The organism is Staphylococcus epidermidis (assembly GCF_006742205.1).
In the GTDB taxonomy this organism is placed as follows: Bacteria; Bacillota; Bacilli; order Staphylococcales; family Staphylococcaceae; genus Staphylococcus; species Staphylococcus epidermidis.
The window spans coordinates 1,672,476-1,730,146 of sequence record NZ_AP019721.1; the positions used below are offsets into that span (position 1 = coordinate 1,672,476).

The following is a 57,671-nucleotide window of genomic DNA, read 5'->3' on the forward strand; positions in this document are numbered from 1 at the left end:
TCCAACTATAATATCGCCGAGTTGATCTCTTTGTATTCCCAGTGACATGAGTGTTCCAAGAACGTGTTGATGTTGTATTGTTACAAATTTCTTAGGATATTGAAGTTCAAATAAAGTTAATTCAAAGTCCTCAGGCTGTGGCTTAAAATATAATGGTGCGATGATTGCACGTTTTCTTTCTGCATGTGGTCCACCAAAAAATGTAACATGTAAATCTTGATAACTACGCGTAATGACTTCAAGTATATATTGACCTCTCGGATCCAAGAAATGGGTTAGAACTGGAGCATAATTAGCATCAGCCTGCTTACATTTATCGATGAATTGATCGAGAGCATCTTGTTCTTCCTTTCTAAAATGCTGATATATATCGATGGTTATCTACTCCTTTTATGTTGAAAAACTTTTAAAACACTACGACTATAACACTGTCAACAATAAGTCATATGATAAAACGAGGTCAAAGTCTAGCTACTTTGCCTCGTTATGTTAAATATTATAAAATTAGTGCGTGTCACATTTTAAGATAAATATGCAAGAATTAAATTAAATATTTTTACTAAACCACTTTGGAATAAAACTAGAACGAAGATTGCCGCGATAGAAGAAATGTCTATAAAGCCAATAGGAGGAATAATTTTACGGAAAGGTTCTAAGAAAGGTTCATATAACTTTCCTAAAAATTCTCCAAACTTAGACTCTCTTATACTCGGAACCCAAGAAGTAAAGAAATATATAATCATTCCAAAATAATATATTTGAACTAAAAATATAATAAATCGGAAAATTGTACTTAGCAAACCAATATCCATAGTTGAACTCCTTATTCGTAGTGTTGCTCCATATTCTCGATGTGATCAGTTATACTGCCGGCTACTTCAACATTATCAGGTGTGCATAAGAAAATATCAGTACCCACGCGTTGAATATCTCCACCAATTGCGTATACCGTACCACTTAAAAAATCAATAATACGCTTTGCTGATACTTGATCAATGCGTTGTAAATTTACTAAAGTTGCACGTCTGTTTTTTAATTCGTCGGCAATATCTTGAGTATCTGAAAAGACACGTGGTTCAAACAGACACATTTTTGAACTTTCCTGAGCAGCATATGATTGTGATGCTTGGTTCATTGTTACAACGTTTCTAGAATTATTTTTTGAATTATTATTCATACGATAATTCCTTTCTTCAGAAGTTGTATTCGATCTCAAAGTGTTCTTTTGAGGTACAGACTTAATCGCTTGTTGCTTATTGTTAAAAGTTTGTGGTGTCGCTTGATTCTCATTACGATTGTAATCTTCGCGTTCTTGAACACGTTCACGTGATCTAGAAGATTCACGTTCTTCAGGTCCTTCAACTTCCTCTTCTTCTTCAACTACAAAAAAATTATTAAATAAATCCTTTAAAGCCAAGGGGGGCTCACTCCTATTCTCCTACAAGTTTAGTCCCAATTCTGACAAAGGTTGCACCTTCTTCAACTGCCATTTGATAATCATTACTCATTCCCATAGATAATTCTGTACAAGGTGCATGTGCTAAATTGAATTGTTGAATTTCATTTCTTTTATGTCTTAATTCTTTAAATAAATTTCTTATGTACGATAAATCATCAGTCAATGGTGCCATCGTCATTAATCCAATAATTTGGATATTTTCATATTCTTTAATTTGATTTATAAATTGATTCACTTCTTCAAGAGCTATGCCATGTTTAGATTCTTCTCCAGAAACATTTACTTGTAAGAAACATTTTATAACATGATTTGCTCTTTTATTAATCTCCTTAGCTAGACTTAAACGATCTAAAGCATGAAAATAATCGACTTCATTTATAATATCTTTTACTTTCCTTGATTGTAAAGAACCAATGAAATGTAATTTAACATCGCTTGGTAGAGATTCTTTCTTCTCTTTGAATCCATCTAATCGATTTTCACCGAAATGTCTTATTCCTACTTTATACGCTTCTCTAGCTCGCTCTATTGTAACATATTTTGTTACTGCAATCACGTGAGGTTGTGCTGAATGCGCACTTTTTTTAATGCTTGCATCAATTTCCTTTTCAATCTTAGCAAGATTTTCTTTAACATCCATAAATTATTCACCTACTTCATTCACTTTACTTCCGTCCAATAAATGCTAACATACGTCCCGTCTGCCCTTTTTCAACACGATATGAAAAGAATAAATCTAAGTTTTCTGAAGTTGCATATTCCGTAACGTATATGTTTTTTGATGGAACTCCAGCTTCTTCTAGAAGAAGTGCGTTAGCCTTTTTCAAATCAATACCATGTTGATTTTTACCTCTGGTCTCAATATATAAAGTTGAATCAATGGTTAATTCCTCAAACTTATTTTTTATATCATCATTGATTTCATAAGAATTTGAAGTTGCTGGACCAATTACAATCTTTAAGTCTTCATAATCAAAATCCACTTTTTTTAGCATTTCTTTTACTATTTGACCATATGTTCCTCGCCAACCTGCATGTGCTAATCCTATATAGCCATGTGGTTCACTATAAAAATATACAGGTACACAATCCGCATAACACATAGTAAGAAGAATGTGAGAATCAAAAGTATACATTCCATCTATGCCATGTAAATCATCAGTTAGTTCATCAATATTTGTTCCTTTATGTTCACTTGTAACTTCAACGATACGATTATCATGTGTTTGTATAGGAAAAACCCATTCATCTCTTGTATAACCAATAAGATTCGCTAAGATATTTTGATGATGTGTAATATGATGTGCACTGTCACTGATATATCTCGCCATATTAAAACTATGATTAGGATAAGGACTTAACCCATTTTCTCGAGTAGTGAAACCTAACTTAATATCAGTAGGCTCATCAAATTGATAGTCTAAATAATGAGTTTTCTTAATAAATCTCTCTTTCAAAATATTTCACCACCCCTTTATATATACATTCCACTATACACTTAATTTCAAATCGAAATGTTCTAAAAATAATCTAAATATTAAGTAACCAATTATGAAACAATTATATATCATACTTAAATTTATTTAAACTTGTACCAATTACTAACTATCAATGGTTACCTAAATGATGCACATGAGATAATAAATATATAAAGTATTTATATTAACAGTGTTATCGATATATGAATGTCATTTTGAGAATTAGCGTCAAAAATTTATTAAAAGTGTTGTCTTATCTTTCAAAACAAAAAAATTTAGTTAAATATTGATATATAACTAAGTTTTCAGATTACTTAGATACTCCAATACGTTAAAAATGCCTGAGACTATAAAATGTCTCAGGCTATTATAAAATACAGTGATTATATTGACGATTAGCGTCTAGTTCTTCTAGAACGTCTTTCTTCTCTATTTCTAATAAAGCTAGGAATATCATCATCTTTAGTAGTGTGGCTTCTTTCATTTACACTTTCACTTGATTGTGAATGAGAAGTGTGTGCAGAGAATGAATCTTCTTTAGCACTAGCACCAGATTGATGATTAGAACTACTATTTACACTTGAACCAAAACCAGTACTTGTAGCTTTACGACCTTGTGAAGAAGGTTTATCTTCAAAACCAGTTGCGATAACAGTAACTACAATTTCATCTTGAAGCTCTGGGTTAATAACTGTACCAAAAATCATATTCACATCTTCATCTGCAGCATCTTGAACAATATCAGCTGCTTCTTGAGCTTCAAATAAAGACAGTGATTCTCCACCTGTAATGTTCATAAGTACACCTTGAGCACCTACAATTGATGTTTCTAATAATGGAGATGAAATTGCTTTTTTAGCGGCTTCGACTGCTCTGTTTTCACCAGATGACACACCGATACCCATTAACGCAGAACCTTGATTAGACATAATTGTTTTAACGTCTGCAAAGTCTAAGTTCACTTCACCTGATACTGCAATTAAATCTGAAATACCTTGTACACCTTGACGTAATACATTATCCGCTTCTTTAAATGCTTCCATCATTGGCGTAGATTTGTCAACGATATCTAATAAGCGATCATTTGGAATAACAATTAATGTATCCACTGCTGCTTTCATAGATTCTACACCAGCAGCCGCTTGTGTTTGGCGCTTACGACCTTCGAAACCGAATGGACGCGTAACAACACCTACAGTTAAAGCACCCATTTCTTTTGCTATTTTAGCAACAACCGGTGCAGCACCTGTTCCAGTACCGCCACCCATACCAGCAGTTACGAATACCATATCAGCACCTTGGATAGCATCTTCAATTTGTTCTCTTGATTCTTCTGCTGCTTTCTTCCCAATTTCAGGATTAGCACCAGCACCTAATCCACGTGTTAATTTCTCACCAATTTGAATTTTTGATTCAGCTTTTGATAAGTTTAAAGCTTGTCCATCAGTGTTGATGGCAATAAATTCTACATTATTCATACCATGGTCAATCATACGGTTAACGGCGTTATTTCCGCCACCACCTACACCGATAACTTTCAATGTGGCTAAATGATTAAATCCTTGTTCAAATTCTAACATTTAATTTTCCTCCTAGTCTTTATGGCCAATAATCATTCAAATAGAGATTTCATTAATTTTTTAAACTTACTTTCTTCTTTGGCTTTGCCTTCTGTTTGTTGTTCATCTTCTAGATGATTTTCACGGTCTTCATAATACTCTTCACGAGGCGCTTCTGGTGCTACCTCGTCATTTTCTTTTTTGTTTGATTTACGCTTAAACCAATCAAAACCGCTTGATTTTGTTTCAGTATCTTTATCAGTTTCGATAACTTCTTCTTCAAATTCTTCACTATCTTGATAACTAATTGTAACATAATCTAATAACTCGTCAAAAGCGATACTACTAGAAATCGTAGAAATAGCCGAAGAAAATTCTGGTTTTCTGATACCCATTTGTGACGGTGTATGAATTCTCACTTTTTCACTAACCATATCTTGTAGTAATTCTTTTACACCTAGTAAATTTGCAGATCCACCAGTAACTACAAATCCTCCGTTTACTTTTGTAAGTCCTAGCTCTTGTAAAACGTCAAAGACTTCAAAGAATATATCTTCGACTCTTTGTTCAATAAAGTCACTTAAATCTTTTTGAGTATATTGAACATGTTCATCTGAATCAACTTGATCTACTGAAAAGACATCTTGATCTGAAGCAGAGTCATAAAATGCATGACCATATTGATGTTTTACCTTTTCAGCTGTGTCATATGTAGTATTTAGTCCTTGAGCAATATCATCCGTAATGTCTCGACCGGCCATTTCTATAGATTCAGCATCTACAAGTTCTCCTCGTTCATAGAAAGCAACTTGCGTTAAGTCTTCACCGATATCAATAACACAAGCGCCTAATTCCTTCTCCGTTGGTGTGAGAATAAAACCATAATTGTACGCATCAGAATAAACATCTAACACGTCAACACCACATGCCTCAACACATTTAATCATATTGATTAAAATAGATTTTTGGATTGCGATGACACCTGCATCTACTTTTAATGAATGTCTTGCAATTAATTCTTTAGGATCTGAAACTTCATTGTCTTTGTCAACTACAAAACGAATTGGGAATACATTTATCACTTCAGTTTCAGGCACATCATTTTTATCCCGGATACCTTCTAAAACTGATTCAATATGCGTGCCATCAATTTCAGTATCCTCATAAAATTCAATTTCATTTGATTCATCATATACTTCGGTACCGATGATAGGTAGTTTTAAAAATACATCTTTTATATCTACACCAGAGGCAATTGAAGCCTTCTTAATTGTATCTTTAATTGCTTGTCTTGCAATATCAAAATCATCAATTAAACCATTCTTGATACCACTTGTGTAGGTTTGCCCTGTACCTATCACATTAATTCCGTTGTGAAATTTTTCGCCTACTATTGTTTTTACGCTTGATGAACCTATATCTATGCTCACATAGTAATGTTCCTCCATAGATAGGCACCTCCTGACAAATTATACTATTTAAGTACACTATGTTTAGTGTACAATACGTTGAATAGCTTGTGAACTATAAACACATACTATTATCGAAATTTTTTAATTATTTTCTTTAGATTGTTTATTTATTTTATTCAACACATTTTGAAGTTCTTCTTTTGCATCATTTTCTTCTTGTGTTGACTTGGTTACATTTTGTTCTGTACCCGATTGAACAGTTGATGAACCTTGATAAGGAATAAATGACGCTCCAACCGATAAATCAATATAGCCATTTGTCTTAAGTTCGCCAGAGTCATCTCTGCTTAATGATTGTGACATTTGAGGATAATATTGCATTTTGTCTGCAATCGTTGTAATGTCACCAATAACTTGCATATTATCTTTGGTGAAGATCTTTATGCGACTTTGTTTATTTTTAGTTGGTGCGTAACTCACCTCTGCAATTAAGTTTCTCACTTTAGGTGACATTTCTGATAAAGCTTTTATAATTCGTGTTTTTTTGTCTCCTTTGAACCCATCAATGATAGGCCCATCATGTGACACTTCATCTTTGTATTCTGTTAATTCTTTACCATCTTCTATAATTGGCACATATTTATCTTTATTTTTTTCTAAACCGACAATTTGGTACTCAGTCACGTTGACAGTTAACGTGTTTGGTAATTGTTTATGAATATCAACTTCTTTGATTAAAGGATTCTGTTTTAAGTTCCTAATCGCTTTATTTTTACTAAAAGTATACATTCGTGATCGCGAAGTAACGTTAAGTTCTTTCTTTATTTTACTCGTACTTACGTTGTTATTACCTTTAACATTTACATTTGATATTTTACTCAGTGGTGTAAACATATAGAGTAAAATGAGAACAATGATAAGAATGAGTAGTGTGATAATGGTATATTGGATTCTTTTTTGCTTTTTACGTCTTATGGCTCTTTTTTCTTCTAAACTAAGCGGTTTAATTTGAGTTACCTTCTCATTATTATTGAACGATGTAGATGTTTCCTTTTCTTTTTTAGAAGTAAATTTACTTAGTAATTTATGCTTTTTAGAATGACGAGAGGCTTTAGGTTGTTGTTCACTCCGATGATCAAGTAGAAATTCCTCATCGTCTTCAGTACTTTGACGACTTTCATTTGTTTCTTGGACAATACGGTCATTTAATTTATCATTAATATTTTTTTGATTGTCGTTTTCATCATTAACATTATCTTCAATTAAGTCACTTTTTATTTCTTTGTCTTGATTATGCGACTTGTGATTATCTATAAATTTATCCATTGGTTTAGTTTCTAACTGTGATTGTGTAGACGTAGCATCCTTTTCTTTACTTTGGTTATCTATACGACGTCTTCTGCGTTGGCGAGCGTTTTTATTCCGTCTAAAAAGCTCTAAGTCTTCATTTCTTTGACTGTCATTCAAATGAGTTGCATTATCGTCTTTATTCGACATATTCTCCTTATTAGGTTGATTTTTATTCTCTTCCATGAGCATTCACACTCCTTAGTATGATGGCAAGTGCGCTCGGAATCTATCGATAAACTTCTCACCACGTTCTTCAAATGTATGATACTGATCCCAACTTGCACAAGCTGGTGATAATAGAACAACATCATTGGGCTCGACTATATCTTGAATTTTATCAACAGCATCCTCTACATCTGTTGCTTTAATCACATACTTACCTTGACTATTTCCCAATTTAGCAAATTTATCTTGTGTTTCTCCAAAAACAACCATCACACGTACATTTTCCATATAAGGAATAAGTTCATCGAATTCATTACCACGATCTAATCCACCACACAACCAAATAATTGGTTGATCAAAAGAGTTAAGCGCAAATTGAGTAGCTAAAGTATTAGTTGCTTTTGAATCATTATAATATTTATTTGTGCGATTTGTACCAATATACTGAAGTCTATGATCAATACCGGAAAAAGTAACAAGACTATCTACAATAGCTTTGACTGGCACTCCAGCAATGATTGATGCTAGAACAGCTGCTAAAATATTTTCCAGGTTATGTTCTCCCGGTAGCACTAAGTCTTTAGTGTTAATAATGCGAATGCCGTTAAAAACAATGAAACCATCTTTAATGTATATCCCATCAACTTCTTGCTGTGTTGAAAAATAAAATGTTTTCGCTTCTAGATTTTCTGATTCAATTAGGTGCCTTTGATGATAATTACAAATGAGATAATCATCTTTAGTTTGATTTTTATATATTTGCTTTTTAGCATTTTGATAGTTCTCTAACGTTTCATGGTAATCCAAATGTGCAGAATAAATATTAGTAATGATAGCGATATGTGGTTTATATTCCTCAATGCCTAATAATTGAAAAGATGATAATTCTGTTATTAAATACTCATCTGATTTAACTTCTTGTGCAACTTTTGAGGCTACATAACCAATATTCCCAGAAAGTCGTCCAGTCAACACGCTTTTTTGGAACATATCACCGATTAGTGAAGTGACAGTAGTTTTACCGTTAGTTCCAGTAACTGCTATGATTGGTGCCTCAGAAATTAAATAGCTAAGTTCAACCTCTGTTAAGATTTTAAGCCCTCTATTTGTTGCTTCTTTAATAATTGATACAGTATATGGAATACCTGGGTTTTTCACAATGATAGGATCATCATCTAATAAAGAAAAAGGATGACTACCGCTAATTACCTCAATGCCCATAGATTCTAAATCTTTAGCATGTGCATCCTGTGAAAGATCCTTTCCATCATTGACTTTAACGTTAGCCCCTAATTTAAGGAGAAGTTTCGCCGCTTCATATCCACTTTTTGCTAAGCCTACTACTAAAACATTTTTATTTTCTAATTCAGTGTAATTTAGCAATTTAATGCACTCCAATCCATAAACCTATTAATCCTGTAATTAAACCTACCGTCCAAAATACTGTTACTACCTTCCATTCACCCCAACCACTTAATTCGAAGTGGTGATGTATAGGACTCATCTTGAAAATACGTTTCTTCGTTAATTTATATGAGGCTACTTGTAACATTACAGATAATGTCTCAACTACAAACACAAAACCAATTAATATTAATGATAATTCTTGATTCAACATGATTGAAATCGTTGCAAAAATACCACCTAGAGCAAGACTTCCTGTGTCTCCCATGAAAACTTTCGCTGGATTTAAATTGTAAGGTAAGAAACCTAGTAAAGCGAAAATCATTATAATACAAAATATGCCAATAGCCGGTGAATCTAACATGTAACTCATTACAGCATACATTGCAAAACCTATTATTGACAAACCGGTTGCCAATCCATCTAAACCATCAGTTAAGTTTACAGCATTTGAGAAACCAACTTGCCAAAAGACGATAAATATCACGTAAGCAAATGACAACGGAATATCAAAATTCACAAATGGAATATGCAAATCTGTCGTAAAATGCACAAGGTGAAATACATCACTTAGCACAAAGAATATAACTGCAATAATTATTTGTGCTAGAAACTTTTGTTTACTAGTTAATCCTTGGTTATTCTTTTTAACTACAATAATATAGTCATCAATAAATCCAATAAGACCAAAACCGATTGTTACAAATAGTAACAAAATAATTGGATTTGAATGGTCTACAAAGATAATTGCAATGATAGAGGAAATTATAATACTAATTAAAAATGTAAGCCCACCCATAGTAGGAGTACCTGTTTTTTTCATATGGCTTTGAGGCCCTTCCTCACGGATACTTTGTCCAAACTTCATACGTTTCAATGTTGGAATAAGTATAGGGACTAAAATAAATGTTATCAGTAATGCGATGATTGCGTATATAAAGATCATATAAATCTCCTTTTCTTCACTTTCTAATTTTAGCTCTTTTTATTTGTAAATAACCTTTAATATTTTATCAGTTTTTGTTTTATTTTAATATACGACATTATCTATTTATTAAATAAGGTTGGGACCATTTGTGAGCTAATCCCTAAAATGTTAATCCCAACCTGTTGTTGATATCAAGTTCTCTTAAATTAATTATTTCTCTCAGAACCTGATGTTTCATTTGTGCTGTCATCAGAATCATTTTTCGAGTCGGCGTTTGACTTATCATTCTTAGTTGACGAAGATGTATTTGAATGATCCTCATCAGCTTTATCTTTCTTTGATTTGTTATCCGAAGAGTCCTCATCAGTTTTCTCTTGGTCATCATCCGTATCTTCAGCAGATAATGACACTTCTATCTTATCTTTATTTTTAATGATTTGACCTTTTGAGATACTTTGATTCGTGACAAATCCATTACCTTTAGTAGAAACTTTAATTTTCGTTAAATCTTCAAAAGCAAGTACATCTTCCTTTGTCCATCCGGTCATATCCGGCATTGTTAATTCCCCGTCTGTCATTAACATTACTTTACTGTGTGGTAGGACTTTGGTACCTGACTTAACTGATTGTTGTTTAATTTGTTTGCCATTACCAATCGTAATAGGTTTAAGAGATTGAGCATTGACGCTATCCTCTGCTTTTTGAACTTCATCTCCTTGCACGTTAGGCACTTTACTATAGTCAGTTTTTGATGAAGTATCACTAGATTTTCCAACATTTAAATATTTCAGCGTATTCTCCATAATTGGTTTAAATGCTTTGCTCACACCCATTTCATATGCTTCTTGATCATTTTTTTGAGCAAGACTCATACCTGCATAGACAATGACTTTAGGTTTTTTCTTAGGTGCATCCCCAATGAAGCTTACAAAGTAAGGATTTTCACCTTTAACATAACCGCCTCCATTTGAATCAGCTACTTGTGCTGTTCCTGTCTTACCTTCAATATCATAACCTTTTACGCGATAATTCATAGCATGACTCTTCTTACTATTTACTACTTTATCAAGTTCTTCTTCAACTTTATTGGCTGTTTCTTCCGTTACTGGTTTACCGGCAAACTCTTTTTTACCAGAGTAATAATTCTTTTTAGTTATTGGATTATCAATACTACTTACAAACCATGGTTTAAGCATATTCCCTTTATTAAAGAAAGCCGATTGTGCTTGAATCATTTGAGCAGGGGTAACAGTTGTGGATTGACCAAATGCTGACGTTTTTTGTTGTAATTCATTTGCCCAACCAATATTACCTGCAGCTTCTCCATCAAACATACCACCTGTTTTTTTGCCAAATCCAAAGCGTTCATACCAAGATTTCATTTTATCGGCACCAACCAAATCTTGTAAGTGCATCATCAACGTATTTGATGAATAAGTAAAACCTAACGACATAGGTATACGTCCCCAACCAGTTTTATTCCAATCGGAAATTTCAGAGCCCATAATATTTCTATGACCTGATTTATACTTTTCATCCGGTTTGAATTTACCTTCTTGAATTGCTGCAGCTAAGCCGTATGTTTTAAAAGTAGAGCCCGGTTCATATGTATTTTGATATAAATCGTTTGCCCACTTTTTGCCAAAATCTTTACCTGTTTCAGGGTTAAAAGTCGGACGTTGGCTATATGCAAGTATTTCACCAGTTTTTGCGTCCATTACTACTGCAAATAAATCTTTTGGAGCATAGCGTTCAACCATGTCATCAAGAGCTTCTTCCACAAAGACTTGTATATTAGAATCAATTGTTAAGTGTACATCGTCTCCACGTTTAGGTTGCTGCTCTTTCTTCGTATTAGGTGCGATGTAGCCCCCCCATATATCATGTATATATTTAAGTGCACCTCTTGATCCATTTAAATAACTATTGAATATTTTTTCAACACCTAATGCACCATTTAATTCACCAGTATCAGGATCTTTCTGTGCCATCCCTATTAAATGGGAGGCAAAATTACCATTAGGATAAAACCGCTCAGTTTCTGGGTAAAGTGCTATACCAGGTAATTTCATTTTCTCTATTTTTTCTTTTTCTTGATAAGTTAAATTAGTACCTTTCTGACCAAATTCGATTTGAAAGGCTTTCTTATTATTAAGTCGTTTTTCTATTTCGTCAGCGTCCATATCTATGATTTCAGCTAATTTTTTTGCTGTCTTTTTTTTATCAACCACGTGTCGCGGCTTTTTACTTTCTTTACTTGCTTTTTTATCCACAACTGCAACAAGTTTATATCTTTCTACATCTTCTGCTAAAACTTTACCATTACGATCATAAATCTTACCTCGTTCTGGTTGTTGAGAATTTTTGACTAAGTATTTCTCATTTGCTTTCATAATTAAATCTTGACCATTAGAGTGGCCAGTAATCATTACATAAGAAAACCTTAGCACCAATATAAAAAAGAGCAGTCCGAATAAACCAACAAGTAGGACTGCTCCTATTTTATTTTTTTTAATTTTAATTTTTCGCTTCGCCATTATTACGCACTACCTTTACATTGTCGTTCTCTAGGCTCATGCCCTGCTTCTTAGCCTTGTCGTAAATGCGTTCATATGAAGAATTTTTCTTAATTTCAGACTTTAATGCGCTGTTCTCACTAGATTGTTTCTCTATTTTTTGATCTAAATCTGCAATTTTTCCTCGCGTATCGTACGCATCCATTTTTAAAGATAGCATATAAATACTTATTAGAGCAATTACAGTTATTAAAGCTATGTATAAAATTTTTTCAAATCTAGTAAGTTGAACAACAACTTTTCTTTTAACGGTTTGTTTTTCAGGACTCGATTGTGGTTGTCTTTGTGGGATACTGGTTTGTGTCGCTTCATCATAAGGTTGATAAATTTTTTCTACAGCCATTACACTTACTCCTTATTTTAATATTTCTGCTACGCGTAACTTGGCGCTACGTGCTCGATTGTTTTCGTTTAAATCGTCATCAGTAGCGGTAATCGGTTTACGATTTACTCGTTTTAACTTAGGTGTATATGCTTCAGGAATAACGGGTAGACCTCTTGGTACGTCTGGACCTTTCTCAAACTCTTGGAAAATTTGTTTACACAAACGATCTTCCAAAGAGTGGAAAGTAATAACTGAAATTCTACCTCCGACCTTCACACATTCAATGGCTTGCTCAACTGAATCTTCAAAAGCTGATAACTCATCATTCACAGCAATTCGAATAGCTTGGAACACGCGTTTCGCAGGATGTCCCCCTTTTCGTCTTGCTTTCGCTGGTATGCCTTCTTTAATGACATCAACTAGTTCTAAAGTTGTTTCTATAGGTTGTTGTTCTCGATGGGCTTCAATTCTGCGTGCAATCTGTTTAGAAAATTTCTCTTCGCCGTAACGAAAGAAAATCCTAACTAATGCTTCATAAGACCATTGATTAACTACTTCATACGCAGAAAGTGATTGTGTTTGATCCATTCGCATATCTAGTTTCGCATCATTGTGATAACTAAAGCCTCTTTCAGGCACATCCAATTGCGGGCTTGAAACACCTAAGTCATAATAAATACCATCTACTTTTTCAATTTCTAATTCATTTAAAATATTTGTTAATTCTCGAAAGTTGTTATGAACAAAAGTGACTTTGTGCAAATGTTCTTTTAAAACTTCTTTCGCATTTTCTATGGCTGTTAAATCTTGATCAATCGCAATAAGTCTACCTTTATCATTTAATTGATTAAGTAAATAGAGGGCATGTCCTGCTCCACCCAACGTACAGTCAACATACACACCATCTTCTTTAATATTTAAATAATCAATGGTTTCGTTTAACATGACGCTCACATGATGAAACATCTAAATTCCTCCATTTAAAAATCAAAATCTATTAAATCTTCAGCAATGTCTTCGAAACTTTCTTCAGATTCATCATAGAAATCATTCCAAGTTTCTCTGTCCCAAATCTCAATACGATTTGAGACACCAATTACTGTACATTCCTTACTTAAATTGGCATATTTCCTTAAATTTTGCGGAATATTAATACGCCCTTGTTTATCTAATTCTACTTCTACAGCACCTGAGAAGAACATACGCATAAATTTACGCGCGTCTTTTTTTGTCATAGGTAAGGTTTTCATCTTCTCTTCAATTTGCTGCCACTCTTCTAGAGTGTAACCAAATAAACATTTATCAAGGCCTCTTGTGATAATAAAACGTTCATTTAGATCATAACGAAACTTGGACGGTATAATCATACGTCCTTTTGTATCCAATTGATGATCGAATTCTCCCATGAACATTTTTTATCACCTCACCTTATTTATAATTTACCACATCTCCCCACTATCCTCCACTAATTATACAAAAAAGGTGCAAATAATTTGCTCAAACACAAAAAACCCGTTTTATCTTTAAGATAAAACGGGCAAAAATACTGTCATATCAAGGATTTATAATCAAATGATCAAACGAGTAAGAAAGTGGTGGATAGGTGGAGGGACTGAACACATCTATCCCAAAATCATTCATAATTTGAAGTGGATTCCAAACTCTTTCTTGTAGACCACCCATTGGATGGAGTGTTTCACTAATTTCTCTAAACTGTCGCATACTTATATCATTTTCTCTTTCAATATTCAGTAAGTACCGTTTGATTAAATAATCGTACTGATTGAGATGAATTTGATTATTTTTTTCTAAAAGAAGTTGGTTGTCATGGTTATTTTCCACATAGGTGAATAAATTGTTATAAAGTTCTTGTTGCTGAATTTTCATTTCTTCTACTTCATTTATAAAATTATTTGATGCTTTTTCACGAACAAAACGTTGACGTTCCTGTTCTACTCCATTAGCAATGACAGACTCTATCGATAAATTATATTGTTTTAATAACTTTTTAGTTCTAGCATACAAATACGTGATTCTTAATCTTGGCATAACAATAGGCATTTCTACATTTAACGTATCGAAAACACCTTTTAATTCTGCCCAATATTTGATTTCGCTTGGACCTCCGATAAATGCTACTGTGTTAAACAACCATTCCTCTACAACTGGACGAGTAACAACATTATTAGAAATTCTTTCAGGCTCTCTTTCTATAATATCTAATAAATTTTGTTTCGTGTAACGTTTCTCAGTTTTATTCAGTTTAAAATAAGTGCCATCAAAATTTAAAAGCTGTCTCATTCCGTCTTCATGGATAAATAAATGTGTGTTTGTCTCTGTTTGTATCATTGATGGAAGTTGTTGTTGAGTTGTTCGTATCTGAGTTTCACGAAAAGATTGATCGACTTGATTCCTCTTTTCTAATATCTCTTTAAACAACGGTTTCTCCATCTGTCTTAATTCAGGGTATTGAGCATCAATAAGTAAAATCCCATAATCCTTAAACACTTCATGTATCAATCCCTTAAAAATATCAGTCCATGAATCAAATTGATTAATAATATTGACGCACATTTGATAAACATCTTGAGTATGTACAGTTTCCTTCATTTCTTTAAAAAAGTGATTTAATGATGCTTTTAATTCGTTCTTATCAGGAGTATATCTTGAAACATTACTATCTGGTGGTGTCATCGTATGATACTTTACTTTTTTCAAGGTAGTTTCTTTATTATTGAATGCATACGTATGATTCACCTCTTCAAAATCATGGTCCTCACCTGCAATCCAAAACACAGGTACAATAGGAGTATCATATTCCTCAGAAAGTTGACGACTTAAAGTTATAATTGAGAAAATCTTATGAAACGTATACAGTGGACCCCCAAAAAGACCAGCTTGTTGTCCACCAATCACTACTTTTGCACCATCAGCTAAAGCATCTATGTTATTCAGCTGCTGATGTGTTAACTTTAATTCATTCATGTAAGATTTAATCACTCGTGATAAATGAAATTCCCTTCCATTATTAGGTGTTTTTAATCTTCTATAAAAGCTTTCCTTTTTCGCTGCATCATATTCATAAAAAGATGTAATTTGAGATTCACTATTTTTTATTTTATTAATGAACTGATCCTGTTCAGTTAACTTTAACGTATTACACTTCATGTATTTACTCCTTCATTATCACTATTCCTCATATAGTATAAAGATTATATTTCTCATTGACAATTTAACGGCTTATAAATTAATTTATCTAAATTTTTTACAAATCAACTAAGTATGATTATTAAATGAAAAAGCATTTTAAAGAGGGTATAATAAAATAAAGAAACAAAGGGGGATAACGTTATGGGTGAAGTTAAACATTTACAAATCAATTACAAAACAGATGAGCTTTTCGCTGATTTCAGAGAATTTGGTAACAAGAACCTATATATGATTGAGGAGTTAAAGGGACAAATGATTGATGCAAGTTCCGATTCTCCTTTTTATGGAATTTTTGTTGGTAATAAATTAGTTGCGAGAATGGCATTACTTGATAAAGGAGAAGTAGAAGAAACCTATTTCCCTAATAGCAATGACTATATTCTTCTTTGGAAATTAGAAGTATTAGATACGTACCAAAGACGTGGATATGCTAAGCAACTATTAAACTTTGCTAAAGAAAATAAAAAACCAATTAAAGCTATTGCTAGAAATAACTCAAAAGAATTCTTTTTAAAACAGGGTTTTAAAGATGTAGAAACCAAAAATCCTGAGGGGCACGACATCTTAATATGGAATCCATAATGTCGTAACAATAATATATATCAACTAAACTGAGCCAACACTTGTAATGATAAATTCTACAAGTGTTGGCTCAACTTATACTTCTTCAATTGTCTTTATCTCTTCTATTCACTCAACAATGCGAATCATTTCTGATAAATCATTAATGATATAATCCGGTTGAATAGACGTATGGTTTTCTTTTTGTCTAATATTAAACCAACATGTTGATATATTAGCATTTTTACCACCTAATATGTCAGACGTTAAAGAATCTCCCACAATTAGAGTTTGATTCCTGTTATTCTCTCCGATATGTTCAAACACAAAATCGAAGAACTCTGTCATCGGCTTTTGAAATCCAGCTTTTTCAGATATAAAGACATCTTGAAATATTTCATTAAATTGTGTCTGAGCAATTCGTCGTAGCTGTGTTTCTGTTACACCATTGGTTACTATATAGAGAGAATGATTTAATTTTAATTGTTGTATAACTTCTAATGTATGATCAAATAATTTAACTGGTGCCATTGCTAATTCAGCTCTAAAGCACTTATCAGCTTCTTTTCCATTTACATGAATTTGATAGTCATTAAAATAATTAATAAATCGTTGTGACAGCACTTCATCTTTAGTCAATTTATTTTGTTGAAATGCTTCCCAATGCGCTTGGTTCACTTTCTTAAAATGTTCGAAATCCTGTTGAGTTGGCTGATGATTGTATTTCTGTGCTAAATTATAAAACGCTTTTTTCTCAGCGTCATAAAAATCCACTAATGTATCGTCGAAATCAAATAATATATTTTTGAATTTCATATTCAAATCTCCTATTTATTAACAATCTTTTTTTACTAAAATAGTAACAAATAAAATGGCACAAAAAAAGACCAGAGCATTCGCTCTGGCCAATACCTAATCGTGTATTAGAAACCGAAGATTTTACCTAATACGCTAACGCCACTTTCTACGATATCAACGATACTAGTTCCTAATTTAGTCCAATCTTGGTCTTGTGCTGCTTTTACTGTATTTGCAATAGCTTCTGCTAATTTTGACATGTTTATCTCTCCCTAATTAATTATTTAAATTTATATTTTAAAAAACTAAGATTAATTAAAATCCGAAGATTTTACCTAATACGCTAACGCCACTTTCTACGATGTCAACGATACTAGTTCCTAATTTAGTCCAATCTTGATCTTGTGCTGCTTTTACTGTATTTGCAATAGCTTCTGCTAATTTTGACATGTTTATCTCTCCCTAATTAATTATTTAAATTTTAAAGTTTTAATTTTTAAATTATTGACCTAATAATTTAGAAATAATACTAACACCATTTTCAACAATACCAGCGATGCCTGAAGCTAATTGAGACCAATCTTGGTTGATTCCTGCATCTACTACACTTCTAATTGCGTCAAATAATTGTTCCATTATTCAAAACTCCTTTAAATAAATTTTATTATTATGCTAGATCGTTGATGATGAACTAATTTCCCAAAAATCGATTCACCATATCAACGCTACTTTCTATGATGTTAACAATACTTGCCCCTAATTGAGTGCCATCGTTAGTGATGGCTGCTTCTAAGATGTCTTTAAAAGCGTTAAATAATTTCATTATTAACACTCCTAAATGAGTTAATAACTCCAAAACGATCGGATACGTTTTGATTCGTTATCTCTATCGTTTTGTTACCTATACTATAAAGTTAATTTGACTCAATTTGTTGCATTTTTCATACTAAGTAATTACGAGTTCCTAACTGTTGCTTTATTTAAGTTTTTTAACAGTTAGGCATGCACAACTGTATTGTGCTCGATTTTATCGATATAAACATATGAGATTTTATATCAAATTAACATTTATGTATAAAAACCTCTATTATAGTGAAAAATATAAATAATTTTTATTAGGTACCTATTGCTAAAAGACATATATTTAGATATAATAATTCTTGTGTTGAAAATGTCCTGGTAGCTCAGCTGGATAGAGCAATGGCCTTCTAAGCCATCGGTCGGGGGTTCGAATCCCTCCCAGGACGCTATAACAAAAAGGAGTCTCATTGAATGAGGCTCCTTTTTTATTTTCTAAAGTACAATAATATAATTCAACAGAGATTAAATCTCACTATTAAGTATCGAAGTGCAAACTGCATAAGGCGTAAACATCACGATAGTTTAACCTAGCCATCAATTACCACATCATTAATAAACCTGAAACATTTTAATGTCCCAGGTTTATTCTTTATATAAAAGTTTTGCTCTTATTATTCCTAACTGTCTAAAATTCAATCTTAACTGTTTCAATGATCTGATTTTCTCTATTTCTAAAATTCAAAATGATGGTATTTTCATCTTCCTTGTATACGAGTTCGGCAAAAGTTTCTTCAATTTGACTACGTGATTGAGAAATACTACCAGGATTAATTACATGGATACCACCTATTTGCTCATATTTTGCAACATGTGTATGTCCATAAAAGGCAAACAAACATCCTAATTCTTTTGCCTTTTCAGCCAGTTTCATTCGTGTTTGGTTTACTTGATAAAGATGTCCATGAGTATAAAAGGCACGGATTCCGTTTTCTTCAGTGATTTCTTCTTCTAAAAACTCTGGATAAAAATCACAATTACCTTTCACACGCTGATACAAACTAAGTTCTGTGTCATTATAACTAAATTCAGAATCCCCTAAATGTAAAAATTTATCTGCATCTTTATGTAGTTCATAAATATGATATAAGATACCTGTTTCTTTGTGATTATCACTAAGAATAATCCACTTAGACATGTTGTTCACCCTCTAAATATTCTTTTAACAGTCGAATAGCATTTCCACGATGACTGATTTTACCCTTTTCATCATTTGTAATTTCCGCCATCGTTTTATTTAATTCTGGGACAAAAAATATTGGATCATAACCAAAACCATTCTTTCCATGTCGTTCAGTTGTTATCACTCCAGAAACTGTTCCTTTAAATGTTTTTGTTTTTTCATTAGGCGCACTCATACTAATCACACAAACAAATTGAGCACGACGGTCTTGAACATCTTCTAAGTTCGTTAACAACTTTTCAATATTATCTTCATCATTCTTACCTAATCCTGCATAGCGAGCTGAATATACGCCTGGTTCTCCATTTAATGCGAACACTTCAAGTCCACTATCATCTGCAATGACACGCTTATTTAATGCATGTGCTGCCGCTTCGGATTTTAACCTAGCGTTTTCTTCAAATGTGGCACCTGTTTCTTCTACATCAAAATCCTCAATTAACTCAGAAATTCCAATAACATGTTGATTTTTAAAAATAGCTTTAAAATCGTTTATCTTACCTTGATTATTAGTTGCAATAACAATATCTTCCATATCATTCTCTCCTTCTATGAATCATCTACAGTTATTCTTTGAACTTCAACTTTCATATTTAACCATTCATCAATAATATTTTTAATATGTGTGGTGTCACCAGTCGCAAAAAATCTATGTTGGGGATGTTCTGTGTAACTGGCATGCTCATTGCTAAACGTGAGTAATGCACTTACTTCTCTTGCTGTTTCTAAGCCAGATGAGATAACTGTTTTAGTACCACTAAAATATTCATAAATAGGCTGATATAACAACGGATAGTGCGTGCATCCTAAAATAACCGTGTCCGCATCACTGTTTCTCCATTGCTTCAACGTTTGATGAATCACAATATTAGTAATTGTAGGGTCTTTATAGCGCATTTGTTCAACTAGAGGAACAAAGCCCGGACATGCAACACTATAGACATTCACATTTGGATTTATCTTTTTTATATGTGTGCGATACGCTTCTGATTTAATTGTTCCTTCAGTTCCTAAAACTAATACATTTTGATTTTTTGTAGTCATTATAGCAGTTCTTGCTCCAGGTTCGATAACACCAATGACAGGAATAGGTAATATGTTTTGTAAATAATTTAATGCAACTGCCGTAGCAGTATTGCAAGCAATAACTAGCATTTTTATATCAAATTCCATCAATTTTTGAGCTAGTTCCGTTGTGAATTTTTTAACTTCTTCTCCTGGTCTTGGACCATATGGACACCGTGCTATATCACCTAAATAATAAATAGTTTCATTTGGTAACTGTCTCATAATTTCTTTAGCTACAGTAAGACCACCAACACCTGAATCAATGACTCCAATAGGTTTATTCATACTTCTTCACCCTTATTTTTACAATTACCTTACATTGTATCACAGTATCATATAACTGTAGATATTTACGTTTATAGTTCTTGTAAAGTGATATTCCTATCTTTATTCTACAATCATCAAAAAATGACCAAGGCAAGGTTGCCTTGGTCACTATAAGCTATATTAATCTACTTGGTGGTCAGAACCAAAGAATGATTTAAACATATGGAAAGAAGTTTCTCTATTCATTGCGGCAATTGACGTTGTCAATGGTATACCTTTAGGACATGCATTCACACAATTTTGAGAATTACCACATTCTTGCAGTCCTCCTGCACTCATCAATGCATCTAAACGCTCATCTTTAGTCATGGAACCTGTAGGATGTAAGTCGAACAAACGTACTTGAGAAATAGCTTGTGCACCAACAAATTTATTATTTTTTGTGACATTTGGACATACTTCTAAGCATACACCACAAGTCATACATTTAGACAATTCATATGCAGTTTGGCGTTTTTTCTCTGGCATACGTGGTCCAGGTCCTAAGTCATATGTTCCATCAATAGGAATCCATGCTTTCATTCGTTTTAAGTTATCGAACATTCTTGAGCGATCAACTTGTAAATCTCGAATGACAGGGAAAGTACTCATTGGTTCAAGACGAATTGGTTGTTCTAATTGATCAACAATAGCTGAACATGATTGTCTTGCACGGCCGTTAATAACCATTGAACAAGCGCCACATACTTCTTCGAGGCAATTCATATCCCATGTGACTGGTGTCGTTTTTTCGCCTTTAGAGTTGACTGGATTTCGTCTGATTTCCATTAAACATGCAATTACGTTTAAATTTTCCTTATAAGGAATTTCAAATGATTCTTCATAAGGTTTTGATTCGCTATTATCTTGACGTTTAATTATCAATTTTACTGTTTTTTGTTTTGGTTGTTGATTTTGACCTTGTACTTGAGTTTGTGGATTACTTTGAGTTTTTGGAGTTTCTTTTAATGATTGATTAGCCATTACTTATTACCTCCTTTAGACTTACTTGTGTAGTCACGCTTACGAGGTGGAATTAAACTTACATCTACTGGCTCATAAGTAAATTCTGGCTTTTCACTTCTACCTTTATAACGAGCCATGGTTGTTTTTAACCATTCTTCATCATTACGTTCTGGGAATTCAGGTTTGTAATGTGCACCTCTAGATTCGTTACGATTATATGCACCAATCGTAATCACACGAGCAAGAACCAACATATTCCATAATTGTCGTGTGAAGAATACTGCTTGGTTGCTCCATGTTTGCGTATCTTCCATATCGATATCTTCATAACGTTTCATAAGCTCTTGAATTTTTTTATCTGTTTCAAGCAACTTTTCATTTTCACGAACTACAGTTACGTTAGCTGTCATAATTTCACCTAATTCACGGTGAAGTTTATAAGCATTTTCAGTTCCACGCATATTTAATAAATGATCAAATCTTTCTTTCTCTTCTTTAACACGAGCTTCGAAAATACTGTCATCTAGATCTGTATACGATTTTTCAACATTTTCAACATATTTGATAGCGTTAGGACCTGCTACTGTACCTCCATAAATAGCTGAAAGTAAAGAATTGGCACCTAAACGGTTACCACCATGTTGTGAGAAATCACATTCTCCAGCTGCAAATAACCCTTTGATATTAGTCATTTGATCATAGTCTACGTATAAACCACCCATTGAATAATGCACTGCTGGGAAGATTTTCATTGGAACTTTACGTGGATCATCACCTGTGAATTTTTCATAAATTTCAATAATACCACCTAATTTAACATCCAATTCGTGTGGATCTTTATGAGATAAATCAAGGTATACCATGTTTTCTCCATTGATACCTAACTTTTGGTTAATACAAACATCGAAAATTTCACGTGTCGCTATATCACGTGGAACCAAGTTACCATAGTCTGGATATTTTTCTTCTAAGAAGTACCAAGGTTTACCATCTTTATACGTCCAAATACGTCCACCTTCACCACGAGCTGATTCACTCATAAGACGTAATTTGTCATCTCCAGGAATCGCAGTCGGATGTATTTGGATGAATTCACCATTTGCATAAATCGCACCTTGCTGATAAACGATTGACGCCGCTGAACCTGTATTAATCATTGAATTCGTCGTTTTACCAAAGATAATACCAGGACCACCTGTTGCCATGATGACAGCATCTGAACCGAATGATTGAATTTCTGATGTTGTCATATTTTGAGCGACAATACCTCTTGCAGCATCTTCTTCGTCTTTAACAATACCTAGAAATTCCCATCCTTCGTATTTAGTTACTAAACCATCTACCTCAAATGAACGAACTTGCTCATCTAATGCATAAAGCAATTGTTGACCTGTCGTTGCGCCAGCAAAAGCTGTTCTATGATGTAGTGTACCGCCAAAACGTCTAAAGTCTAATAAGCCTTCTTTCGTTCTGTTAAACATAACCCCCATACGATCTAACAGATGGATGATTTTAGGTGCAGCATCAGCCATTGCTTTGACTGGTGGTTGATTAGCCAGGAAGTCTCCACCATAAACAGTATCATCAAAGTGAATCCACGGTGAATCTCCCTCACCTTTAGTATTAACAGCACCATTTATGCCACCTTGTGCACAAACAGAGTGCGAACGCTTTACCGGTACAATGGAAAATAAATCTACATGTGCACCTTGTTCTGCCGCTTTAATTGTTGACATCAGACCAGCTAGTCCTCCACCGACAACAATAATTTTTTTCTCTGCCATAGAAATGTCACTCCCCTGAATATTTAAATCTAAAGCCCTACTTTTAATTTCAGATATAAACTAAATACGAAACAGTTAATTTTTAACGTTTCATAATTTCTAAGTAGTAAATTTATCTATACTCGCTTGTTTCAAAATGAAAATTCGTATACTTATATAAACGCAATAACGGCTGCAACACCAATATAAGAAATCACTAAAAATACTATGAGTGAAATCCAAGTAAAAACACGTTGTGATTTTTTAGATTGTAAAAAGCCCCATGTTACACAAAATGACCATAAACCATTAGCAAAATGGAAAACAACAGCAATGACACAAATAATGTAAAAGATTGCCCATAACGGATGTTGTAATGTTTCATGCATTAGATTATAGTCCACAGATTTACCATAAAAAGCTTTTTGCAAACGTGTTTGCCATAAGTGCATTGCAATAAAAACAAATGCTAAAATACCACTTACACGTTGGAAGAAAAACATCCAGTTTCTAAATAATGAGTAATGCCCGATGTTCTCCTTAGCAGTGAATGCGATGTGTAAACCGAACAAACCATGGTATAACAATGGTATATAAATAAGTATAAATTCCATCACAATAAGGAATGGTAAAGATTCCATAAATCCTGAAGCTCTATTAAAAGCTTCAGCACCTTGCGTTGCTTGATGGTTTACCATTAAGTGTACAATTAAAAATGCACCTATCGGAATAACCCCTAATAACGAATGTAATCTTCTAAGGTAAAATTCATTCTTTGATTGAGCCAAAAAGAGTCCCCCCTGCGAAACATATAATTTAAATTGCTAATTCTTAGAAACTTGTATGCAAAATGCCCTAAAGTTTTACATAAAAGACCAGCGTTGATTTACTTTTTTATTTAGTACTTGTCTATATAATTAATATCGACCTATACACAAGTAGGACTTAAAAAAGTAAAAAGCCAGTCATTGAGCAGAAAGTTTAAAAGTTTTGGAAATCTATTAGTTGTGACAATCAACATGAAGTGATAACTCTTCTTATTTAGAAAACGCTTCCATACAACTTTAAAAAAATTAGCTTTTGTTACGTACATTGTAACATTAATTTCACAATTTTTGGGCATGAGAATGATTCTCATGCCCACTTTTTAATAATTATTTGTTTTGTAACGCGTTTTGAAGGTTTTTAGCAACCTTTTCAGGCAAGCCTGCTTGTCGTAATTCATCAAAGGATGCTTCTTTCATTTTCTTAATCGATCCAAATGTACGTAATAATGAAGTTTTTCTCTTAGTTCCAATACCATCAATGTCATCTAGAACAGATTTCAGACCTGTTTTTTGACGTGTTTGTCGGTGGAATGTAATTGCAAATCGATGAACCTCATCTTGTATGCGGTGTAATAGATAAAATGCTTGACTGTTCTTTTTTAAAGGTACTATTTCAGCACTTGCTCCATAAAGTAGTTCAGATGTTTGGTGTTTATCATTTTTTTGTAAACCAGCAACTGGTATATCTAGCCCAAGCTCATTTTCGAGTACATCCATCACACCATTCATATGACCTTTCCCACCATCAACTATTATTAAATCTGGTAGAGGTAGCCCCTCGTTGAGTACACGTGTATAGCGTCTACGAACGACCTCTCTCATAGATTTATAATCATCAGGTCCTTCCACTGTTTTAATCTTATATTTTCGATAATCTTTTTTATGAGGTTTGCCATCTACAAATGTAACCATTGCTGAAACTGGATCAACACCTTGAATATTTGAATTATCAAAAGCTTCAATTCTTATTGGTGTTTGGATACCCATACGCTCTCCTAATTCTTCAATTGCTTTGATTGTTCTTGACTCATCTCTAGCAATTAATTCAAATTTATTATCGAGTTGTACTTCAGCATTGTGATTCGCTAAATTAATCATGTCTTTTTTAGCTCCTCGTACTGGTTGAACAATCTTAGTATCTACCACTGACTGAATGATGTCTTTATCAAGATTTTTAGGTACATGAACTTCCTTAGGTAATAGATGCTGATTTAAACTATAAAATTGACCTATAAAAGTATAAAATTCTTCTTCCTCTGTTTGTTGTAACGGTATCATTGTAGCATCACGTTTTATCATATTACCTTGTCTAACGAAGAAGACTTGAACACACATCCAGCCTTTAGAAACACTATAACCAAAAACATCTCTAATTGTATTATCTGAAGACATAATCTTTTGTTTTTTAGTTAAATTGTGAATGTGTTGAATCATATCTCTATATTCTTTTGCTTGTTCAAAATCTAACTGTTCACTCGCTTTATTCATGCGGTCTTCTAAATGATGCAAAATTGTTTTATCTTCCCCATTTAGAAAGTCCGTAATTTCTTTTGTCATTTGAGCATACTTCTCTAAATCAACATCATAGACACACGGTCCCATGCATTGTCCAATATGGTAATAAAGACACAGCTTATCTGGCATATTATCGCATTTTCTAAATGGATAGATACGATCAAGTAATTTCTTTGTTTCTTGTGCAGAATATGCATTAGGGTATGGACCAAAGTATTTGCCTGAATTCTTTTTTACAGTACGAGTAACAAGTAATCGTGGATGCTTTTCTTTGGTAATTTTAATAAAAGGGTAACTTTTATCATCTTTTAATAAAATATTATATCGGGGTTGATACTGTTTTATAAGATTAAGCTCTAGCAGTAGCGATTCTGTCTCACTTGATGTCACGATAAATTCAAAGTTACGTATTTCTCCAACCAAACGGGTTGTTTTAGCATCATGTGCGCCTGTAAAATAAGAACGTAGACGATTTCTTAAACGCTTTGCCTTCCCCACATATATAACCTGATCATTTCTATCTTTCATTAAGTAACAACCCGGCTCTAAAGGGACTACGTTTAATTTTTCTTTAATTTTCTTTTGATATTCCTCCAAAGGGCTCCTCCTTTCCATTATCAAATTGATTAATGAAAACAAAATAAAGCTGGAGCAATTACTCAATGTAATGCCCCAGTCTTTATTTATGTTAATCTTATAGATGTTTATCTAATACTTCTGCCAAGTTTTCTTTAGGTTGGAAACCTACAACTTTATCAACTGGTTCGCCATCTTTAAATACAATTAAAGTTGGGATACTCATTACTTCATATTTCGCTGCAGTTGATGGGTTTTCGTCAACATCTAATTTTAAGATGTCAGCTTTACCATCATAGTCTCCTGCTAGTTCTTCTAAAACTGGTGCAATCATTTTACAAGGTCCACACCAAGTCGCCCAGAAATCAACTAATTTAACACCAGATTCAATTTTGCTATCAAAATCAGAATCAGTTACTTTTACGATTGCCATAATGCCAATCCTCCTTAATTTTCAATGATGAACAAATTATAACAGAGATTAATCACCTTTGCATTATAGATGCTCTTAACACACTTAGCGAGTTTAGAGCGTCTTAACACACTAGTTATTAGGCTAATGTGCGCCCTTGTCCTCTCTTAAACTTTATACTTGATATTAAGCACTTTTTATTAAATATTTTTAATACTGAGTTCTATAAAATTGTCCATTTAATTATTCAGATATAGTCACATTACTCATATCTTAAGGTTACTTGAGTTCTGCCACAGTGACACCAAATCCACCTTCATTAGGCATACCTCCTCTAAATTGTCTAACGCTTTTATGTTTTTTCAAATGTTGTTGAACACCTTTTTGAAGTGCTCCCGTACCTTTACCATGAATAATATAAACTTGTTCGTAATTGCTTAAAACCGCCTGATCAAGATATTGATCTAATTCATTTAAAGCTTCTTCGTAACGATATCCTCTTAAATCAAGTTCTGTTTTAATAGTTTGTCTATTTTGTCTTGTTACCATTTTTGTAGGTTTTTCTTTTTTCTTTTTCGTTTTTTCTAAATCTTCAATAGGTAATTTCATTTTAATAATTCCCATTTGTACAACTGCTTCTTCGTTACCTACAAGTTCAAGCACTTCACCTTTTTGACCGTAAGATAGAACTTTCACTTCATCTCCAGCATGAATCGTATCATACTTTTTCTTTTGAACATGTTGCTTAATTGATTTTGCCTCATATTGATCATCAAGTTGTTTCTTTTTATCAATTAATTCATGTTCCTTTACTTCAGCGCCCTTATGATCTCTTAGATTTCTAAGTTCTTTAAGAATTTCGTCCGCTTCTTTAGTCGCAGATTTCACACGCTGATTAGCTTTTTCTTTAGCTTCCTCCATCAAAGATTTCTCATAATTTTGATACTGTTGATATTGTTTAGACAAGGCATCGTGAGTTTCCTGTGCTTCTCTCACAAGTCTATCTAATTCTATTCGTTGTTGGTCAACACGTTTTGAATTGTGTTCTAATGATTCAATCATGGCATTGATTTCTTGCTCGTCTGTCCCTATCATTGTCTTAGCTTTATTAATGATGTTGAGACTTAGACCAAGTTTTTTTGAAATGTCGAAGGCATTAGATCGCCCTGGAACACCCATTAATAATTTATAAGTCGGACTCAGAGTATCAACGTCAAATTCAACACTTGCATTCATGACACCTTCACGATTATAACTATAAGCTTTTAATTCAGGGTAATGTGTTGTCGCCATAACTAAAGATCCTAAACGACGTACATAATCTAAGATACTCATTGCGAGTGCCGCACCTTCACTTGGATCTGTACCTGCGCCTAGTTCATCAAATAAAATCAGACTATTTTGATCTGCATCCTGTAATATTTCCACTATATTTTTCATGTGAGATGAAAACGTTGATAATGATTGTTCTATAGATTGTTCATCTCCAATATCACAATACACATTTTCAAAGATACTTAATTGGCTTCCATCCAGTGTAGGAATTAACAATCCTGACTGTGCCATGACAATTATCAAACCTAGCGTTTTTAAAGTGACAGTCTTACCACCCGTGTTTGGTCCAGTAATAATGACAGTTTCTACATCGTCAATAAATTCAATTGTATTTGCTACAACAGTATCTTTGTCTAATAAAGGGTGAAATGCATTGGGTAAATATATCGTTCGCTCCTCTTTAAATGTAGGTTTTGTTCCTTTTATAGTGCGCGCATAACGAGCTTTAGCAATTAAAAAATCGATTTGACCCATGACCGATTCAGCAACGAGTAATGCATCAGATTCCGCCGAAACTAATCCCGTCAATTCAGTCAATATACGTTCACGTTCAACTGCTTCATCATTACGCAAACGACTAATTTGATTATTCATCTCTACAACAGAATTCGGTTCAATATATAGTGTTTGTCCTGATGCCGATTGGTCATGAACAATACCATTGAAATCTTGTCTATATTCAGCTTTCACCGGAATAACATTGCGATCATTTCTTACTGTTACAATTGCATCAGATAGTTTTTTTTGATTCCCTTGATTTTTCACTATTCTATCTAAATTTTGACGAATCCGTTGATTTGTTCTTGAAATTTTACTTCTAATACTTTGTAAAGTATAACTCGCATGGTCAAATAAATCGTGTGCATCACATTTTTCATTAATTTCTTTAAATAAATCTGTAAGTATCGGTAGATGATTCATTTTATCATGCAGTATAGGATACTTAACCTCTTCATCTTCCTCTAGCATTTGATTGTAAAATGTTTTAAATTGATTTTGCACTTGAACTAGGCGTTTAATTCTGTTTAATTCTCCCACATTTAAAACGCCTCCTATGCTAGCCCTATGAACAAGTGGAGACACTTTTGCTAGACCACTTAAGCTTGGTAATCGATGCTTGTTATAGATTTGTGAAATTTCATCTGTTTCATTCATTTGAAATTCTACTGTATCGAAATTACTAGCGGGAGCCATCTCTTGTACTTTTTCACGACCTAAATCACTTATAGTTTCATCAGCCACAAATGATTTAATCTTTTCAAATTCCAAGACATCTAATGTTTTTTGTCTCATGCAATCCCTCTATTTCTTATATTTATTCGTTTCAACAAATGAGCGAAAGGCTTCCTTCGTCATTGTATTAATGACCCTCTCTTTATTGACAAATCCTTTTTGTGCAGTAGCAACACCATATTTCATGAAATCAAGATGATTTGTATGATGAGCATCCGTATTAATTGTCAACTTAACCTTTGGATATTTACGAACGATTTCTGCATTTAAATCTAAACGATGCGGATTTGCGTTAATCTCTAAAATTGTATTTGTTTCTTCGGCTAAATTCATTAACTTTTCAATATTTGCTTTATAACCTTTTCTACGTCCAATAATACGACCGGTTGGATGAGCAATGTGACGCACATATGGATTTCTACATGCTGTTTCCAAACGTTTCATGATTTCGTCTTCAGATTGATTAAAGTTTTGATGAATAGCTGCGATAACATAATCAAGCTGTGCCAAAACTTCATCATCGTAATCTAATGTTCCATCAGGTAAAATGTCCATTTCCGTTCCTGAATATATGTCTATTTCTTTATATTCTTCATTTAATTGCTTTATTTCTTCATTTTGTCTTAGCAGACGGTCGACTTGTAATCCATGAGCTACTTTTAAACTTTGTGAGTGATCTGTAATGACCATAAATTCATAACCTTTTTCAATATTTGCCTCAATCATTTCTTTAATCGAAAAGGCACCATCACTATATGTTGTGTGCATATGCAAATCTCCATTGATATCATCTAATTGAATGATTTGACTCAGATCTTTATCAAACTCACTACCATCTTCACGCATGGCAGGCGCAATCCAATCTACACCAAAATGATGATAGATCGCTTCTTCACTTTGTAATTGTAATAGCTTACCATCTTGTTGTTCGATACCATACTCACTAACCTTTTCGTCGCGTGCTTTTGCTAATTGTCTTATTCTAATATTATGATCCTTCGAACCGGTGAAGTGTTGTAAGGTATGGTAAAAGGCAGCAGGTTCTATCAATCTAAAATCAACGCCAATCGTCTCATCATCATAAGCTAATTCCAGAGAAATTTTAGTATCCCCAACAGCAACATCTTTGACTTTATTCGGAATACGAAGTAATTGTTGTTGAACTTTTTTAGGCTCCGATGTACTAATAATGAAATCTAAATCTTTACTCATTTCCTTATATCTTCGAAAACTACCAGCAGTTGAATATTGTTCAACTCCTTCTAACTGTTCAATAAATTTTACAATTTCTTGGTTGAGTCCTCTCATTAGCTCTATAGGATAACGATCTTTTTTAGCACCTATCGACTTCACTGCTTCTAAAATGTTTTGCTCTGTTTTTTTTGCAAAACCTTTTAAAGTACTAACCTTACCTTCTTCACAGGCTTGTTGAAGTGTTTCTTTATCTGTAATTTGAAGTTCATGATATAGTTTTGCTATTTTTTTACTGCCTAATCCCTGTATTTTCAAAAGTGGCACTAACCCTTCAGGTACTTCATCTTGAAGTGTTTGAAGGGTCGATGATTGACCTTGTGTTTTAAATTCATTAATAACTTCTCCTACGCCTTTTCCAATGCCTTTAAGTTCTGTTACATCATCAATCTCTTCTAATGTACGCTCATCAACCTCTAAACTTTGTGCGGCTTTTCTATACGCTGAAACTTTAAATGTATTTTCTCCTTTTAGCTCCATATATATAGCTATTTTTTCTAATAATTGAATTACATCTTTTTTTGTCATCAATATCACTCCATAAAAAGAAGACCAGGACATAACATTAACGTTCGAATTTGTCCTGACCTCATGTCATTACTTTATAAATTTAAAATAAATTGTGATAAATAAGGAATTTGTTCAATCACAACTCGACTTACTAGCGATTGAGATAATTGGTACTGTATAAATGAATGCGGATATAGCGATAATAAATAAAGTCCAATTTGTAAATATATAAAAACCGATATGATACTCAAAACGACACTAGATATCCGACTTACTAAATGTATCTTTTTATACGTTATTATATTATCAAATGTAACAACAACTAGATACAAAATAAGCTTACACATACCAAATATTATAATAAATGCTATCACTTTTTCAAATCTGTATTGCAAATGATCATAAGGTATAGTATAGACCATATCAAACGCCACCGTTTTCGGAAATGGCACAAATACAACTAAACGTTGCGCAATCGATTGATAATGTTGTGACGCAATATATAAAGATACAATTGAAGAAGCAAAGTGCAATATCGATAACCAAATACCTCTACGAAACCCTATCACTATAAAGTAACAAATAATAAGAAGAACAACTATATCAATGAGCATTTATTCATCTCTTTGTTTTAATTGATTTATTTCTTGTTGTAATCGTCTGTTCTCTTCTTCTAATATAACTTTCTCATGCATAATATTCACAGATGTTAAAATCGCTTTTCGAGTTGTATCTAAACCTGCTGATTTTTGACCTAATTCTTGCATTTTTTCATCAACAAGATGTGCTACATAACGAATATGTTCAGGGCTATCTTCGCCAATGATTGTGAAATGTTGATCATTAATCGTAACATTTATTCTATTTTTAAATTCACCCATACTAATTTCTCCTGACCTTGGATTAAAATGATTTTAACTTAAGCAATTTTTTCAAATTCCAATTTATTAAATTGTAAATTGTAGTATTTTACATATTTTTACTTATCATCAAATATTATACATGAGTGTAAATACCGATGTAAACGTCTGTTATTAAAAGATAATACAGATGACATATTCAACAAAATCATTTAAGACTATATTCAATATTAAAATTTGATAAAATATAAAAGAGTACAAAAAAAGAGAGGATTCAATTAATGGGAAATGTCGTATACAAACTCACGTCAAAAGAAATTCAATCATTGATGGCTCAAACTACTTTTGAGACGACGAAGTTACCTCAAGGTATGAAAGCTCGTACGAGATATCAAAATACTGTTATCAACATCTATAGTTCTGGCAAAGTAATGTTTCAAGGTAAGAATGCTGATCAACTTGCGAGTCAATTGCTACCAGATAAACAATCAACAACTGGCAAACATACATCATCAAATACAACTAGTATTCAATATAATCGTTTTCATTGTATTGGAAGCGATGAAGCAGGCAGTGGCGACTATTTTGGTCCATTGACTGTATGTGCAGCTTATGTGAGCCAATCACATATCAAAATCTTAAAAGAACTTGGTGTAGATGATTCAAAAAAACTAAACGATACTAAAATCGTCGATCTTGCAGAACAGCTCATTACCTTTATCCCGCATTCTTTATTAACATTAGATAATGTTAAGTATAACGAACGACAAAGTATAGGATGGTCTCAAGTTAAAATGAAAGCTGTCTTACATAATGAAGCTATCAAAAATGTGCTTCAAAAAATTGAGCAAGATCAACTGGATTATATTGTTATTGATCAATTTGCAAAGCGAGAAGTTTATCAACATTATGCATTATCAGCATTACCTTTTCCTGACAAAACAAAATTTGAAACAAAAGGTGAATCTAAATCACTAGCAATCGCGGTAGCAAGCATTATTTCTCGTTATGCATTTGTTAAACACATGGACCACATCTCTAAAAAACTCCATATGGAAATACCAAAAGGAGCAAGTAACAAAGTAGATTTAATTGCCGCTAAAGTCATTCAAAAATATGATATTCAACAACTTGATACTATTTCAAAAAAACATTTTAAAAACAGAGATAAGGCAATTCATCTAATGAATCAAAAATACAATAAATAAAAGGACTTACGCACTAGTATTTATTACTAATGCGTAAGTCCTTTATGTTAATTATCTAATAATTGCACCATGCTTTTTAAGTGCTTCTAAAATTTTATCATGCACAGCATTTACACGTTCATCGGTAAGTGTGTTTTCTGTATCTAGATAACTAAGTCTAATTGCAATAGATTTTTTCCCTTTTTCTAAATGTTCACCTTCGTATACGTCAAATACGAGTGTATCATTTAAAATATCTTCACCATTCTCATGAATAATGGATAACAATTCAGATGAAGTAACTTCATGATTAACTTCTAATGCAATATCACGTGTTACACCTGGAAATCTAGGTATAGGCTCATAATTAATATATCCCACAGAAACTTCCATCATTGCATCATAATTAAGTTCAAATACATACGTACGCTTTAAATCATTGTTTGCAGCTAACGTAGGGTGTAGCTCACCTATGAAACCAATATCTTTACCATTAAGTGACACAATTGCTGTTCTTCCTGGATGTAACCCATCTATTTGACCAGCTCTAAAATCGAATTGAAGATTAAGCTTTTCAGCAATACGTTCAACAACACCCTTAGTTAAATAGAAATCAACTGACTCTTTCTTACCTTGCCAAGTGTTATTTACAAAGTCTCCAGTTAATATACCACTCAAATATTCTACTTCATCTGGTAACTCACCTTCACCGTTACCAAAGAAGACACGTCCGATTTCATATAACTTAACATTTGTATTTTTACGAGCAACATTGTATGATACTGCATCAATTAAATGCGGTAATAAACTTTGACGTAATGTGGAATGTGCTTCACTCATAGGCATAAGTAATTCAATTGTAGGACGATTTTGTAGTGCAAAATCGGTAGCATGATTTTTTGATACCAATGAATAAGTAATAGCTTGGTCTAGCCCAGCGCCCTCAAGCGTTTCTTTAACAGTACGCGTTTTAAACTGTCGATCTGTTAGTTCTCCACTTGTAACATCTTTAAATACAGGTAGCGTTGATGGTATTTCATCGTATCCATATATACGTGCTACTTCTTCTATTAAGTCTTCTTTAATAGAAATGTCTTTACGTCTTGATGGAACATTCACGGTAATTTCACCATTTTTATTTTCAGTGTCAAATCCTAATTGCTCAAAAATATCAATGATTTCTTCATCAGTTAAATTAAAACCAATTGTACGGTTAACTTTGTCAGCAGTGATTTCTATTGGGGTCACAAATGATCCTAAATCTCCATGCGAAACTCGGTCTTTTAAAACTGTTCCTGAAGCATATCTTTCAAGTAAATAACAAGCTCTATCTACAGCTTCATCGACAAATTCAGTTGCAATCCCCTTTTCAAATCGACTCGATGATTCGCTTCTTAAATTTAAACGGCGTGATGTATGTCGAATAGATACAGGATCAAAGATAGCCCCTTCTACTACAACATGTCGTGTTTGTTCAGTGACTTCAGAGAAATCCCCTCCCATAACACCTCCTAATGCAATAGGGTCTTTGCCATTTGTAATGACAATATCAGTATCTAACAATCGACGTTCTTCACCATCTAAAGTTCTCATTGTCTCATCTTTTTTAGCTTGTCTAACTTCTATAGATTGCGAACCAATTTGTTCTTGATCAAACATGTGTAGAGGTTGGCCATATTCTAAAAGTACATAATTTGAAATATCTACCACATTATTAATTGGACGTATTCCCGCTTTAATTAATCGGAACTGCATCCATACTGGAGAAGGACCAATAGTCACGTCATGAACAACACGTGTACTATAGTAAGGTACTTTATCTTCATTTTTAACTTCTATTGTTAGTTCATCTTTAGCAGATTCTTGACTTTCATTGCTTGTTAACTGAGGTTTATTCATTTTAGTTTGATATAAAGCTGCGACTTCATACGCAGTACCTACCATGCTTAATGCATCAGCACGATTAGGTGTTAAATCAAATTCCATCACTTGGTCATTAAGATATATTGCTTCTAACGCATCTGTTCCAGGTTTAACTGCTTCTGGAAATACATATATACCTGACTCATAATTTTTAGGAGTTACATGACTTGAAATACCTATTTCTTGTAATGAGCAAATCATACCTTCAGAGCGTTCGCCACGTAATTTGGCACGTTTAATTTTAATTCCACCAGGTAAACGACCACCAACTTTAGCAACAATCACGTGTTGCCCTTCATCTACATTTGGTGCACCACAAACAATTTGAACTGGTTCTTCTTCACCTAAGTCTACTTGACAAATATTTAATTTATCAGCATTTGGATGTGGCGTCTTCGACAAGACATGTCCAACTACTAATTTTTTAATATCTTTTGTATAGTCAATAATATCATCGACTTCAATTCCAGTTCTTGTAATTCTCTCTGCTAACGCTTGAACTGACTGGTCAACATTCACATAATCTTTTAGCCATTCATTTGAAATTAACATTATTGTTCACCTCTATCTTCTACAGCTTTAAATTGATCTAAGAAACGGACATCATTGGTATAAAAGTGACGAATATCTTCAATACCATACTTTAACATTGCAATTCGATCTGGTCCCATACCAAATGCGAAGCCAGAATATTCCTTAGAATCGAATCCGGCCATTTCTAATACATTCGGGTGAACCATGCCCGCTCCTAAAATTTCAATCCAACCTGTATGTTTACAAACATTACAACCCTGTCCTTTACATTTGAAACATGATACATCTACTTCAACTGATGGTTCAGTAAACGGGAAATAACTTGGGCGTAAACGAATCTCACGATCTGCACCGAATAATTTTTTTGCAACTAACTCTAAAGTCCCTTTTAAATCGCTCATTTTAATATCTTTATCAACTACTAAACCTTCAATTTGTGTAAATTGGTGGCTATGTGTTGCATCATCTGAGTCACGTCGATAAACTTTACCGGGACAAATAATTTTGACTGGTCCTTGTCCTTTACGTTTTTCCATAGTACGTGCTTGTACTGGTGAAGTATGTGTACGCATTAAAATTTCTTCTGTGATATAAAAGCTATCTTGCATATCACGTGCTGGATGCGATTTAGGTAAGTTTAAAGCTTCAAAATTATAATAATCTTGTTCAACTTCATAACCATCAACAATTTCATAACCTAACCCTAAGAACAAGTCTTCAATCTCTTCAACTGTACGTGTTAAAGGATGTTTTGATCCAATTTCAATATGACGACTTGGCAATGTGACATCAATTGTTTCTTCAGAAAGCTGTTGATTTAATTTCTCTTCTTTGATTAGCTTTTGTCTTTCATCTAATTCACTTTGAATAGTTTGTCTTAATTCATTTACCTTTTGACCATACGCAGGTTTGTCTTCATTAGGCAAATCTTTCATATTTTTCATTAAGCCGCTAACAGAACCTTTTTTACCTAAATATTTCACTTTTACTTCTTGTAACGCTTGTGCATCTTTTGCTTCGTTTATATCCACTAAAGCTTGTTGCTTCAACTCAGACATTAGATCATTTTGAGTCATGACTGAATTCCTCCTTATATAGTCCCTTCAATTATTTACAAATCAATACCGCCACTTGTTAATAACAAAAAAGCTTTCATCCCCTGTTCAAAAGGGACGAAAGCTTTCCGTGGTACCACCCAAATTTATGCATGCGCATACACTTGTAAATCTATTGATAACGGAATGACTATTCCGACTTAAATTTCTTTAAGTTACCAAAAAGATGAAAAAATTATTACAAGTTGGAATGACTTTCAGTCTCGATCATTCTCCCTTTTCAACTTTCTAAATAATTTATGTCTTTTTATAGGTTATTATTAATATGTTAAAGCGATAGTAATTTTGAAATTTCATTCATTATTATAGTCGATGATAACATCAAAGGTCAACCTTTCAGCTGATACATTAAGATACTTCCAGCAATAGCAACATTTAAACTTTCGGCTTTGCCATAAATAGGAATAGTGAGATTTTGCGTTGTTTCTTTTAGTAAATCTGGGTTAACACCTTCTCCTTCATTACCTAATATAAGCGCAAAATTGGCTTGTGCTTCAATATCATTGAAGCTCACTGCGTTTTCAAGTGCCGTACCATACACTGGACCATTAAATTGATGAATATAATTGTTGATGTCATCAAAAATGACTGGTATATGAAAAATGCTTCCTTGACTAGCACGGATCACCTTATCTTGAAAAGGGTCAGCCGTCCCCTTCTCCATAACTATCAAATCTAATCCAGCAGCATCAGCTGTCCTAATTAAAGTTCCTAGATTACCAGGATCTTGAATACGGTCAATTAATAATACTTGTTTGGCTAGTGTCTTATCATAGGTTGGTTTTTTTATAATGGCAAAGAAACCTTGAGGTGTAACAGTTCCAGAAAGTGCTTCAGCAACTTTTAGATTAATTTGATACACTTCTTTCGCATAATCAATTATTGAAGATGACATTCTATCGGTATCAACGATAAACAATTGTATTACTTCAATTTGACTTTGATAAGCTTCTTCTATGAGATGAATCCCCTCTACTAAAGCAAGACCCGTTTTATCCCTCTCACGTTTCTTTTTTAATTTATTCGCATTTTTTATTTTACTATTTTGAGCAGAAGTAATTTGTTCCATTAAAATATGTCTCCATCTTCAAAAGTTTATAATTCCATTGTAAGTGAATATGTATCATTTTCAAAGTCAATAATGATGTATTCTTTAAAATTGATATATCCTTTGAAAAACAATCAAATTTGTATTTCTTTTATTTCAGCGATTTTAATTTTAAAACGTATGATTATTGTTTTGAAAACAGAAAAAATATTCAATAATTATTTTATATAGTTGTTCGAAGTTAGAAAAATATGTTAATATATTGACATCGAATACAAACTCAGATAGATTTATTTCAATCTAGTTTAAAAAATCTCAAACGCAACTGAGACAACTACATTCAAAGGAGAGATTACATTATGAAAAAATCTAGTAAATTTTCAAAAGATTTTCCTACTAGAAAAAATCATTACGCAATTAGAAAATTCACAGTTGGCACTGCTTCGATTATCGTAGGATCATTCTTATTTTTCGGACAAACACAAGCTCATGCTGAACAGGCTGAAGAATTCGAAAGAGTAACAACTGGTACAGTTGATACAGGTGGACAGCCTGCTAGAGCAGATCAAGGACAAGAAGGACCACAAGCAGGCGCGGATACGCACAATACAGCAAGTCAACCTGGTGTTACAGGTCAAGATGCACCAAATGAAAATCATGCTGGTGACCAAAATGCTGCAGTAACACATCCGGCTAATCAAGAAAATAATGCACCTCAAGTTGGGGCTGGTACTCCTGGCGCTGAGAACACACCACAAGCCGGTGGTGAAAATCATAATCAAGATACTGCAGTAACTTCAGCAGGTACTAATGGGGAACAAAATGGTGGTAAACTAGCTACGTCAACAACTGGTCAAGATGCCGCGCAATCCAATGGACCTCAAGGTACTTCAGTAGCCCAACCTGGTAATGATGCTTCTAGCCAAGGTCATGATACACCTCAAGCTGATGCTGGTACTCACAATACAGAAGGCCAACCTGCTGTAACTACTGGTGAGCAAGCTGGTGGTAAGCCTGCTGCAACGAAACCTGAAGGTGCCAGTGCAGAAACTGCGCCAGCGCCTAATAATGCTGATGAAAATCACGCTCAACCTTCACCGCAAACAGGAGGTACTACAGCAACGCAAGCTGGACAAGTAAAACCATCCGGTGATTCTACGCCTACCGGTGAGCCAAACAAAGCAGACGATCAAGGTACACAAATTAAACCTACAAGTAACCAAGGTACTACAGCAACAACTAATGAAACTGGAAATCAAAAACCAAGTGGTCAAACAGGTAATACTGAGAACACGCCTAATGATGGTACTCAATTAAAACCTAATAATGACCCAGCTGTGACTGGTACGCCAAATACTAATGGAGAACAAACTGGACAACCTAATGCAACAGTAACACCAGGACAAGGTAATGAAGAGATTAACGGAGCTAGTAAACCTGGAGAAGTGTCTCCGAAACCTGAAGAAAACAATCCAACTGCCACTGAACCTGGTACAACTGCACCTGGGAATACTAATCAAGACACACAAGTAAAACCTAATACAGATCAGACTGCTACTGGTACTCCAGCTGGTACTGATAATCAAAATACGCAACAAGGCAATACTGAACAAAATAACCAAAATGCTCAACCATCAGCACCTGGAACAACTGATCAAGCCGGTGCTACGGTTAAACCTAGTACTACACCTAATCAAGACGCTGAAGTTAAACCTAGTACTACACCTAATCAAGACGCTGAAGTTAAACCTAATCCAGATCAAAATAATACACCAACTAATGGTCAAGACGGGAATCAAACAGGTCAAGGTACTCAAGTAAAACCTAATAACGATCAAACGGCAACTGGTACTCAAGGTGCCACTGGTAATCAAAATGCTGAACAAGGTAATACTGAACAAAATAACCAAAATGCTGAACCATCAGCACCTGGTACAACTGATCAAGCCGGTGCTACGGTTAAACCTGGTACTACACCTAACCAAGACGCTGAAGTTAAACCTAATACAGATCAGACTGCTACTGGTACTCAAGGTGCCACTGGTGATCAAAATGCTGAACAAGGTAATACTGAACAAAATAACCAAAATGCTGAACAAGGTAATACTGGGCAAGAGGGTTCTAATCCTAATCAAAGTGGTCAGTTAGGTGCTACGGTTAAACCTGGATCTGCTCCAAATCAAGATACTGAGGTAAAACCTAATCCAGATCAAAATAATAACCCAACTACTGGGCAAGACGCGAATCAAACAGGTCAAGGTACTCAAGTAAAACCTAATAACGATCAAACGACAACTGGTACTCCAGCTGGTACTGATAATCAAAATACACAACAAGGAAATACTGAACAAAACAATCAAAATGCTGAACAAGGTAATACTGGGCAAGAGGGTTCTAATCCTAATCAAAGTGGTCAGTTAGGTGCTACGGTTAAACCTGGATCTGCTCCAAATCAAGATACTGAAGCAACCCCTAATCCAGATCAAAATAATACACCAACTAATGGTCAAGACGGGGATCATACAGGTCAAGGTACTCAAGTAAAACCTAATCCAGATCAGACTGCTACTGGTACTCAAGGTGCCACTGGTGATCAAAATACGCAACAAGGCAATACTGAACAAAATAACCAAAATGCTGAACAAGGTAATACAGGCGGTACAGATAAAGATGCTAAAGTAAATACTAATGATGATGAAACAAAAACAGATGTTAAAAATGATACTGAATTACCTGAAACAGGACTAAGTAATGAATATGATTATACAACTACAGTATTTGGTTCTATCGCTTTAATATCTTCACTTTTATTACTAAGACGACAAAGAAAAGAATCTAAATAATACTTAACATCTTTAAAACGAGTAAATCGATATTGTGATTTACTCGATTTTTTAATTTCTTAAAAATTAATTTATCACAATATTAAATATTGAATAACTACAAAAGACGAATAAACTGAATAAGACAAAACGAGAACATGCTCGGTGACAAGGTTGATTATTCATAATATAAAGTATTAAATTGCTCTATTCAATTGTTAAATATTTTTTACATTCGGTCACACATAAATCAATATTCTGCTTCAAAATTAACTAAATTTCTATAAATTTTAAGAGACACATTTAAATTAGCTTAATTTTATTATATATACTCAAAAAAGAGATTCCTAAAATATAGGCATGCATTGTATTGGTAAGACAAGATAAATACTTTATTATTGCACTAAATTCCTATAAAAAAATTATTCTAGCTACTCTAGTTCAAAACAAAAAATCCAACAACCTCACATGAGATTGTTGGATTTATTTCTTGTGTTCTATTATTTAGAAACTACTTCTTCACCATTGTATGAACCACAGTTTTTACATACGCGGTGAGATAATTTGTATTCGCCACAGTTAGGGCATTCAGTCATACCAGGTACTGAAATTTTAAAATGTGTACGGCGTTTATTTTTTCTTGTTTTAGACGTTCTTCTTTTTGGTACTGCCATGATTAATCCTCCTTAGAATAGACACTTAATTCAAAATGTCAGCTCAATTAATAACTATTATATCATTAATTCAACTGCTATTGATCTTTATCGTATAATTGTTGTAATTTTTGAAGCCTTGGATCAACTTTTCTTTGTTCAGAATCACTATCTTGCTCTTTTTGAACTTCAGTCAATTGATCTTCATCAATGACTTCCCAACCATTGCCTTCTGTTAACATTTGATCACTATGTTCAGAATAAGCACGCATAGGTTTTTCAATAATTACAAGTTCTTCAGCAATGTCTTTAATATTAATCATACCGTCAGTTACAAGATGATAATGCTCATCTTCTTGATCGTCACTATCGGTATAACCATCATAGCCTTCTAAATCAAATACTTCTGAAGTAGATACATCAAGAGGCACATCAACTGGTACTAAAGTACGAGCACAAGGCATCGTGTAAGTTCCAGTAACATGCATGTCTGCAATCACTTCATTTGATTTGACTGTCAACTGTCCTTCAACATTGATATCTGAAAGATCAATTAAATCTAATGATTCTCTTAAATGCTCAAAATTAACCGTTTGATTAAATTCAAATGGCTTACCTTGATATTTTCTCAATTGTGTTATTGACCATTTCATATGGCTTCACCTCTAACAAGCACAAAATTTATTTTAACTTTCTAAACAAAAGTTGTCAAGATTTTTTCTTAACATACCTCGTTCTGTTACAATACTAATGATGAATACTGAAAAGGAGAAATGCAAATGAAAAGTGTTGGACTGATAACTGAATATAATCCTTTTCATAACGGGCACTTATTTCACGCTACATTGTCAAAACAACGCTCTGAAACTAATGTAACTATTGCTATTATGAGTGGCAATTTTGTGATGCGTGGAGAACCAGCAATCTACCATAAATTTAAACGCACTGAAATGGCTTTATCCGCCGTAGATTTGGTCGTTGAGCTACCAATGATAGGTAGCCTATCTTCTAGTGATACCTTTGCGGAAATAGCTATTAAAACAGCTCAGTATCTCGATATAGATATTATATCTTTTGGCAGTGAAAGTGCATCCTTAAAAGATTTACAATATCTTGCAACACAAATGATTGACTATGAAAAACATCCAGATTTTAAAGAGAAATTAAAACAAGGTAAAAGCTATCCACGAATCTTAAGTGAGTTAACACATAACGACACACTTTTACAATCTCCAAACAATATTTTAGGAATAAGCTACCTTAAAGCAATGCAGCAATTTGCGCCTCACATGTCAGCATTGACTATTAAAAGAGAAGGTTCACTTCATCATCAAAAAGTAATTGATCACCATCATTTTGCAAGTGGAACATCTATTAGGCGTTCGCTAATGAATGATAATGTAGACTGGAAAAATGTGGTCCCAAATCAAATACAATCTTTATATTGTAAACCTCATACTACGGTTGAGGATACATTTCCTTTTATCAAACACCAATTAATTACACAACCAAAAGAGAGCCTTCATTCTATTTACACAATAAATGAGGGGTTTGAAAATCGCTTGCAAACAATGATTCATCGAAGCGATTCCTTTGAGTCTCTATTATCAAACCTTAAAACAAAACGTTATACGCAGACATATATTCAACGTGTATTAATGAATGTGTTATTAAATATAACAAAAGATGATGTTAACAAGGAAATTAACGCTGTTAGAGTTTTAGGAATGAGTGAAAAAGGACGCTCATATTTAAAATATTTAAAAGCTAATTATCCAAATCGTCACTACATTACTAATGTAAATCAAAAGACTGCACACTATTTTAAAAATGAAATTAAAGCGACTCATGTATATAATCTATTAAGTAATCAATCACAGACAGACTTTAACACACCCTTAGTACGCATTTAAATGTTATAAAAGACCCGAAATCTTACAGCTCAATCATAGTGTTAGATACAAAACATAAATTGTAGTTTAATCCCATTGTAGTCAACGTTATTCTTTCACTGACCTGAACTTTTTTGTCATATTTCGTATAAAGAGTCACCTTTCTATCAACTTTATAATAAAAGACTCTGCTCTTATGGGTGTATCGCTTCATATTATCTATATCTTGCTGTAATCATTATGAACAAAAACTATAACATCTTTATTGTAATTTTGTTGTTCATTATGACTAAAATCCCTCAATAGAGTATCTTACAATTAGATACCCTATTGAGGGATTTTTTGACTGGATGATTAAGAGGTGGCAGCCTATTTCATATATAGAACTAAATGACTGTTATACACCTCTATATGTACAGTTGCCTTAGACATTAAATTTCTTTTTTAATGCTCTTTCGACATGAGGTGGTACAAAAGGTGAAATGTCCGCTTGATATGCAGCTACTTCTTTAACAATACTTGAACTTATAAATGAATAGTTTGCACTTGTCATCATGTACATTGTTTCAATATTACTATTTAACTTTTTGTTCATAGAAGTAAGTCGTAGTTCATATTCAAAGTCACTTACAGCTCTTAAACCTCGAATAATTGTCTTTGCACCTACTTGATCACAAAAATCAACAAGCAATCCATTAAAATGATGCACTTGTATATTAGGCAAATGTTTAACCGACTCTTCAATCAACGTCATGCGTTCTTCTGAGTCAAACGTTCCACCTTTACTACTATTTTTTAGTACACAAACATGGATTTCATCAAAGCGGTCGGCGCTTCTTTCAATGATATCTAAGTGACCATATGTAATTGGATCAAAACTACCGGGAATAACTGCTCTTGTCTTACTCATATTATTCTCCTTTTTCAAGTAACAAAGTATCTGTCAAACCATAATGATAACGCTTAATCATTTGAAATGGCGCAATTGTTATTTCTTCATTATGACTAAACTCACAAACGATAATACCATTTTCTTTTAATAAGTTAAACTCTGCTATACGAGAAATCGCCTCATTTATAAGCCCTTTATTATAAGGTGGGTCTAAAAAGATAACATCGAATTGTATTTCTCGTTTAGCAAGTGCTTTAAGTGCTCTGTCAGCATTATTTTTATAGACTTCAGCTTGTGACATTAAATCTAATTGATTAAGATTAGCTTTTATAACCTTGACCGCTTTAAAATTTTGATCTACAAAAATCATTTTATCCATACCACGGGATAATGCTTCAATGCCAAGTGCACCACTACCGGCAAATAAGTCTAATCCTAAACCAGAAACATCATATAAACTATTAAAAATACCTTCTTTAACTTTATCCATAGTTGGACGAGTATTTCGCCCCTCTAAACTTTCTAGCGCTTTACTTTTATGCTTACCCGCAATTACACGCATTGACTCACACTTCCATTTCATTCATTTATTTAATATAATTTGAAGATAAAGGAGTTTGATTTATTTATGAAACAATCATTTATTAAAATTGGTGAAGGTTTAACCGATTTATTCGAATTTACAACTCTTATAGAATATAATCATAAGCGAATCAATCGTATTGTGTATTTCCATACACCTCATTCTGAGAAACAATTATCGTCCGTTGCAATAATAATGAACCCTACTGCTGAAAAACATTTCCAGGCTATGTATATCATGACAAATGCCTTAAAATATCCCTATCCAGAGGGCAACAAAAAATTCAATATGATTAATTCAGCTGCAGAAAATTATGACATACCAGTTGTAGGTATCGACGTACAACCTCCTGATGTATATCCAGACTTAGAATTATATTTTAACTACCTTATCAGTGTTTTGCGTCTTCAAAGATGGATACCACCTTTGCAATAAATTGATACTCTATTGTATTTCATGTTTTTCTTTTTCATATGTTTTTTTCAAATATTTATATGGGGAACCTTGAATGTCGTGAACGTACTTGAGTTGCATAAGTTTATGAACAATATTGTCAGCATCTGCTTCATTTATATACATCACAACATATTTTCGTTGACGGTTTGAGTGCACGATGTGTCCATATTTTCTAATTTGTCGCTCATGTTTCATATGTTTTAAATAAATAATTAAACTCGTTCTAGGAATTATATTCATTTCTTACTCACTCCATTATTTATACATTTGTTATCATATCATGACTTTATAAGTAATGAAATGACTAAGGATTAACCTAAATGATAAAAGTTATATTGAAACTCTATGACTTTAAACTTATCTATCTTAAAATGATAATGAGTAAAAGGAATCATAACCATCGTACCCAACAATAATGTTGGGGTACACACACTCTAACTATCACTAGGAGGATTCGATTATGGCTCATTCAAAAAAATGGTTTATTAATGGTACGTTGGCAACAGCCGGTATTATAAGCAGTCTATTTTACTTTTTAAAAAATAAAAATAAATCACCGCAACAATTAAAATCTATTCCACCTTTCTTCTCAGGACAAGCACCTTACATATTTGCACATAGAGGTGGCATGGCAATGCGACCAGAGCAAACACAGTTGGCATTTGATAATGCTGTTGAATATGGATTGGATGGCTTTGAAACAGATGTACGACTAACTAAAGATGAACAACTCATTGTTTTTCACGATGCACTTGTCGACCGTACAACTAATGGTTCAGGTAAAGTGAGTGAACATACTCTAGCTGAACTAAAACGATTAGATGCGGGATATCATTTTACTGACATCAATAATCAAACACCTTATCGCGGGCACGATAAAGCTAAGATTTTATCATTCGAGGAACTGCTTGAATTGTACCCTAATATGTATATCAATGTGGATTTAAAAGATGCGCCAGACACATATGAAGGTCGTATCGCACCAAAAGTGATTTACGATAATATCATCAAACATGGGGCGCAACATCGAGTGCTCGTTACAAGCTTCCATAAAAAACAAATTCAACGTTTCACTGAGTATAACCAAGCTGACATTGCTATCGGTGCTAGTGAAGGCGAAGTTGCTGAAGGTTTTATTAAATTTAACGGCATGTTAGGTCACACATTTAAACCACAAGCAGACACATTCCAAATGCCAGTTGCATATAAAGGAATTTCATTAACTTCTAAGCGTTTCATTCAATGGCTTAACTTAAATAATATTGTACCCGGTTACTATGGTGTGAATAGTATAGATTTAATGACAGATTTATATCATAAAGGTGTTCATACTTTAGTTACAGATCGCCCAGATTTAGGTCAACAATTTAAAGAAACTTTAAAATAAATTGAAATATAAGTTTCGTAATGATTACTTATGATTAATTTAACTAAAAATACCTAGGACATCCAACTTGTCCTAGGTATTTAACGTATTATCCGCGCGTTTCTGAAGTGAAAGTACATTCATTTTTAGTCTTATAACATTAATTTATCTTTGACTAAATAATGCGATATTTACGATATCATTATTTAACTTTGTATATAGTTTGCACGGTATAAATATATTTTTATAAATAATCATCGTTAAAGATAGAAATGACTTTGATAGAGTGCGAATCTAACATTTTGTTTTATAGAATGTATATACAGTAGACTTACCCTTTCAAAAAATATAATGGATAAAAAGAGGTGTGAAATAGTTTATTAATCCATTTCACTTCTCTTCTAAATGATACCAACCGCTTCCTTCAAAGTAACAAATTCTTGATTACATAGATTTACCTTCTGTATAACATTAATTAAACAAACATAAGTCTTTGTTATTACTGATTAATTAATGCTTTGATCATGTCTTTTAATTACAATGAACAGTTACATGTGCCACCAGATGCACATCCATCATGTCCAGTTTGGAAGAAAGGATTACCTGTTTCAATTTTTACATGCTCAGAAACAGCTAATGCTATTTTGGACATCACTTCGTCAATTAAATTTTGTAATGCCACTTCCTTTGCTTTATACTCCATTACTACTGGAAGCATTTCATAAGCACGTTTTCGTTTTCGAGTTTCTAACATAATATCTTTGTAATCGGGATGATATTTTCCAAATCTCATCACATCATCATACTTATCTTTCACTTTTAGAAAAGCTTGATAAAGTAGACTTGCCTCATCATCAGCATCTAATTGCATTTTAGCTCGTCGGTATGAGACATAAATATCAGATTGTACAATCATATCCGAGATATCCTCAATATCATCTAAAATGTCTAATGTTTCTTCAGTAATCACAGAATCATCCTTTATTTATTTTACTTTTCTACAAATATTAATGAATAATAATCACTCATCACTTCTCCACCCATTTCATCATATTTATTACTTAACAAGCGTGAGCGATGAATATCAGAATTAATCCAACTATGAATAAGTGTAGGTACATCGTCAAAATCATAACCTACATTTTGACTTGCTGACTTATAACTTACATGGCGTTCATCCAGTTGTTGTGTTAAAGCATTCTCAGTAAACTCCACACTGTTTGATCCTTTATCCGTTGCTTCATACAGATTGATAGCAGCAATACGAGCAATATCGTTGTTAACTTTAAGTGATTTTAAATTTTTCATTTCTCTCATTTTATTCGTTACTTCATAGAGTGTAATCAATTGATTAGGGTTTTGTTCATGTGGAATTTTATCGTCGGAACTTTCACTAATTTGTCTCTCATCTTCTGCTCTATTTAACTTATATGGTTGTAGTGTTGCCAATGTATTTGCATCTAAAAATCTCACTGCCAAAATTTTATTAGTTTGTTGATCAGAATATATTTGAGCATAAACATCTCCATATTTAATTAACGTCTGTGTCTTTAAGTCTTCATCAGACATTTCAAATTTATAAGTTTTACCTTTCGTTTTGACAGTTGGTTCTGGATTAATACTAGTATCTTCAAAAATATGAGATGAACTTTCACCTATTTTAAGTGGGCTCACTTTCACACCTTTACCTGTGGCATAAACTGATGTGATTGTTCCTTTATTAGTACTTACAATATAATATTCATCTTTCTGTTTAAAGACATAATTTTTTAACCCATTTTTATATGGATAAGACCGATCAGCTTGTCCATAATGATGCGTTAGTGTTTTAATATCTTTTCCAATCCAAGTCCCTATCCCTTCTTTAGGTTTAGGGTTCTCAGCATCCTTATTCACCTGTTTAAATTGCTCTGTCTTAGTCGTTTTGCTATTTTTATTTGGATTCTCTAGAACATCAAACTTTAAACGTGGTGAGTAAAAGAGATAAATTAAAAATGTCACTAATAATATAACACCAATAACTTTAATTATTAACTTCTTCATCTTTCACCCACCTCTTAATAATTATATATATTGTACAAAAATGTACTAACCTTTTTCAACATAAGTGAAACGTGTAAACATTTCCCATCATTATTCTTATAAAACAAATTTTAAATACTTTTGTATTCGTTATTTATACGAAAGTGAACATGAATGAATTTTTAAACATATTAAAATCTAAATATTAAATAGATATATATCGAGTCAGTAAAAAATGACTTTAGTATGATTACAGATCTCGCTTAGATTTATTTAAAATATTTATATAGGATTTGAATCATATTTGATACGTTTGTAACTGTAGAAATAGTAGATAATGATTAGGAATAAAAAGTATGTTTATTGTATAGTTTATGACAACATGACAACTGAGTTATCTACGTTCAGTACATAAAAATACCTGAGACAACCATTTGTGTCTCAGGCTCTTATAAAGAAAATTTATAGACCTAATGTAGCTTTAAGCAATGATGTTGTTTCTCCACCTGGATACAATACATATAACAATACATAAACTGCAACACCAGTAATTGCGGTAAAGAACCAAATTATTGAAGCCCAAGGCCCAATTTTTCTGTGAATATGAAGTTTATCTTTGAAGGCTAAAATGATTTGAATTAAGCCTAAAACGCCACCAACTGTTGCAAGAATGATATGGAAAACTAAGAAAATAGTGTAATAAACTTTAATAGAACTTGGTCCACCGAAAGCTGTATTACCGATAAAAATAGTTCTTGCTGCATAAATAATAAAGAATGTTAAAGCGAAAAAGGCAGCCCATAGCATAATGTTTTTATGCTTATGAACTTGACGTTTCCAAATCAATGCCCAACCAATAGCGACTAAAATCGCACTAATAACAATACACGATGTACTTATCGTTGGTAAAATGGGTACGTTCATAAGTTTCATCCTTACTTAAGTTAATTTATATCATCTTGATTAATGAAACAACTACAACGAGTGCAAAGAATACTACTAAGTAGTTCAATGAATAAACGAACATTTGCGTTGCCCATTTAGTTTGATTAGATTCTTTTCTGAACGTTGTAAAACCTAAAGCTAACCATCCTAAATTAAGTAGTGTAGCAATAACAACAAAAGTTACGCCTAAATTAGATAATAAGAATGGCAATGGTAATAATAACACTAACCAAATAAACATGCTTACTCTTGTCCGTTTGAAACCTTTCACTGATGGTAACATAGGAATATTTGCAAGCGCATACTCATCACTACGTTTAATTGCTAGAGCGTAGAAATGGATAGGTTGCCAACAAAAGACAACTAAAAAGAGTGCTACTGCTGCTAAACTTAATGATCCATCGATAGCTACCCAACCAATTAATGGTGGTACAGCTCCAGGAAAACTTCCAACAACAGTATTCCAAGTTGTATGGCGCTTAGACCAAATTGAATAGTAAGATACATATCCAACAATACCAATTAATCCTAAAACACCAGAAGGTATATTTAATAAGAATAAACATGCTTCACCTATTAACATCATCCCAAAACTTAACATTAATAAGTTTCTATCAGATATTCTATCATTTACTGTTGGTCTACTTTGCTTACTAGGCATAATGCGATCAATATCTTGATCATAATAATTATTTAAAGCACAAGCGCCCCCCATAATAAGCGTAGAGCCAACTAGCATCAATAGTATTTGTGGAATGGAAGATAGGAAGGAATGGTTTGTCATTACTATTGCAAGCCATGCGCCTGCAAAAGCAGGTATTAAATTACCTTGAACAAGGCCCATTTTAATAATTTGTTGTAATTCTTTGAAGGATACACGGCCCGTAGTATGTGACAAAGTTTGATCTTTGTTCATAATTCCCCTCCTTAAATTTCTCATATAATATAATGATATAGTAAATCACACAAAAAGACTAGGTTTTATAAAATTAAATTGTGACACTTTTACGACATTAGAAATCGTCAATTTTGTGACACACTTAAAAATGTTATTCTTGATATAATAAGTTAAAAGTAAAAATATGTACATTAATTTAAAGTCATTTTTTCAAGTGTCGTATTTAATGAAGTATCAATTAACGAGTCTTTCAATGACTTTATTCAATTATGTAATATTATAATTTAATACTTTAAATTAATGATGGGGTGTTTATCATTGTTTAGAAAGCAAAACCTTAAATGGTTAGGTGTTTTAGCTACGATTATTATGACCTTTGTACAATTAGGTGGCGCCCTCGTAACTAAAACGGGATCAGAAGATGGTTGTGGCTCGTCTTGGCCTTTATGTAATGGCGCTTTACTTCCAGAAAATTTACCAATACAAACAATTATAGAACTGAGTCATCGCGCAGTATCAGCCATTTCACTTATAGTTGTATTATGGCTTGTAATTACAGCTTGGAAAAACATTGGATATATTAAAGAAATCAAACCACTCTCTATTATTAGTGTTGGTTTTTTATTAGTTCAAGCACTTGTAGGTGCTGCTGCTGTGATATGGCAACAAAATCCTTATGTATTAGCGCTACATTTTGGTATTTCACTTATCAGTTTCTCTTCTGTTTTCTTAATGACATTAATTATTTTCTCAATTGACAAAAAATATGAAGCTGACATTTTATTTATTCACAAACCTTTACGTATCTTAACTTGGTTAATGGCTATCATCGTATACTTAACTATTTATACAGGTGCTTTAGTTAGACATACTAAATCAAGTCTTGCTTATGGTGCTTGGCCTATTCCATTTGATGATATCGTTCCTCATAATGCGCATGATTGGGTACAATTTTCGCACAGAGGTATGGCGCTCATCACTTTTATCTGGATTATGATTACATTTATACACGCTATTAAGAATTATTCAGATAATCGAACTGTACGTTATGGTTATACTGCATCATTTATACTTGTTATCCTTCAAGTTATTACAGGTGCTTTATCAGTCATAACTAATGTCAATTTAATTATTGCGTTATTCCATGCTTTGTTTATCACTTACTTATTCGGAATGATTGCTTATTTTATTTTACTAATGTTAAGAACGACGAGAAGTCAAAAATAATTTATTTTTCTATAAATTTATAACAATTAAAAAGAAACACGCCACTCAAAATACCATAACGGTAAGATAAGTGGCGTGTTTCAATATATTTAAGTATAAATAGACCATCTAAATATCATATCAATCTAGATGGTCATTTTAATTATGATTGCTTTTCAATTTCCACTAATAAATCTCCTGTGGCAATGGCATCTCCATTAGCAACATTGATTTGTTTAATAATTCCATCAAATGGTGCCTGAATCGTCGTTTCCATCTTCATTGCTTCAGTGATTAATAATGGCTGATTAGCTTGAACTTCATCGCCTACAAACACTTTGACTTCAGTTACAGAACCAGGCATTTGAGCACCAATATGATTTGGATTTGATTTATCCGCCTTAGGTTTAACATTAGCATTCGTTTTAACATTTTCATCTTGAATATAAATACGTCTTGCTTGACCATTCATAGCGTAATAAATTGTACGTTTACCATTCTCATCTGGTTCACTGATTGTTTCTAATTTAATAATTAGACGTTTACCAGTATCAATTTCAATTTCAACTGTTTCACCATTACGCATGCCAAATAAGAATGTCGGTGTATCCAGTAAAGATACATTACCAAATTGCTCTTTCGTTTGAATATATTGTTTATATACCTTCGGATAAAGTACATAACTAATTATATCTTGTTCTGTTACCTCGTCTTGTTGTATGTCGCTTAATTCTTGACGGATTGCTTCAAAATCGACCGGCTCCAAGTATTCACCTGGTCTTTCAGTAATTGGTTGCTGTCCTTTTAAAATAACATCTTGCAATTTCTTGTTGAATCCGTTGACAGGTTGTCCAATGTCACCTTTAAAGAATGACACAACAGATTCTGGGAAATCTAATTTATAACCATCATTGATGACCGTATCTTCATCAAGATCATTTTGCACCATATATAGTGCCATATCTCCAACTACCTTTGAAGATGGTGTTACTTTTACAAGATCTCCAAACAGGAAGTTGACACGACGATACATCTCTTTGACTTCATCAAAACGTTCGCCCAATCCTAAACTTTTAGCTTGTTGACTTAAGTTTGAATATTGGCCACCTGGCATTTCATGTTGATAAATTTCTGTATTTGGTGATTTGATATCACTCTCAAAGTCTGCATAGTAAGGTCTGACTACAGACCAGTAATGACTCAACTCTTCTAACCCATCAATATCAGTTCTTAAATTACGTGGAAATCCATTTAGTGCATAATATAATGAATTTGCACTTGGTTGACTCGTTAAACCACTCATAGATGCAACAGCAGTATCTATAATATCTACGCCAGCATCAATTGCTTGTTTATATGTCAACAATCCATTTCCACTAGTATCATGTGTATGTAAATGAATTGGAAGATGTGTTGCCTCACGTAATTCACCAATTAATTCGTAAGCTGCTTTCGGTTTCAATAAACCAGCCATATCTTTAATTGCTAATATATGGAATCCTTCTCTTTCCAGTTCTTTAGCCATTTTAACGTAATAATCTAAAGTATAAATATTGGAACGTTCAGCATTTAAAATATCACCTGTATAGCAAATTGTACCCTCAGATACCATTCCAGCTTCTTGAACAGCTTCATTCGCTACTTTCATTTGATCAACCCAGTTCAATGAGTCGAATATACGGAAAACATCTACACCAGCTTTTGCACTTTCATGAACGAATTTCTTAATTACATTATCAGGATAGTTTTTATAACCTACTGCGTTCGAAGCTCGTAATAACATTTGGAATAACACATTCGGAATGGCTTTGCGCAATCTTTCTAAACGTTCCCATGGATTCTCTTTCAAGAAATTATAGGCGACATCAAATGTTGCACCACCCCACATTTCTAATGAAAAACTATCTTTAAAAACTTCAGCAGTTTTAGATGCAATGTTCATCATATCTTTTGTTCTTACACGTGTTGCAAGTAAAGATTGGTGTGCATCTCTAAATGTAGTATCGGTAATTAAAACATCTTCTTGTTCTCTAACCCAATTTGTAACACCTGTTGGTCCATGTTGCTCAAGAATTTGTTTTGTTCCAAATAACTGATTGATTTTCTTTTGAGAAATTTTTGGGATTTTGGTAGATTCATATTCTGGTTTTGGACGCTTTTCTACATTAGGAAATCCGTTTATCGTCACATTACCAATATACTCTAAAGTCTTGGTACCTCTGTCCAATGTCGGTGCAATATCGAAAAGTTCAGGTGTTTCTTCAATAAATTTAGTAGTATAATCACCACTTCTAAATTTATCATTACGCATAACATTGATGAGAAATGGAATATTCGTCTTTACGCCACGAATTCGCATTTCGCGTAATGAACGTTCCATTTTCTCTTCAGCTTGTTTAAATGAAACGGCATGTGTAGAAAGCTTAACTAATAGTGAATCGTAGTAAGGTGAAATTTCTGCACCTTGGAATCCATCCCCTGCATCAAGTCTCACACCAAAACCGCCACTTGATCGATATGCAATAATTGTGCCAGAATCTGGCATAAAATCATTAGTAGGATCTTCAGTTGTTATACGACATTGTATCGCATACCCTAATGTTTGAATTTCATTTTGCTGTGGCATAGAGATTTTATCTCCAAATAACGATTCTCCATCAGCAACTAAAATTTGCGTTTTCACAATGTCTATACCAGTAATCATTTCAGTAATTGTATGCTCAACTTGAACACGTGGATTAACCTCAATGAAGAAAAATTCATCCCCAGAAACTAAAAATTCTACTGTTCCAGCGTTGACGTATTTTATATTTTCCATCAGTTGAATTGCGGCATCACAAATTCGCTCTCTTAATTTGTTAGAAAGACCTACTGAAGGTGCAACTTCAACAACCTTTTGATGACGTCGTTGTACGGAGCAATCTCTTTCATACAAATGAATGATATTCCCGAATTCATCACCAATAACTTGAACCTCTATATGCTTTGGATTATCAATATATCTTTCGATATAAACTTCGCTATTACCAAATGACTTTTCGGCTTCTGATTTCGCACGATGGAAAGCGTCTTCTAATTCGCTTGATTCACGAACGATTCGCATACCTTTACCACCGCCACCGCTTGTGGCCTTAATCATAAGTGGGTAACCTGCTTCATTAGCAAACTGTTCTGCAGCTTCAAAACTTTCAATAGGACCATCTGTACCCGGGATTACAGGTAAGTTAGCGTTAATAGCAGTTGTTCTAGCCTTAACCTTATCTCCAAACATGTCTAGATGTTCAAGATGCGGACCTATAAATTTAATGCCTTCCTCAGCACATCGGCGTGCAAATTGTTCATTTTCACTTAAAAAACCATACCCAGGATGAATTGCATCGACACCTGCGCGAAGAGCTACTTCGATGATACGTTCGATATTCAAATAACTTTCAGCAGGTCCTAAATCACTTCCAACTAGATAGGATTCATCTGCTTTATATCTATGTAACGAACTTTTATCTTCATTAGAATAAATTGCTACTGTACTGATATTTAATTCTGCTGCCGCTCTAAAAATTCTAATGGCGATTTCACCACGGTTAGCAACAAGTAATTTCTTTATTTGTTTCAAAAGCCAAGACACCCCTTAGAATGTTACGAATTTTCTAAATAATTAGATAATAAAATTTTATCTCAAATGTTTGAATAATTCTATAGTAATTCATGAAAGAATCATATCATTTATCAATTTGTAACATTTAATTAAATAAATTAGTTCAAACTGACTACACTATGTGTAAGTTAAGTTGTCAGTCAATTACAAGAAAACTTATAAATGTTAATAATTTAATATTATCATCTATATACGAATGACGCTAGTTAAAGTATGCATATTTACAGAATCTTAAATTATGATAATGAGTAGTGACTAACTATACCAAACATTATGATATGAAAAGCCCAAGAGGAATAATTTACATTCATCTTGGGCTATAGTCTAAACTTAATATTAAAATTTTATATACTATTTAATTAATTATATCGACGTTTAATATCTACCTTACGTTGTTTCAGTCGTTTATCATCTTGTTTTATCTGTTTTGCTGTAATAAGTAGTAATCCCATAGCTATACTTAAACTAATCATCGATGAACCACCAAAACTAATAAATGGTAACGGTACACCAGTAAGTGGAATTGTAGCAGAAATACCACCGATATTTACGAATGTTTGGCTTCCGATATAACTAGCTATCCCAACGCAAACTAATTTATAAAAATACGATTGCGTTTTATTAGCAAGTTGGAAAGCGCGATATACAATAAAGTACTCTAAAATTAAAACGATTAAGCCACCGATTAATCCCATCTCTTCACAAATAATAGCAAATATAAAGTCTGTATGTGGCTCTGGCAAATAACCAAGCTTCATAATACTATTTCCTAGACCACGTCCGAACAACCCACCATTGCCAATTGCCAAAAGAGAATTAGAAATATGATATCCTGTGCCTGATTCTTGACTAAATGGATTGGTTAACGTACTAAAACGTGCTTGCAAATAACTTGGAACCATATCTAACATGAACATAAATGTAGCTACGATGATAAAACCAATAGCTACCAAAGCGCCCCATTTTAACATATTCTGCACACCGATACCTGAGTAAAAAATAATTGAGAAGAATATGATCACAATCAGCATTGTTTGACCAACATCTTTTTGAAAAAGAACAAGTATCAAACAAGTTACAACAAACAAAATTGGTCCTAATATTAATTTTATATTATGCCTCACCGCAGGCATCTTCTTTTCAATCATAAATGGTATGTATAGAATTATTGAAATCTTCAATAACTCCGAAGCTTGTAAGTTCATGAACCCTAAGTTAATCCAACTTTTAGAACCATTGATATTTTTTCCTATTACTAATGTTAGTAGTAAAAGTATAAAAATACCAATCATCATACCTTTTTGAACATTAGGCTTTTTTAATACTTTAACATTCATAATAAAAGCCATAAAAAATACGATAACAAAGCTCATGATAACGTATAAAAGTTGTCGATTGTAGAAGTATGTTCCGGAAACTGGTACTCCCCCGGTTAACGTACCTTTTGTAGCTGCAACCATGCTTGCGCTATAAACCATTACTAATCCAATCAAACAGAGGACAACATAAGTTATTAACAATGGATAATCGATAAATTTAGAAGTCTTTCCAATATATCGCATTATATTTTTAAAATTTTTCATATACTAGATCTTCCAATACTAAATGATTAAAATTTATCTCTTTGTTGACTTAATAAAACACATCGCTACTAAAAAGCGTTCTTATCTATTATATACTTCAACGTATCTATTAAACAAATATAAACAAATAGATTTACCTTTAAAACCCATGATTTAAATTTACTTTAACAATTTTTGAAAGAAGTGAGCGTTTTTAGGCTTCTTTCAAATCAATTTCACTTTTAAATCTTACAACAAAAAAGACCGAGAAAGATATAAGAATTAATATCAACTCAGTCATTTATGCGATGATTGACTCGTACAATTAATCATCTATCAATATTTTCTTTAAACATAATACATTATGCATACCGTCAACTTAGTGAATACATTATTTTTACAATTAATTACAAATAAAAAATTTAAACATTCGTAAATGCTTCATGCAATTTAGAAAGTTCTTTTTCAAGTCTTAACATTAATTGCTTACCATCTTCTTTATCAACTAATCCAAGTTGAACTGCGAAATCAACTTCCTTTTGTAAACCAAACATTTGAGTATCTAAAACCTCTTCATAAAGTGGACAAGAAGGTAAAGTTAAGTTATCCATTTGAACTTTAATTAGATGTAATATTCTGTCTGCATCTTTATTCAATTGGTCATATGCCGCACTATTTAACTTCGATTGGTTAGACATGACATATTCCCCCTATCGTTTCAATTAATATCTTCACAATAGAAGTTTATCCTACTGAATGTTAAAAAGCAAGCGAATTTAAATTAAGTGAAAGCGATTCTATGTTAAAATAATGAAAGATAAAAATTTAGGGAGTGGGCATTTATGATTCAAATAAAAGGAGCAGTCAATTTCCCTATTTCATTGGATAGTACGACTTGGATATTTGACGATAGAAAAGTTACTATTGATGATTTAGAACGTGGGGTATTTGATGGTACTAGACCCATCAACTTTGATGATAACAAGGAATGGAACCGTGCTATTTTAGAAGGACAAACAAATCC

Annotated in this window: 56 protein-coding genes and 1 tRNA gene (2 of these 57 cut by a window edge); 9 read left to right on the plus strand and 48 right to left on the minus strand. The window is 33.1% G+C overall.

Annotated elements, in window-relative coordinates; genetic code table 11:
- From FNL83_RS08090 to bshC, 15 genes are all read right to left on the minus strand, one after another.
- Nucleotides 1–381: the 5' portion of a YlmH family RNA-binding protein gene (locus FNL83_RS08090; RefSeq protein ID WP_032604113.1), read on the minus strand. 396 nt of this gene lie to the left of the window's left edge; the window shows 381 of its 777 coding nt (coding positions 1–381); its start codon is at nt 379–381; its stop codon lies beyond the left edge, outside the window.
- Nucleotides 382–521: 140 nt separating this feature from the next.
- Entirely contained in the window at nt 522–812 is a 291-nt protein-coding gene (locus FNL83_RS08095; protein ID WP_001830086.1) for a YggT family protein, read from the minus strand.
- A gap of 11 nt (nt 813–823) precedes the next feature.
- Nucleotides 824–1,417 (minus strand): cell division protein SepF, encoded by a 594-nt coding sequence (locus FNL83_RS08100; RefSeq protein ID WP_001830143.1) that lies wholly within the window; start codon nt 1,415–1,417, stop codon nt 824–826.
- 13 nt (nt 1,418–1,430) lie between these two features.
- Entirely contained in the window at nt 1,431–2,099 is a 669-nt protein-coding gene (locus tag FNL83_RS08105) for a YggS family pyridoxal phosphate-dependent enzyme (RefSeq protein ID WP_001830146.1), read from the minus strand.
- Between the two features lie 25 nt (nt 2,100–2,124).
- Entirely contained in the window at nt 2,125–2,916 is a 792-nt protein-coding gene (gene pgeF, locus FNL83_RS08110) for a peptidoglycan editing factor PgeF (protein ID WP_002456593.1), read from the minus strand.
- 416 nt (nt 2,917–3,332) lie between these two features.
- Nucleotides 3,333–4,517, minus strand: coding sequence for a cell division protein FtsZ (gene ftsZ, locus FNL83_RS08115; protein WP_001830170.1), 1,185 nt, complete (start codon nt 4,515–4,517; stop codon nt 3,333–3,335).
- 32 nt (nt 4,518–4,549) lie between these two features.
- On the minus strand, nt 4,550–5,944 hold the full coding sequence (ftsA, locus tag FNL83_RS08120; RefSeq protein ID WP_002489413.1) for a cell division protein FtsA: 1,395 nt from the start codon (nt 5,942–5,944) through the stop codon (nt 4,550–4,552).
- Between the two features lie 105 nt (nt 5,945–6,049).
- Nucleotides 6,050–7,441 carry a cell division protein FtsQ/DivIB gene (locus FNL83_RS08125; protein ID WP_002470268.1) on the minus strand — a complete coding sequence of 464 codons (1,392 nt, stop codon included), beginning with the start codon at nt 7,439–7,441 and terminating at the stop codon, nt 6,050–6,052.
- A gap of 15 nt (nt 7,442–7,456) precedes the next feature.
- The gene (murD, locus tag FNL83_RS08130) at nt 7,457–8,806 is read right to left on the minus strand and encodes a UDP-N-acetylmuramoyl-L-alanine--D-glutamate ligase (protein ID WP_001830127.1); all 1,350 of its coding nucleotides are present in this window, start codon (nt 8,804–8,806) and stop codon (nt 7,457–7,459) included.
- Nucleotide 8,807: 1 nt separating this feature from the next.
- Entirely contained in the window at nt 8,808–9,773 is a 966-nt protein-coding gene (mraY, locus tag FNL83_RS08135) for a phospho-N-acetylmuramoyl-pentapeptide-transferase (RefSeq protein ID WP_001830122.1), read from the minus strand.
- Between the two features lie 188 nt (nt 9,774–9,961).
- Entirely contained in the window at nt 9,962–12,292 is a 2,331-nt protein-coding gene (locus FNL83_RS08140; RefSeq protein WP_002489769.1) for a penicillin-binding protein, read from the minus strand.
- Nucleotides 12,273–12,674 carry a cell division protein FtsL gene (gene ftsL / locus FNL83_RS08145; RefSeq protein WP_002446224.1) on the minus strand — a complete coding sequence of 134 codons (402 nt, stop codon included), beginning with the start codon at nt 12,672–12,674 and terminating at the stop codon, nt 12,273–12,275. The genes FNL83_RS08140 and ftsL overlap by 20 nt, the downstream gene beginning before the upstream one ends.
- A gap of 12 nt (nt 12,675–12,686) precedes the next feature.
- Nucleotides 12,687–13,622 carry a 16S rRNA (cytosine(1402)-N(4))-methyltransferase RsmH gene (rsmH, locus tag FNL83_RS08150; RefSeq protein WP_001830134.1) on the minus strand — a complete coding sequence of 312 codons (936 nt, stop codon included), beginning with the start codon at nt 13,620–13,622 and terminating at the stop codon, nt 12,687–12,689.
- 14 nt (nt 13,623–13,636) lie between these two features.
- Nucleotides 13,637–14,068 (minus strand): division/cell wall cluster transcriptional repressor MraZ, encoded by a 432-nt coding sequence (gene mraZ, locus FNL83_RS08155; protein WP_001830185.1) that lies wholly within the window; start codon nt 14,066–14,068, stop codon nt 13,637–13,639.
- A 142-nt stretch (nt 14,069–14,210) separates the two neighbouring features.
- Nucleotides 14,211–15,824 (minus strand): bacillithiol biosynthesis cysteine-adding enzyme BshC, encoded by a 1,614-nt coding sequence (gene bshC / locus FNL83_RS08160; protein ID WP_002439402.1) that lies wholly within the window; start codon nt 15,822–15,824, stop codon nt 14,211–14,213.
- A 183-nt stretch (nt 15,825–16,007) separates the two neighbouring features.
- On the opposite strand from bshC, the gene FNL83_RS08165 reads away from it, so the two are divergent.
- Nucleotides 16,008–16,448, plus strand: a complete 441-nt coding sequence (locus FNL83_RS08165) for an N-acetyltransferase (RefSeq protein ID WP_001830066.1) — start codon at nt 16,008–16,010, stop codon at nt 16,446–16,448.
- 108 nt (nt 16,449–16,556) lie between these two features.
- On the opposite strand, the gene FNL83_RS08170 is transcribed toward FNL83_RS08165, so the two are convergent.
- From FNL83_RS08170 to FNL83_RS08190, 5 genes are all read right to left on the minus strand, one after another.
- Nucleotides 16,557–17,243, minus strand: coding sequence for a YjjG family noncanonical pyrimidine nucleotidase (locus FNL83_RS08170; protein ID WP_002485010.1), 687 nt, complete (start codon nt 17,241–17,243; stop codon nt 16,557–16,559).
- A gap of 107 nt (nt 17,244–17,350) precedes the next feature.
- A complete protein-coding gene (locus FNL83_RS08175) occupies nt 17,351–17,485 on the minus strand; it encodes a beta-class phenol-soluble modulin (RefSeq protein ID WP_001830095.1) in 135 nt (44 codons plus the stop codon).
- Between the two features lie 55 nt (nt 17,486–17,540).
- Entirely contained in the window at nt 17,541–17,675 is a 135-nt protein-coding gene (locus FNL83_RS08180) for a beta-class phenol-soluble modulin (RefSeq protein WP_001830095.1), read from the minus strand.
- Between the two features lie 51 nt (nt 17,676–17,726).
- Nucleotides 17,727–17,861, minus strand: a complete 135-nt coding sequence (locus FNL83_RS08185) for a beta-class phenol-soluble modulin (RefSeq protein ID WP_001830190.1) — start codon at nt 17,859–17,861, stop codon at nt 17,727–17,729.
- A 55-nt stretch (nt 17,862–17,916) separates the two neighbouring features.
- Entirely contained in the window at nt 17,917–18,048 is a 132-nt protein-coding gene (locus FNL83_RS08190) for a beta-class phenol-soluble modulin (RefSeq protein ID WP_001830076.1), read from the minus strand.
- A 350-nt stretch (nt 18,049–18,398) separates the two neighbouring features.
- Here FNL83_RS08190 and FNL83_RS08195 point away from each other — a divergent pair.
- Nucleotides 18,399–18,472, plus strand: a tRNA-Arg gene (locus FNL83_RS08195).
- A gap of 239 nt (nt 18,473–18,711) precedes the next feature.
- Here FNL83_RS08195 and FNL83_RS08200 read toward each other — a convergent pair.
- The 13 genes from FNL83_RS08200 to zapA form a co-directional block, all read right to left on the minus strand.
- Nucleotides 18,712–19,221 (minus strand): YfcE family phosphodiesterase, encoded by a 510-nt coding sequence (locus tag FNL83_RS08200; protein WP_002485782.1) that lies wholly within the window; start codon nt 19,219–19,221, stop codon nt 18,712–18,714.
- Entirely contained in the window at nt 19,214–19,801 is a 588-nt protein-coding gene (locus FNL83_RS08205) for an XTP/dITP diphosphatase (protein ID WP_001830169.1), read from the minus strand. Before FNL83_RS08205 ends, FNL83_RS08200 begins: the two co-directional genes overlap by 8 nt.
- Nucleotides 19,802–19,815: 14 nt before the next feature.
- A complete protein-coding gene (gene racE, locus FNL83_RS08210) occupies nt 19,816–20,619 on the minus strand; it encodes a glutamate racemase (RefSeq protein ID WP_001830094.1) in 804 nt (267 codons plus the stop codon).
- A gap of 162 nt (nt 20,620–20,781) precedes the next feature.
- Nucleotides 20,782–21,624, minus strand: a complete 843-nt coding sequence (sdhB, locus tag FNL83_RS08215; protein WP_001830165.1) for a succinate dehydrogenase iron-sulfur subunit — start codon at nt 21,622–21,624, stop codon at nt 20,782–20,784.
- Entirely contained in the window at nt 21,624–23,390 is a 1,767-nt protein-coding gene (gene sdhA / locus FNL83_RS08220) for a succinate dehydrogenase flavoprotein subunit (protein WP_001830193.1), read from the minus strand. The genes sdhB and sdhA overlap by 1 nt, the downstream gene beginning before the upstream one ends.
- 152 nt (nt 23,391–23,542) lie before the next feature.
- Entirely contained in the window at nt 23,543–24,157 is a 615-nt protein-coding gene (locus FNL83_RS08225; protein ID WP_001830177.1) for a succinate dehydrogenase cytochrome b558 subunit, read from the minus strand.
- A 140-nt stretch (nt 24,158–24,297) separates the two neighbouring features.
- Nucleotides 24,298–24,492 carry a hypothetical protein gene (locus tag FNL83_RS12225; RefSeq protein ID WP_002494433.1) on the minus strand — a complete coding sequence of 65 codons (195 nt, stop codon included), beginning with the start codon at nt 24,490–24,492 and terminating at the stop codon, nt 24,298–24,300.
- Nucleotides 24,493–24,523: 31 nt separating this feature from the next.
- Nucleotides 24,524–26,308, minus strand: coding sequence for an excinuclease ABC subunit UvrC (gene uvrC, locus FNL83_RS08235; RefSeq protein WP_001830175.1), 1,785 nt, complete (start codon nt 26,306–26,308; stop codon nt 24,524–24,526).
- A gap of 97 nt (nt 26,309–26,405) precedes the next feature.
- Nucleotides 26,406–26,720, minus strand: a complete 315-nt coding sequence (gene trxA / locus FNL83_RS08240) for a thioredoxin (RefSeq protein WP_001830148.1) — start codon at nt 26,718–26,720, stop codon at nt 26,406–26,408.
- 258 nt (nt 26,721–26,978) lie between these two features.
- The gene (locus FNL83_RS08245) at nt 26,979–29,327 is read right to left on the minus strand and encodes an endonuclease MutS2 (RefSeq protein WP_001833037.1); all 2,349 of its coding nucleotides are present in this window, start codon (nt 29,325–29,327) and stop codon (nt 26,979–26,981) included.
- Between the two features lie 9 nt (nt 29,328–29,336).
- The gene (gene polX / locus FNL83_RS08250) at nt 29,337–31,046 is read right to left on the minus strand and encodes a DNA polymerase/3'-5' exonuclease PolX (protein WP_001830120.1); all 1,710 of its coding nucleotides are present in this window, start codon (nt 31,044–31,046) and stop codon (nt 29,337–29,339) included.
- A gap of 74 nt (nt 31,047–31,120) precedes the next feature.
- The gene (locus tag FNL83_RS08255; protein ID WP_001830147.1) at nt 31,121–31,642 is read right to left on the minus strand and encodes a CvpA family protein; all 522 of its coding nucleotides are present in this window, start codon (nt 31,640–31,642) and stop codon (nt 31,121–31,123) included.
- Nucleotides 31,643–31,909: a cell division protein ZapA gene (gene zapA / locus FNL83_RS08260; protein WP_001830081.1), complete on the minus strand. Its 267-nt coding sequence runs from the start codon at nt 31,907–31,909 to the stop codon at nt 31,643–31,645.
- A gap of 260 nt (nt 31,910–32,169) precedes the next feature.
- On the opposite strand from zapA, the gene rnhC reads away from it, so the two are divergent.
- Nucleotides 32,170–33,096, plus strand: a complete 927-nt coding sequence (gene rnhC, locus FNL83_RS08265; protein ID WP_002485123.1) for a ribonuclease HIII — start codon at nt 32,170–32,172, stop codon at nt 33,094–33,096.
- Between the two features lie 51 nt (nt 33,097–33,147).
- On the opposite strand, the gene pheT is transcribed toward rnhC, so the two are convergent.
- From pheT to FNL83_RS08280, 3 genes are all read right to left on the minus strand, one after another.
- The gene (gene pheT, locus FNL83_RS08270) at nt 33,148–35,550 is read right to left on the minus strand and encodes a phenylalanine--tRNA ligase subunit beta (RefSeq protein ID WP_002485127.1); all 2,403 of its coding nucleotides are present in this window, start codon (nt 35,548–35,550) and stop codon (nt 33,148–33,150) included.
- Nucleotides 35,550–36,608 (minus strand): phenylalanine--tRNA ligase subunit alpha, encoded by a 1,059-nt coding sequence (gene pheS, locus FNL83_RS08275; protein ID WP_001830082.1) that lies wholly within the window; start codon nt 36,606–36,608, stop codon nt 35,550–35,552. The genes pheT and pheS overlap by 1 nt, the downstream gene beginning before the upstream one ends.
- A 367-nt stretch (nt 36,609–36,975) precedes the next feature.
- Nucleotides 36,976–37,716, minus strand: a complete 741-nt coding sequence (locus tag FNL83_RS08280) for a TrmH family RNA methyltransferase (protein ID WP_002485784.1) — start codon at nt 37,714–37,716, stop codon at nt 36,976–36,978.
- Nucleotides 37,717–38,054: 338 nt separating this feature from the next.
- On the opposite strand from FNL83_RS08280, the gene FNL83_RS08290 reads away from it, so the two are divergent.
- Nucleotides 38,055–40,538, plus strand: coding sequence for a YSIRK-type signal peptide-containing protein (locus tag FNL83_RS08290; RefSeq protein WP_002485785.1), 2,484 nt, complete (start codon nt 38,055–38,057; stop codon nt 40,536–40,538).
- A 479-nt stretch (nt 40,539–41,017) separates the two neighbouring features.
- Here the strand turns inward: FNL83_RS08290 and rpmF are convergent, their stop codons facing one another.
- Nucleotides 41,018–41,191 (minus strand): 50S ribosomal protein L32, encoded by a 174-nt coding sequence (gene rpmF / locus FNL83_RS08295; RefSeq protein ID WP_001830121.1) that lies wholly within the window; start codon nt 41,189–41,191, stop codon nt 41,018–41,020.
- A 77-nt stretch (nt 41,192–41,268) separates the two neighbouring features.
- Entirely contained in the window at nt 41,269–41,823 is a 555-nt protein-coding gene (locus tag FNL83_RS08305; protein WP_001830128.1) for a YceD family protein, read from the minus strand.
- Between the two features lie 126 nt (nt 41,824–41,949).
- Here FNL83_RS08305 and FNL83_RS08310 point away from each other — a divergent pair, with 126 nt between their 5' ends.
- Entirely contained in the window at nt 41,950–43,083 is a 1,134-nt protein-coding gene (locus tag FNL83_RS08310) for a nucleotidyltransferase (RefSeq protein ID WP_002470248.1), read from the plus strand.
- 403 nt (nt 43,084–43,486) lie between these two features.
- Here FNL83_RS08310 and coaD read toward each other — a convergent pair whose 3' ends face one another.
- Complete coding sequence (gene coaD / locus FNL83_RS08315; protein WP_001830072.1) at nt 43,487–43,972, minus strand: pantetheine-phosphate adenylyltransferase; 486 nt, start codon at nt 43,970–43,972, stop codon at nt 43,487–43,489.
- A 1-nt stretch (nt 43,973) separates the two neighbouring features.
- Nucleotides 43,974–44,516: a 16S rRNA (guanine(966)-N(2))-methyltransferase RsmD gene (gene rsmD, locus FNL83_RS08320; RefSeq protein WP_001830140.1), complete on the minus strand. Its 543-nt coding sequence runs from the start codon at nt 44,514–44,516 to the stop codon at nt 43,974–43,976.
- A gap of 66 nt (nt 44,517–44,582) precedes the next feature.
- Here rsmD and FNL83_RS08325 point away from each other — a divergent pair, with 66 nt between their 5' ends.
- On the plus strand, nt 44,583–44,972 hold the full coding sequence (locus FNL83_RS08325; protein ID WP_001830114.1) for a DUF7147 family protein: 390 nt from the start codon (nt 44,583–44,585) through the stop codon (nt 44,970–44,972).
- Between the two features lie 9 nt (nt 44,973–44,981).
- Here FNL83_RS08325 and FNL83_RS08330 read toward each other — a convergent pair whose 3' ends face one another.
- Nucleotides 44,982–45,233, minus strand: a complete 252-nt coding sequence (locus FNL83_RS08330) for a DUF2129 domain-containing protein (RefSeq protein ID WP_002439362.1) — start codon at nt 45,231–45,233, stop codon at nt 44,982–44,984.
- A gap of 220 nt (nt 45,234–45,453) precedes the next feature.
- On the opposite strand from FNL83_RS08330, the gene FNL83_RS08340 reads away from it, so the two are divergent.
- Nucleotides 45,454–46,380: a lysophosphatidylglycerol phospholipase D gene (locus tag FNL83_RS08340; RefSeq protein WP_001830132.1), complete on the plus strand. Its 927-nt coding sequence runs from the start codon at nt 45,454–45,456 to the stop codon at nt 46,378–46,380.
- A 514-nt stretch (nt 46,381–46,894) separates the two neighbouring features.
- Here the strand turns inward: FNL83_RS08340 and FNL83_RS08345 are convergent.
- The 4 genes from FNL83_RS08345 to cyoE all read right to left on the minus strand — a co-directional run bounded on the left by FNL83_RS08345 (nt 46,895) and on the right by cyoE (nt 50,242).
- Complete coding sequence (locus tag FNL83_RS08345; protein WP_002470243.1) at nt 46,895–47,329, minus strand: YlbF/YmcA family competence regulator; 435 nt, start codon at nt 47,327–47,329, stop codon at nt 46,895–46,897.
- Nucleotides 47,330–47,349: 20 nt separating this feature from the next.
- Entirely contained in the window at nt 47,350–48,402 is a 1,053-nt protein-coding gene (locus FNL83_RS08350) for a CAP-associated domain-containing protein (RefSeq protein ID WP_002489756.1), read from the minus strand.
- 441 nt (nt 48,403–48,843) lie between these two features.
- Nucleotides 48,844–49,305, minus strand: a complete 462-nt coding sequence (locus FNL83_RS08355) for a DUF420 domain-containing protein (protein WP_001830117.1) — start codon at nt 49,303–49,305, stop codon at nt 48,844–48,846.
- A gap of 25 nt (nt 49,306–49,330) precedes the next feature.
- A complete protein-coding gene (gene cyoE / locus FNL83_RS08360) occupies nt 49,331–50,242 on the minus strand; it encodes a heme o synthase (protein ID WP_002469568.1) in 912 nt (303 codons plus the stop codon).
- A 300-nt stretch (nt 50,243–50,542) separates the two neighbouring features.
- On the opposite strand from cyoE, the gene FNL83_RS08365 reads away from it, so the two are divergent.
- Complete coding sequence (locus FNL83_RS08365) at nt 50,543–51,451, plus strand: COX15/CtaA family protein (protein ID WP_001830131.1); 909 nt, start codon at nt 50,543–50,545, stop codon at nt 51,449–51,451.
- Between the two features lie 142 nt (nt 51,452–51,593).
- Here the strand turns inward: FNL83_RS08365 and FNL83_RS08370 are convergent, their stop codons facing one another.
- From FNL83_RS08370 to FNL83_RS08380, 3 genes are all read right to left on the minus strand, one after another.
- Entirely contained in the window at nt 51,594–55,043 is a 3,450-nt protein-coding gene (locus tag FNL83_RS08370; RefSeq protein ID WP_002489770.1) for a pyruvate carboxylase, read from the minus strand.
- 401 nt (nt 55,044–55,444) lie between these two features.
- Nucleotides 55,445–56,668: a cell division peptidoglycan polymerase FtsW gene (gene ftsW, locus FNL83_RS08375; RefSeq protein WP_001830097.1), complete on the minus strand. Its 1,224-nt coding sequence runs from the start codon at nt 56,666–56,668 to the stop codon at nt 55,445–55,447.
- A 401-nt stretch (nt 56,669–57,069) separates the two neighbouring features.
- Nucleotides 57,070–57,345 (minus strand): Fpa/YlaN family protein, encoded by a 276-nt coding sequence (locus tag FNL83_RS08380; protein ID WP_001830079.1) that lies wholly within the window; start codon nt 57,343–57,345, stop codon nt 57,070–57,072.
- Between the two features lie 144 nt (nt 57,346–57,489).
- Here FNL83_RS08380 and FNL83_RS08385 point away from each other — a divergent pair, with 144 nt between their 5' ends.
- On the plus strand, nt 57,490–57,671 hold the 5' portion of the coding sequence (locus tag FNL83_RS08385; protein ID WP_002456607.1) for a hypothetical protein. Its footprint extends 301 nt past the window's final position; only the first 182 of its 483 coding nucleotides appear in the window; it begins with the start codon at nt 57,490–57,492; the stop codon falls past the right edge of the window.

What these genes read in the sequence shown, in the direction of transcription:
- FNL83_RS08095 (WP_001830086.1), bottom strand. Translation starts at nt 812, where the DNA reads ATGGATATTGGTTTGCTAAGTACAATTTTCCGATTTATTATATTTTTA.
- FNL83_RS08105 (WP_001830146.1), bottom strand. Translation starts at nt 2,099, where the DNA reads ATGGATGTTAAAGAAAATCTTGCTAAGATTGAAAAGGAAATTGATGCA.
- ftsZ (WP_001830170.1), bottom strand. Translation starts at nt 4,517, where the DNA reads ATGTTAGAATTTGAACAAGGATTTAATCATTTAGCCACATTGAAAGTT.
- ftsA (WP_002489413.1), bottom strand. Translation starts at nt 5,944, where the DNA reads ATGGAGGAACATTACTATGTGAGCATAGATATAGGTTCATCAAGCGTA.
- FNL83_RS08125 (WP_002470268.1), bottom strand. Translation starts at nt 7,441, where the DNA reads ATGGAAGAGAATAAAAATCAACCTAATAAGGAGAATATGTCGAATAAA.
- mraY (WP_001830122.1), bottom strand. Translation starts at nt 9,773, where the DNA reads ATGATCTTTATATACGCAATCATCGCATTACTGATAACATTTATTTTA.
- FNL83_RS08140 (WP_002489769.1), bottom strand. Translation starts at nt 12,292, where the DNA reads ATGGCGAAGCGAAAAATTAAAATTAAAAAAAATAAAATAGGAGCAGTC.
- ftsL (WP_002446224.1), bottom strand. Translation starts at nt 12,674, where the DNA reads ATGGCTGTAGAAAAAATTTATCAACCTTATGATGAAGCGACACAAACC.
- rsmH (WP_001830134.1), bottom strand. Translation starts at nt 13,622, where the DNA reads ATGTTTCATCATGTGAGCGTCATGTTAAACGAAACCATTGATTATTTA.
- mraZ (WP_001830185.1), bottom strand. Translation starts at nt 14,068, where the DNA reads ATGTTCATGGGAGAATTCGATCATCAATTGGATACAAAAGGACGTATG.
- bshC (WP_002439402.1), bottom strand. Translation starts at nt 15,824, where the DNA reads ATGAAGTGTAATACGTTAAAGTTAACTGAACAGGATCAGTTCATTAAT.
- FNL83_RS08165 (WP_001830066.1), top strand. Translation starts at nt 16,008, where the DNA reads ATGGGTGAAGTTAAACATTTACAAATCAATTACAAAACAGATGAGCTT.
- FNL83_RS08170 (WP_002485010.1), bottom strand. Translation starts at nt 17,243, where the DNA reads ATGAAATTCAAAAATATATTATTTGATTTCGACGATACATTAGTGGAT.
- FNL83_RS08175 (WP_001830095.1), bottom strand. Translation starts at nt 17,485, where the DNA reads ATGTCAAAATTAGCAGAAGCTATTGCAAATACAGTAAAAGCAGCACAA.
- FNL83_RS08180 (WP_001830095.1), bottom strand. Translation starts at nt 17,675, where the DNA reads ATGTCAAAATTAGCAGAAGCTATTGCAAATACAGTAAAAGCAGCACAA.
- FNL83_RS08185 (WP_001830190.1), bottom strand. Translation starts at nt 17,861, where the DNA reads ATGGAACAATTATTTGACGCAATTAGAAGTGTAGTAGATGCAGGAATC.
- FNL83_RS08190 (WP_001830076.1), bottom strand. Translation starts at nt 18,048, where the DNA reads ATGAAATTATTTAACGCTTTTAAAGACATCTTAGAAGCAGCCATCACT.
- FNL83_RS08200 (WP_002485782.1), bottom strand. Translation starts at nt 19,221, where the DNA reads ATGTCTAAGTGGATTATTCTTAGTGATAATCACAAAGAAACAGGTATC.
- FNL83_RS08205 (WP_001830169.1), bottom strand. Translation starts at nt 19,801, where the DNA reads ATGGAAGATATTGTTATTGCAACTAATAATCAAGGTAAGATAAACGAT.
- racE (WP_001830094.1), bottom strand. Translation starts at nt 20,619, where the DNA reads ATGAATAAACCTATTGGAGTCATTGATTCAGGTGTTGGTGGTCTTACT.
- sdhB (WP_001830165.1), bottom strand. Translation starts at nt 21,624, where the DNA reads ATGGCTAATCAATCATTAAAAGAAACTCCAAAAACTCAAAGTAATCCA.
- sdhA (WP_001830193.1), bottom strand. Translation starts at nt 23,390, where the DNA reads ATGGCAGAGAAAAAAATTATTGTTGTCGGTGGAGGACTAGCTGGTCTG.
- FNL83_RS12225 (WP_002494433.1), bottom strand. Translation starts at nt 24,492, where the DNA reads ATGCCCAAAAATTGTGAAATTAATGTTACAATGTACGTAACAAAAGCT.
- trxA (WP_001830148.1), bottom strand. Translation starts at nt 26,720, where the DNA reads ATGGCAATCGTAAAAGTAACTGATTCTGATTTTGATAGCAAAATTGAA.
- FNL83_RS08245 (WP_001833037.1), bottom strand. Translation starts at nt 29,327, where the DNA reads ATGAGACAAAAAACATTAGATGTCTTGGAATTTGAAAAGATTAAATCA.
- polX (WP_001830120.1), bottom strand. Translation starts at nt 31,046, where the DNA reads ATGACAAAAAAAGATGTAATTCAATTATTAGAAAAAATAGCTATATAT.
- FNL83_RS08255 (WP_001830147.1), bottom strand. Translation starts at nt 31,642, where the DNA reads ATGCTCATTGATATAGTTGTTCTTCTTATTATTTGTTACTTTATAGTG.
- zapA (WP_001830081.1), bottom strand. Translation starts at nt 31,909, where the DNA reads ATGGGTGAATTTAAAAATAGAATAAATGTTACGATTAATGATCAACAT.
- rnhC (WP_002485123.1), top strand. Translation starts at nt 32,170, where the DNA reads ATGGGAAATGTCGTATACAAACTCACGTCAAAAGAAATTCAATCATTG.
- pheT (WP_002485127.1), bottom strand. Translation starts at nt 35,550, where the DNA reads ATGTTAATTTCAAATGAATGGCTAAAAGATTATGTGAATGTTGACCAG.
- pheS (WP_001830082.1), bottom strand. Translation starts at nt 36,608, where the DNA reads ATGACTCAAAATGATCTAATGTCTGAGTTGAAGCAACAAGCTTTAGTG.
- FNL83_RS08280 (WP_002485784.1), bottom strand. Translation starts at nt 37,716, where the DNA reads ATGGAACAAATTACTTCTGCTCAAAATAGTAAAATAAAAAATGCGAAT.
- FNL83_RS08290 (WP_002485785.1), top strand. Translation starts at nt 38,055, where the DNA reads ATGAAAAAATCTAGTAAATTTTCAAAAGATTTTCCTACTAGAAAAAAT.
- rpmF (WP_001830121.1), bottom strand. Translation starts at nt 41,191, where the DNA reads ATGGCAGTACCAAAAAGAAGAACGTCTAAAACAAGAAAAAATAAACGC.
- FNL83_RS08305 (WP_001830128.1), bottom strand. Translation starts at nt 41,823, where the DNA reads ATGAAATGGTCAATAACACAATTGAGAAAATATCAAGGTAAGCCATTT.
- FNL83_RS08310 (WP_002470248.1), top strand. Translation starts at nt 41,950, where the DNA reads ATGAAAAGTGTTGGACTGATAACTGAATATAATCCTTTTCATAACGGG.
- coaD (WP_001830072.1), bottom strand. Translation starts at nt 43,972, where the DNA reads ATGAGTAAGACAAGAGCAGTTATTCCCGGTAGTTTTGATCCAATTACA.
- rsmD (WP_001830140.1), bottom strand. Translation starts at nt 44,516, where the DNA reads ATGCGTGTAATTGCGGGTAAGCATAAAAGTAAAGCGCTAGAAAGTTTA.
- FNL83_RS08325 (WP_001830114.1), top strand. Translation starts at nt 44,583, where the DNA reads ATGAAACAATCATTTATTAAAATTGGTGAAGGTTTAACCGATTTATTC.
- FNL83_RS08330 (WP_002439362.1), bottom strand. Translation starts at nt 45,233, where the DNA reads ATGAATATAATTCCTAGAACGAGTTTAATTATTTATTTAAAACATATG.
- FNL83_RS08340 (WP_001830132.1), top strand. Translation starts at nt 45,454, where the DNA reads ATGGCTCATTCAAAAAAATGGTTTATTAATGGTACGTTGGCAACAGCC.
- FNL83_RS08350 (WP_002489756.1), bottom strand. Translation starts at nt 48,402, where the DNA reads ATGAAGAAGTTAATAATTAAAGTTATTGGTGTTATATTATTAGTGACA.
- FNL83_RS08355 (WP_001830117.1), bottom strand. Translation starts at nt 49,305, where the DNA reads ATGAACGTACCCATTTTACCAACGATAAGTACATCGTGTATTGTTATT.
- cyoE (WP_002469568.1), bottom strand. Translation starts at nt 50,242, where the DNA reads ATGAACAAAGATCAAACTTTGTCACATACTACGGGCCGTGTATCCTTC.
- ftsW (WP_001830097.1), bottom strand. Translation starts at nt 56,668, where the DNA reads ATGAAAAATTTTAAAAATATAATGCGATATATTGGAAAGACTTCTAAA.
- FNL83_RS08380 (WP_001830079.1), bottom strand. Translation starts at nt 57,345, where the DNA reads ATGTCTAACCAATCGAAGTTAAATAGTGCGGCATATGACCAATTGAAT.